This is a genomic window from Alcaligenes sp. Me129 (assembly GCF_050487245.1).
In the GTDB taxonomy this organism is placed as follows: Bacteria; Pseudomonadota; Gammaproteobacteria; order Burkholderiales; family Burkholderiaceae_B; genus Alcaligenes; species Alcaligenes phenolicus.
Window position 1 is genome coordinate 55,235 of sequence record NZ_JBKQGX010000016.1, and the last position, 51,132, is coordinate 106,366.

General features: G+C 56.9%; 50 protein-coding genes. 25 read left to right on the top strand and 25 right to left on the bottom strand.

Features of this window, described 5'->3' with window-relative positions:
- Positions 1 to 12 precede the first annotated feature (12 nt).
- From ACLPGZ_RS15490 to ACLPGZ_RS15510, 5 genes are all read left to right on the top strand, one after another.
- Positions 13 to 291 (top strand): acylphosphatase, encoded by a 279-nt coding sequence (locus ACLPGZ_RS15490; RefSeq protein ID WP_009460160.1) that lies wholly within the window; start codon positions 13 to 15, stop codon positions 289 to 291.
- Between the two features lie 164 nt (positions 292 to 455).
- On the top strand, positions 456 to 1,349 hold the full coding sequence (locus ACLPGZ_RS15495) for a MurR/RpiR family transcriptional regulator (protein WP_239054991.1): 894 nt from the start codon (positions 456 to 458) through the stop codon (positions 1,347 to 1,349).
- 69 nt (positions 1,350 to 1,418) lie between these two features.
- Positions 1,419 to 2,417, top strand: coding sequence for a TAXI family TRAP transporter solute-binding subunit (locus ACLPGZ_RS15500; protein WP_009460158.1), 999 nt, complete (start codon positions 1,419 to 1,421; stop codon positions 2,415 to 2,417).
- Between the two features lie 202 nt (positions 2,418 to 2,619).
- Positions 2,620 to 5,250 carry a TRAP transporter permease gene (locus tag ACLPGZ_RS15505; RefSeq protein WP_428993906.1) on the top strand — a complete coding sequence of 877 codons (2,631 nt, stop codon included), beginning with the start codon at positions 2,620 to 2,622 and terminating at the stop codon, positions 5,248 to 5,250.
- Positions 5,251 to 5,346: 96 nt separating this feature from the next.
- Positions 5,347 to 6,273 (top strand): pseudouridine synthase, encoded by a 927-nt coding sequence (locus tag ACLPGZ_RS15510; protein ID WP_060186535.1) that lies wholly within the window; start codon positions 5,347 to 5,349, stop codon positions 6,271 to 6,273.
- 131 nt (positions 6,274 to 6,404) lie between these two features.
- Here ACLPGZ_RS15510 and ACLPGZ_RS15515 read toward each other — a convergent pair whose 3' ends face one another.
- From ACLPGZ_RS15515 to ACLPGZ_RS15540, 6 genes are all read right to left on the bottom strand, one after another.
- Positions 6,405 to 7,394 carry an asparaginase gene (locus tag ACLPGZ_RS15515; RefSeq protein ID WP_429641651.1) on the bottom strand — a complete coding sequence of 330 codons (990 nt, stop codon included), beginning with the start codon at positions 7,392 to 7,394 and terminating at the stop codon, positions 6,405 to 6,407.
- A gap of 63 nt (positions 7,395 to 7,457) precedes the next feature.
- Positions 7,458 to 8,141 carry an ABC transporter permease gene (locus ACLPGZ_RS15520; protein ID WP_021447100.1) on the bottom strand — a complete coding sequence of 228 codons (684 nt, stop codon included), beginning with the start codon at positions 8,139 to 8,141 and terminating at the stop codon, positions 7,458 to 7,460.
- Positions 8,138 to 8,851, bottom strand: coding sequence for an ABC transporter permease (locus ACLPGZ_RS15525; protein ID WP_009460152.1), 714 nt, complete (start codon positions 8,849 to 8,851; stop codon positions 8,138 to 8,140). Before ACLPGZ_RS15525 ends, ACLPGZ_RS15520 begins: the two co-directional genes overlap by 4 nt.
- 18 nt (positions 8,852 to 8,869) lie before the next feature.
- Positions 8,870 to 9,679 (bottom strand): transporter substrate-binding domain-containing protein, encoded by an 810-nt coding sequence (locus tag ACLPGZ_RS15530; RefSeq protein WP_009460151.1) that lies wholly within the window; start codon positions 9,677 to 9,679, stop codon positions 8,870 to 8,872.
- Between the two features lie 89 nt (positions 9,680 to 9,768).
- Positions 9,769 to 10,548, bottom strand: coding sequence for an ABC transporter ATP-binding protein (locus tag ACLPGZ_RS15535; RefSeq protein WP_009460150.1), 780 nt, complete (start codon positions 10,546 to 10,548; stop codon positions 9,769 to 9,771).
- A 159-nt stretch (positions 10,549 to 10,707) separates the two neighbouring features.
- Positions 10,708 to 11,997 carry a Glu/Leu/Phe/Val family dehydrogenase gene (locus tag ACLPGZ_RS15540; RefSeq protein WP_035268560.1) on the bottom strand — a complete coding sequence of 430 codons (1,290 nt, stop codon included), beginning with the start codon at positions 11,995 to 11,997 and terminating at the stop codon, positions 10,708 to 10,710.
- A gap of 194 nt (positions 11,998 to 12,191) precedes the next feature.
- Here ACLPGZ_RS15540 and ACLPGZ_RS15545 point away from each other — a divergent pair, with 194 nt between their 5' ends.
- Positions 12,192 to 12,896, top strand: coding sequence for a YggS family pyridoxal phosphate-dependent enzyme (locus ACLPGZ_RS15545; protein WP_060186630.1), 705 nt, complete (start codon positions 12,192 to 12,194; stop codon positions 12,894 to 12,896).
- A 133-nt stretch (positions 12,897 to 13,029) separates the two neighbouring features.
- Positions 13,030 to 13,998, top strand: coding sequence for a Bug family tripartite tricarboxylate transporter substrate binding protein (locus ACLPGZ_RS15550; protein WP_009460137.1), 969 nt, complete (start codon positions 13,030 to 13,032; stop codon positions 13,996 to 13,998).
- 29 nt (positions 13,999 to 14,027) lie between these two features.
- On the opposite strand, the gene ACLPGZ_RS15555 is transcribed toward ACLPGZ_RS15550, so the two are convergent.
- Positions 14,028 to 14,714 (bottom strand): Crp/Fnr family transcriptional regulator, encoded by a 687-nt coding sequence (locus ACLPGZ_RS15555; RefSeq protein WP_009460136.1) that lies wholly within the window; start codon positions 14,712 to 14,714, stop codon positions 14,028 to 14,030.
- A gap of 175 nt (positions 14,715 to 14,889) precedes the next feature.
- Between ACLPGZ_RS15555 and ACLPGZ_RS15560 the strand changes: the two genes are divergently transcribed.
- The 8 genes from ACLPGZ_RS15560 (at position 14,890) to ACLPGZ_RS15595 (ending at position 24,604) form a co-directional block, all read left to right on the top strand.
- The gene (locus ACLPGZ_RS15560; RefSeq protein ID WP_052159208.1) at positions 14,890 to 16,857 is read left to right on the top strand and encodes an AMP-dependent synthetase/ligase; all 1,968 of its coding nucleotides are present in this window, start codon (positions 14,890 to 14,892) and stop codon (positions 16,855 to 16,857) included.
- 14 nt (positions 16,858 to 16,871) lie between these two features.
- On the top strand, positions 16,872 to 17,657 hold the full coding sequence (locus tag ACLPGZ_RS15565) for an ABC transporter ATP-binding protein (protein ID WP_009460135.1): 786 nt from the start codon (positions 16,872 to 16,874) through the stop codon (positions 17,655 to 17,657).
- An 11-nt stretch (positions 17,658 to 17,668) separates the two neighbouring features.
- Positions 17,669 to 18,598: a branched-chain amino acid ABC transporter permease gene (locus ACLPGZ_RS15570; protein ID WP_009460134.1), complete on the top strand. Its 930-nt coding sequence runs from the start codon at positions 17,669 to 17,671 to the stop codon at positions 18,596 to 18,598.
- A 12-nt stretch (positions 18,599 to 18,610) separates the two neighbouring features.
- The gene (locus ACLPGZ_RS15575) at positions 18,611 to 19,675 is read left to right on the top strand and encodes a branched-chain amino acid ABC transporter permease (RefSeq protein ID WP_009460133.1); all 1,065 of its coding nucleotides are present in this window, start codon (positions 18,611 to 18,613) and stop codon (positions 19,673 to 19,675) included.
- A 136-nt stretch (positions 19,676 to 19,811) separates the two neighbouring features.
- Complete coding sequence (locus ACLPGZ_RS15580; protein WP_009460132.1) at positions 19,812 to 21,080, top strand: ABC transporter substrate-binding protein; 1,269 nt, start codon at positions 19,812 to 19,814, stop codon at positions 21,078 to 21,080.
- A gap of 50 nt (positions 21,081 to 21,130) precedes the next feature.
- Entirely contained in the window at positions 21,131 to 21,964 is an 834-nt protein-coding gene (locus ACLPGZ_RS15585) for an ABC transporter ATP-binding protein (protein ID WP_035268554.1), read from the top strand.
- Between the two features lie 253 nt (positions 21,965 to 22,217).
- Entirely contained in the window at positions 22,218 to 23,498 is a 1,281-nt protein-coding gene (locus ACLPGZ_RS15590; RefSeq protein WP_239054993.1) for a phenylacetate--CoA ligase family protein, read from the top strand.
- A gap of 89 nt (positions 23,499 to 23,587) precedes the next feature.
- Positions 23,588 to 24,604, top strand: a complete 1,017-nt coding sequence (locus ACLPGZ_RS15595) for an amino acid ABC transporter substrate-binding protein (protein WP_021447094.1) — start codon at positions 23,588 to 23,590, stop codon at positions 24,602 to 24,604.
- A gap of 270 nt (positions 24,605 to 24,874) precedes the next feature.
- On the opposite strand, the gene ACLPGZ_RS15600 is transcribed toward ACLPGZ_RS15595, so the two are convergent.
- The 3 genes from ACLPGZ_RS15600 to dprA all read right to left on the bottom strand — a co-directional run bounded on the left by ACLPGZ_RS15600 (position 24,875) and on the right by dprA (position 27,523).
- On the bottom strand, positions 24,875 to 25,342 hold the full coding sequence (locus ACLPGZ_RS15600) for a hypothetical protein (protein ID WP_083055264.1): 468 nt from the start codon (positions 25,340 to 25,342) through the stop codon (positions 24,875 to 24,877).
- A complete protein-coding gene (locus ACLPGZ_RS15605; RefSeq protein WP_009460129.1) occupies positions 25,342 to 26,262 on the bottom strand; it encodes a hydroxymethylglutaryl-CoA lyase in 921 nt (306 codons plus the stop codon). Before ACLPGZ_RS15605 ends, ACLPGZ_RS15600 begins: the two co-directional genes overlap by 1 nt.
- Before the next feature lie 106 nt (positions 26,263 to 26,368).
- The gene (gene dprA, locus ACLPGZ_RS15610; RefSeq protein WP_239054994.1) at positions 26,369 to 27,523 is read right to left on the bottom strand and encodes a DNA-processing protein DprA; all 1,155 of its coding nucleotides are present in this window, start codon (positions 27,521 to 27,523) and stop codon (positions 26,369 to 26,371) included.
- 168 nt (positions 27,524 to 27,691) lie between these two features.
- Here dprA and def point away from each other — a divergent pair, with 168 nt between their 5' ends.
- Complete coding sequence (gene def / locus ACLPGZ_RS15615) at positions 27,692 to 28,210, top strand: peptide deformylase (protein WP_009460127.1); 519 nt, start codon at positions 27,692 to 27,694, stop codon at positions 28,208 to 28,210.
- Between the two features lie 5 nt (positions 28,211 to 28,215).
- Entirely contained in the window at positions 28,216 to 29,157 is a 942-nt protein-coding gene (fmt, locus tag ACLPGZ_RS15620) for a methionyl-tRNA formyltransferase (RefSeq protein ID WP_115634831.1), read from the top strand.
- 16 nt (positions 29,158 to 29,173) lie between these two features.
- On the opposite strand, the gene ACLPGZ_RS15625 is transcribed toward fmt, so the two are convergent.
- From ACLPGZ_RS15625 to ACLPGZ_RS15660, 8 genes are all read right to left on the bottom strand, one after another.
- A complete protein-coding gene (locus tag ACLPGZ_RS15625) occupies positions 29,174 to 30,109 on the bottom strand; it encodes a DMT family transporter (RefSeq protein WP_060186528.1) in 936 nt (311 codons plus the stop codon).
- A 70-nt stretch (positions 30,110 to 30,179) separates the two neighbouring features.
- The gene (locus tag ACLPGZ_RS15630; RefSeq protein WP_083055271.1) at positions 30,180 to 31,535 is read right to left on the bottom strand and encodes an amidase; all 1,356 of its coding nucleotides are present in this window, start codon (positions 31,533 to 31,535) and stop codon (positions 30,180 to 30,182) included.
- A 42-nt stretch (positions 31,536 to 31,577) separates the two neighbouring features.
- Positions 31,578 to 32,261, bottom strand: coding sequence for a DUF2848 domain-containing protein (locus ACLPGZ_RS15635; protein WP_009460123.1), 684 nt, complete (start codon positions 32,259 to 32,261; stop codon positions 31,578 to 31,580).
- 33 nt (positions 32,262 to 32,294) lie between these two features.
- Complete coding sequence (locus ACLPGZ_RS15640; RefSeq protein ID WP_035268536.1) at positions 32,295 to 33,578, bottom strand: TRAP transporter large permease; 1,284 nt, start codon at positions 33,576 to 33,578, stop codon at positions 32,295 to 32,297.
- Positions 33,575 to 34,195 carry a TRAP transporter small permease subunit gene (locus tag ACLPGZ_RS15645; protein WP_009460121.1) on the bottom strand — a complete coding sequence of 207 codons (621 nt, stop codon included), beginning with the start codon at positions 34,193 to 34,195 and terminating at the stop codon, positions 33,575 to 33,577. Before ACLPGZ_RS15645 ends, ACLPGZ_RS15640 begins: the two co-directional genes overlap by 4 nt.
- A 91-nt stretch (positions 34,196 to 34,286) precedes the next feature.
- Positions 34,287 to 35,333: a TRAP transporter substrate-binding protein gene (locus ACLPGZ_RS15650; RefSeq protein ID WP_009460120.1), complete on the bottom strand. Its 1,047-nt coding sequence runs from the start codon at positions 35,331 to 35,333 to the stop codon at positions 34,287 to 34,289.
- Positions 35,334 to 35,448: 115 nt separating this feature from the next.
- Positions 35,449 to 36,252 carry a putative hydro-lyase gene (locus ACLPGZ_RS15655; protein WP_026483783.1) on the bottom strand — a complete coding sequence of 268 codons (804 nt, stop codon included), beginning with the start codon at positions 36,250 to 36,252 and terminating at the stop codon, positions 35,449 to 35,451.
- Positions 36,253 to 36,350: 98 nt separating this feature from the next.
- Positions 36,351 to 37,250 carry a LysR family transcriptional regulator gene (locus tag ACLPGZ_RS15660; RefSeq protein WP_009460118.1) on the bottom strand — a complete coding sequence of 300 codons (900 nt, stop codon included), beginning with the start codon at positions 37,248 to 37,250 and terminating at the stop codon, positions 36,351 to 36,353.
- A 124-nt stretch (positions 37,251 to 37,374) separates the two neighbouring features.
- Between ACLPGZ_RS15660 and waaC the strand changes: the two genes are divergently transcribed.
- Together waaC and ACLPGZ_RS15670 are read left to right on the top strand one after the other, a co-directional pair.
- The gene (gene waaC / locus ACLPGZ_RS15665; RefSeq protein WP_239054995.1) at positions 37,375 to 38,376 is read left to right on the top strand and encodes a lipopolysaccharide heptosyltransferase I; all 1,002 of its coding nucleotides are present in this window, start codon (positions 37,375 to 37,377) and stop codon (positions 38,374 to 38,376) included.
- Between the two features lie 185 nt (positions 38,377 to 38,561).
- Positions 38,562 to 39,887, top strand: coding sequence for a 3-deoxy-D-manno-octulosonic acid transferase (locus tag ACLPGZ_RS15670; RefSeq protein ID WP_083055277.1), 1,326 nt, complete (start codon positions 38,562 to 38,564; stop codon positions 39,885 to 39,887).
- 155 nt (positions 39,888 to 40,042) lie between these two features.
- Here ACLPGZ_RS15670 and ACLPGZ_RS15675 read toward each other — a convergent pair whose 3' ends face one another.
- The 4 genes from ACLPGZ_RS15675 to ACLPGZ_RS15690 all read right to left on the bottom strand — a co-directional run bounded on the left by ACLPGZ_RS15675 (position 40,043) and on the right by ACLPGZ_RS15690 (position 43,425).
- Positions 40,043 to 40,252 (bottom strand): cold-shock protein, encoded by a 210-nt coding sequence (locus ACLPGZ_RS15675; protein WP_026483779.1) that lies wholly within the window; start codon positions 40,250 to 40,252, stop codon positions 40,043 to 40,045.
- A 254-nt stretch (positions 40,253 to 40,506) separates the two neighbouring features.
- Positions 40,507 to 41,337: a UTP--glucose-1-phosphate uridylyltransferase GalU gene (gene galU / locus ACLPGZ_RS15680; protein ID WP_035268525.1), complete on the bottom strand. Its 831-nt coding sequence runs from the start codon at positions 41,335 to 41,337 to the stop codon at positions 40,507 to 40,509.
- 343 nt (positions 41,338 to 41,680) lie between these two features.
- Complete coding sequence (locus ACLPGZ_RS15685) at positions 41,681 to 42,517, bottom strand: type III pantothenate kinase (protein WP_083055279.1); 837 nt, start codon at positions 42,515 to 42,517, stop codon at positions 41,681 to 41,683.
- Positions 42,518 to 42,555: 38 nt separating this feature from the next.
- Positions 42,556 to 43,425, bottom strand: coding sequence for a biotin--[acetyl-CoA-carboxylase] ligase (locus ACLPGZ_RS15690; protein WP_009460113.1), 870 nt, complete (start codon positions 43,423 to 43,425; stop codon positions 42,556 to 42,558).
- 57 nt (positions 43,426 to 43,482) lie between these two features.
- Between ACLPGZ_RS15690 and ACLPGZ_RS15695 the strand changes: the two genes are divergently transcribed.
- From ACLPGZ_RS15695 to lipB, 5 genes are all read left to right on the top strand, one after another.
- Positions 43,483 to 44,133, top strand: a complete 651-nt coding sequence (locus ACLPGZ_RS15695) for an alpha/beta hydrolase (protein WP_021447090.1) — start codon at positions 43,483 to 43,485, stop codon at positions 44,131 to 44,133.
- Positions 44,134 to 44,258: 125 nt separating this feature from the next.
- Positions 44,259 to 45,488: a D-alanyl-D-alanine carboxypeptidase family protein gene (locus ACLPGZ_RS15700; RefSeq protein ID WP_239054996.1), complete on the top strand. Its 1,230-nt coding sequence runs from the start codon at positions 44,259 to 44,261 to the stop codon at positions 45,486 to 45,488.
- Positions 45,489 to 45,512: 24 nt separating this feature from the next.
- Positions 45,513 to 46,385 carry a D-amino acid aminotransferase gene (locus ACLPGZ_RS15705; RefSeq protein WP_035268519.1) on the top strand — a complete coding sequence of 291 codons (873 nt, stop codon included), beginning with the start codon at positions 45,513 to 45,515 and terminating at the stop codon, positions 46,383 to 46,385.
- Positions 46,382 to 46,654 carry a DUF493 family protein gene (locus ACLPGZ_RS15710; RefSeq protein ID WP_009460108.1) on the top strand — a complete coding sequence of 91 codons (273 nt, stop codon included), beginning with the start codon at positions 46,382 to 46,384 and terminating at the stop codon, positions 46,652 to 46,654. The genes ACLPGZ_RS15705 and ACLPGZ_RS15710 overlap by 4 nt, the downstream gene beginning before the upstream one ends.
- Before the next feature lie 18 nt (positions 46,655 to 46,672).
- A complete protein-coding gene (gene lipB, locus ACLPGZ_RS15715) occupies positions 46,673 to 47,335 on the top strand; it encodes a lipoyl(octanoyl) transferase LipB (protein WP_226349790.1) in 663 nt (220 codons plus the stop codon).
- Between the two features lie 72 nt (positions 47,336 to 47,407).
- Here lipB and ACLPGZ_RS15720 read toward each other — a convergent pair whose 3' ends face one another.
- On the bottom strand, positions 47,408 to 48,199 hold the full coding sequence (locus ACLPGZ_RS15720; protein ID WP_009460106.1) for an enoyl-CoA hydratase: 792 nt from the start codon (positions 48,197 to 48,199) through the stop codon (positions 47,408 to 47,410).
- Positions 48,200 to 48,398: 199 nt separating this feature from the next.
- On the opposite strand from ACLPGZ_RS15720, the gene lipA reads away from it, so the two are divergent.
- A complete protein-coding gene (gene lipA, locus ACLPGZ_RS15725; protein ID WP_021447088.1) occupies positions 48,399 to 49,403 on the top strand; it encodes a lipoyl synthase in 1,005 nt (334 codons plus the stop codon).
- Between the two features lie 215 nt (positions 49,404 to 49,618).
- Here the strand turns inward: lipA and ACLPGZ_RS15730 are convergent, their stop codons facing one another.
- Both ACLPGZ_RS15730 and ACLPGZ_RS15735 read right to left on the bottom strand, forming a co-directional pair.
- Complete coding sequence (locus tag ACLPGZ_RS15730; RefSeq protein ID WP_239054997.1) at positions 49,619 to 49,972, bottom strand: hypothetical protein; 354 nt, start codon at positions 49,970 to 49,972, stop codon at positions 49,619 to 49,621.
- A 30-nt stretch (positions 49,973 to 50,002) separates the two neighbouring features.
- Positions 50,003 to 50,797, bottom strand: a complete 795-nt coding sequence (locus tag ACLPGZ_RS15735) for a uracil-DNA glycosylase (protein ID WP_239054998.1) — start codon at positions 50,795 to 50,797, stop codon at positions 50,003 to 50,005.
- Positions 50,798 to 51,132 lie beyond the last annotated feature (335 nt).

Sequence of the window (51,132 nt, forward strand, 5' to 3'; positions counted from 1 at the left end):
GGGAGCAGGCTAATGGCGGATTGTGAAACGGTAGAAGTGTGTGTTAAAGGCCGGGTGCAGGGGGTGGGGTTTCGGGCAAGTGCGCTACGCCATGCTCATCTATACGGCGTCAAAGGTTGGGTCAGTAACGCGGCCAACGGCTCGGTCGAATTGGTGTTGCAGGGCAGTACGGATGCGATTGACCAGATGGTTAGCTGGCTGCATATCGGCCCTGAACAGGCCCAGGTCGAGCAGGTAGATATCCAGCGTTCTTACACAGACAAACGCTACGATTTTTTTGATATACGCTAGCTCGGCAGCGTTGACGGCAGAAGCTGGTGGGGCGCATTTCACCGACAAACAAGTGGTTACGTGCCAGATAGTTTGCGGGCAAACCCTAGGAAAACACTTGTTTTTTTTTAGTCGGTTCAGATTACCATTCGTTTTATTTCCAGCAGAACGTCGATGGAAGCCGAATGGAACCTTTGCTGCGACTACAACGCATTTTGCCAGAATTGACGCCTGAGTTGCTTCGGGCTGCCCAGTGGGTGGAGCGCCATCCTGTTGAGGTCAGCCTTTGGTCCATGCGCAGGCAAGCTCAGGCCTTGTCAGTGGCTCCCGCCACGATGCTGCGTTTGGCACGGGCTGCCGGTTATGACAGCTATGACCGTTTCCGGGCGCCGTTTCAACAAGCCTTGCATCGCAATGACGACACCATGGCTTCGCGGGCTCAATCCTTGCAAGGTAGTCGCGCTGCCGAACAGCAGACCCAGGCCTTGGGCCAGCAGCAGGAGGCAGCGGTGGAGTCTGTCCTTCGGCTTAATCCGGCAGGCAGCCTGGATGCGTGTGCCAAAGCCATGCTGGCGGCACCCAAGGTTGGCTTTCTAGGGGCGGGCGCCAGCTTTGCCTGCGCCTTCCAGATGCATTACGCCTATCAACTGATGTGTGGCAACGGGGTGTTGCTTAACCGTGCCGCAGATGTATTGGTGGAGCTGGAGACTGGCCTGGAAAGTGGTGGCGTGCTGCTTGTGATCAGCCAGGCTCCGTATGTGAAGGCCGTCGTGAACAGCGTTCGCTCTGCGGTGGAGCGTGGCACGACCGTGGTGGCCCTGACCGACAGTGTCCTGTCACCCATTGCACAAGGTGCCAAGCATGTATTGCTGTTTGATTCTCATACGGGCAAGCAGCCCATGGCCAGCTTTTTTCATTCCTTGGTAGGGCCTGTGACCGTAGCCGAACACCTGCTGGCTCGTATCGCTGCACAGGGCGGCAAGACAGTGGTAGAGCGTCTTGCGCAGCTGGAGTCCTCATTTCGCCGTCAGGAGATTTATTGGCAGGATGGTGATGTTGCTGTCACCAATCCGCCTTGAGCACCACGATAGAAAGTAAACCGGACATTCCGGCAATTCAAATGGGGTCCACCCCAAGGGAGACAAAAGATGAAGCACACTGCAAAGAAAACAGGTAAGAAACTGGTGTTGGCATCAAGCACAGCAGCCGCTTTATGTGCCATGTTATTGAGCCCTTTGCCGGCCAGTGCCCAGCAAAAATTTGTCAGCATTGGAACGGGTGGGGTGACAGGGGTGTATTACGCGGCCGGCGGAGCTATTTGCCGGTTGGTGAATAAAGACCGTGGGACCGATGGCGTGCGATGCTCTGTCGAGTCTACCGGCGGTTCGGTGTTTAACGTCAATACCATCAAGGCGGGCGAACTGGATCTGGGGGTGGTGCAGTCCGACGTGGGCTACAACGCCTATAACGGCGAAGGGCAGTTCAAGGACGGCGGTGCCTACACCAAGCTGCGCTCGGTGTTTTCCATCCATCCCGAACCCTTTACGGTGTTGTCGCGCAAAGAAGCCAATATCAGTACCTTTGACGACTTCAAGGGCAAACGGTTTAACGTAGGCAATCCGGGTTCGGGCACACGAGCATCGATGGATCAGTTGTTGCAGGCAATGGGCCTGGATAACAGCTTTTTCTCGCTGGCCTCCGAACTGCGCCCGGACGAGCATGGTCCAGCCCTGTGTGATGGCAAGATTGATGGGTTCATCTATGGAGTCGGGCACCCTTCGGCCAATATTCAGGACCCGACCACATCTTGTGGCGCCAAGCTGGTCCCTCTGACGGGGCCTGCTGTAGAAAAACTGGTCGAAACCTATCCTTACTATGCCAAGGCCGTCATTCCGGGTGGTCTGTACCCCAACAACCCAGACGATGTCCAAACTTACGGTGTTTTAGCGACTTTTGTGACGTCGGAGGATGTCCCTGAAGAGTCCGTTTATAACGTCGTCAAAGCCGTGTTCGACAACTTTGATGATTTCAAGCGTTTGCATCCTGCATTGGCAAACCTGAAAAAAGAAGACATGGTCAAGAACGGCCTGTCTGCTCCTTTGCACAAAGGGGCTGAAAAGTACTTCAAGGAAAAAGGGCTGCTGTAAGGCGGCCTGATATTGACCAGGCTGGCTACGCTGGCCTGGTCGCAAGTGCCACCGCACCGGCAGTGGTCTTGCTTCTGGTTTGGAGTTCCTGGGCTGCCTGGCCCAGGTGATCGGTGCTTGGTCGTTTGACCCGGCTGCATCGGCGCTTCAAACCAGGCTTTCCTGGAGACATATGCAAATGACACAACAAGAACAGAAGAAAATGGGGCCGGACGTCGCCCTGACACAGGATGAAACGGCAGAACTGGAAAAGCTGGTTGCAGACGTAGACAGGGGCGGGCGCACTGTTGCGGGCGCAGCGGGCATGGTTTTGTTTCTGGCGGCCATAGGCTGGTCCTTGTTCCAGCTTTGGTACGCTTCCCCGCTGCCCTTTGCCCTGAATCTGGGCATTTTCAATGACACTGAGGCGCGTGCCCTGCATTTGGGCATTGCCATGTTTCTGGCTTATCTGGCGTTCCCTGCCCGCAAAACGTCGGCTCGGGACCGTATTCCAATTCATGACTGGGTCCTGGCCCTGATCGCTGCTTTCTGCGGCTCATATTTGTTCTTTTTCTATAAAGAACTGGCCATGCGCCCAGGCATCCCGACCACAATGGATGTGGTCGTGGCCAGTGTTGGCCTGGTGTTGTTGCTGGAGGCAACACGTCGCTCTTTGGGCGCGCCGATGGCCGTGTTGGCACTGATCTTTATCGCTTATATTTTTCTCGGCCCCTGGTTGCCGGATGCGCTGTCTCATCGCGGTGCTTCATTGCAGCGCCTGGTCTCGCATATGTGGCTGACTACCGAAGGGGTTTATGGGGTCGCACTGGGCGTTTCGGTTTCTTATATCTTTATTTTTGTATTGCTGGGCTCCTTGCTGGATCGTTGCGGGGCGGGCAATTACATGATGCAGGTCTCGTTTGCCTTGCTGGGGCATTTGCGTGGGGGGCCTGCCAAGGTTGCCGTGGTGTCCTCGGCGGTGAATGGCATTGTGTCTGCGTCCTCCGTTGCCAATGTGGTGACGGGCGGTATTTTTACGATCCCTTTGATGAAGAAAGCCGGTTACGGCGGTATTCGGGCCGGGGCCATTGAAACGGCGTCTTCCGTCAATGGCCAGATCATGCCGCCTGTCATGGGAGCGGCGGCCTTCCTGATGATTGAGTATGTTGGCATTCCCTATACCGACATCATTCGGCATGCGCTGCTGCCCGCGGTCATTTCGTATATCGCGCTGTTTTATATCGTGCATCTGGAAGCGCTCAAGCTGGGAATACAACCGATGATGGCATCGGGCAAACCCAGAACGTTCATGCAGAAGCTAGCCGGCTGGGGCATGGGTACGGCGGGCACCTTGATTGTGATGGGACTGGTGTACTGGATAGGCGTAGGGGTTCAGGCGGTAGCCGGTGCCGCCGCTATCTGGATCCTGTTGTTCCTGCTGCTGGTTCTGTATGTGTTTTTGCTGAAAGTGGCTGCAGACCACGAGGACCTGCCCACCGATATCAATGTCAACACACCGGTGCGCCCCGAACCGTGGCCAACGGTGCGAGCCGGTTTGTATTTTCTGATCCCTATCGGCATTCTGGTCTGGTGTCTGACGGTAGAAGTGATGTCTGCGGGCCTGTCGGCCTTCTGGGCCGTTGTGGCCATGTTGTTCCAGATGGCAACCCAGCGTCCCATCATTGCCTGGTTCCGCAAGCAGGCGACAGCTCAGCCATTGCGCCAAGGCGTCGGTGAAGTCTGGGTGGGGCTGCAGGAAGGTGCCCGCAATATGGTGGGCATCGGTATTGCTTGCGGGACGGCCGGCTTGATTGTGGGTGCTATCACCTTGACGGGTCTGGGCCTGCGCATGACAGCCTTTGTGGAGCTGGTCTCCATGGGCAATGTGCTGGTCATGCTGTTTTTTACCGCTGCGGTGTGTCTGGTTCTGGGCCTGGGTATGCCTACCACCGCTAACTACATTCTGATGGCTACCTTGATGGCGCCGGTAGTGGTGGAGCTGGGGGCACAAAGCGGCATGATCATTCCGCTGATTGCCGTCCATATGTTCGTGTTTTATTACGGGATCATGGCGGACATCACCCCGCCTGTGGGCTTGGCCACTTTTGCAGCCGCTGCCATTTCAGGGGAGGACCCGATCAAGACAGGGGTGCAGGGCGTGACCTATGCCATGCGTACAGCCGTGCTGCCCTTCATGTTCATCTTCAATCCCATGCTCTTGTTGATTGGCATACATAGTGTCTGGGAGTTGATTATGGTCGTGGTGGGTGCGACCGTGGCTTCCCTGACATTTGCAGCGGCAACCATGGGATGGCTGCGCATCAAAACAAGCTGGCTGGAGACAGTCTTGCTCTTGTTGGTGACGTTCATGCTGTTCCGACCCGATTGGTTCATGGACCATATCAGCGAAAAGTATCAGAGTCGCCCCGCGTCAGAGTTGATGCAGATTGTTCAGAACACGCCAGACGGAGGCAATCTGGTGGTGCAACTAGCGGGGATGAATCTGGAGGGTAAAGATTTGCAGAAAACAGTGGCTGTATCATTGCCCGGCTTGCCGCAAGGAGATGAGGCGACCGGCTTGGCAGCGGCCAGCAAGCGCTTGTCTCAGGCAGGGCTGACGGTGATGGCTTTTGGAGATACGGCGCAAGTGGCATCGGTCGCTTTTGGCAGTTCAGCGCTTAGAGCCGGGTGGGAGCAGGGCTGGGATATTCTGGAGGTGAAAGTGCCTCATCCAGATCGACCGTCCGAGTTTTGGGTCTATATTCCCGCGTTCCTGATTTTGCTCTGGCTGTGGCTAAGGCAAGGCCGGCGGATGCGTCTTGATGCCATCCCACAAGCTGCAGTCCAGAGCTGAGCGAGCCAGCCGCCCTGAGGGTGGCTGGTAGTACACTGATGGCTCTGGATGTCTGGCCCGCTGCAATAGCGGGCCATTTTCTATTTGGTTTTTGTAATGACACCAACAACAAGTGCGCCGCCTGTCCCTTCGCGCGGTGGGGTCAGCCCCAGCAAAGTATGGTGCCCGCGCGGGCACTGGAACTTGCTGGAGGAGTTCTTGCTGGAACGCTTCCCCCATGTCAGCCCCGAGATTCTGTTGGACAGGCTGGCACGAGGCGACATTCTGGATCAGGACGGGGTGCCGCAACATTTTGGTTCGCCTTATCAGCCCGATCGTTGGTTATGGTACTTCCGCATGGTGGAAAACGAAGCGGTCGTCCCTTTCGATATGCCCGTTCTATACGCGGATGAGCGTCTGATTGCTGTGGACAAGCCGCACTTTCTGGCTACAACGCCGGGCGGTCGCTACTTGTACGAAACCGCGCTGACTCGTCTGCGGCGGGACTTCGGAGAGGATGGCATCAGCCCCATTCACAGGCTGGACAGGGAAACGGCGGGTATCTTGCTGTTTTGTCGTGATCCTGCGGCTCGCGGGGCCTACCAGTCCCTGTTTCAGCAGGGCGGGATCGAGAAAGAATATGAAGCGGTCGCGCCGTTTCAGGAAAAGCTGGCAAATGGGCTGCTGTACAGCAGCTGCATGAAAGAAGTGCCCGGCAAGTTTGTCATGTGTGAGGTTGAGGGCGAGGCCAATAGCAGCACCGAAATTATTTGCGAACGCCACTGGCAGGATGAGCAGGGTCAGGAGCTGGCCTTGTACCGCCTGCGTCCCAAAAGTGGCCGCAAGCACCAGTTACGCGTGCATTTGAGCAGCCTGGGGGCACCTATTATCAATGATGTGTTCTACCCTGAGCTTTTGCCGGAGCGTGACGCGGACGATTTCAGCCAGCCCTTGCAGTTGCTGGCTCGGCACATTGCCTTTGTGGACCCCATAACGGGTGAGCAAAGACGCTTCAGCAGTCAGCGGCAGCTGGAATTGGCTTGAGCCTATTGGCATTGCGCTTGAGTACGCTATTGTCGAACAGCCACAGCCACAGCCACAGCCACAGCCAGTCTTGCTGCTGGTGCCCTTTATCTAGCCAGCTAGTCCAAGGGACGACGGCGAAAGCCCGAACCTTAATAGTTGCGGAAAGCCGCCTCTATCTCATCGTGCTCCAGTTGAGCAGCCAGACACAGCATTAATAAAATTCGGGCCTTTTGAGCAGGCAAGTAATGCGCGGCAATGGTGTTGTGATCCTGGTCATACGCACTGTCTGTCACAGGTCCTGCATGGATGCGAGAAGCCCGCACACACACCACGCCCAGTCGGTGTGCCCGGCTGACACCTTCCAAGGCTCCGGGGGTCAGGCTGCCGTTGCCAGTCGCCGCCACCACAATGCCTTGCACACCGCTTTGTGCTGCGTGGCGGTACAGTTCGGCCAAAGTATCGGGGTGATCGTAAAAAATCTGCACTTTAGGAAGGCTGTGCAAAGAGCGCACATCGAACAGGCTGCTGTGCGTATGGGGCAGCAGCGTACGCATCATGAAACGCGGCTGCCCGCCTGCAACCAGACCCAAGGGGCCCGCATCGGGTGAACCGAAGGCGCTGGTCTGAGTGGTGTGTTGTTTGCTCAGGAAACGGGCGCTGTGTATCTGGTCGTTCAGCAGTACCAGTACACCTTGATCCTGTGCCAGCGAAGAGCAGGCTACTTGCACGGCCTGATACAGATTCAGTGGACCGTCGGGACTCAAGGCCGAAGCCGGGCGCATGGCCGCGACCATGACCACAGGCTTGTCGGTTTTCAGGGTCAGGTGCAGGAAAAAAGCGCTTTCTTCCAGCGTATCGGTGCCGTGGGTAATGACCGCGCCGTTGATGTCCGGTCGTGCGAGCAGAGCATTGAGCTTGTGGGACAGCTCCAGCAGCATCAGCGAGCCCATGGCCCGGCTGTCCACGTTGAAAATCTGATGGCATTCCAGATCGGCCAGCTCGGTGATACCGGGCACGGCTTGCAATAGCGTTTCTACGCCCTGGGTGATGTCGTAGTCCGTCAGACCAAGATTGGATTGGGTTGTGGCGGCAATCGTGCCGCCGGTGCCTACCAGGGCCAGTTTGGGGCGAGTCGGCATGTGAGGGTGCTCCGCGTCCAGTTGTTGCGCTAGGGGGTGCGGAGAGCCTGGGGTGGCGCCGGTTTAACGGCGCACTTTCAACCAGCGCTCGACCAGGTGCACCACCGATAGCAGGGTAAAGTTGATCAGCAGGTACAGCAGACCCGCAATAACAAAGGTCTCGATGATGGCGTAGTTCTGGTTCATCAAGCGTTTGGCATGACCGGTCAGGTCCATGACGGCAATGGTCGAGGCCAGACTGGTGCCTTTGATGGCCAGCACAATTTCATTGCTGTATGCGGGCAAGGCCTGGCGAATCGCCAAAGGAAACGCCACGCGACGAAAGCGCATCCAGGCGGACATGCCGATGGACTTGGCTGCCTCGATCTGGCCCACTGGCACAGCCTGAAAACCGCCCCGGAAGACTTCACTGACGTAGGCGCCACTGTTCAGGCCAATGGCCAGAATCGCGCAGCGCATGCCGTCGCTGAACAGCCACCACAACGTGGGTGAGTCCTTTACAAAACTCAGGGTGCCCACACCGTAGTACAGCAGGAACAACTGCACCAGCAATGGGGTGCCACGAAATACCGTGCTGTAGCTAAAGGCAAAGCTGCGCAAAATGCGACTATGAGACTGGCGCATCAGGGCCAGTGACAGGCCGATGAACAGCGACAGCACAATGCCCCACAGGCCGATATACACGCTCATGCCAAACCCTTTGAACAGGGTTTCGACGGTGGTATTGAATAATTCCAGATCAATCATGCCTGGGCTCTCATGCCTTTGCCGGTATAGCGTTCGGCCAGCAAAAACAGGGCCTGACTACAGGCACCAATCAGAAAATAAAGCACGCCTGCAATCAGGTACATGGCCATGGGTTCGCGCGTGTTGGCGGCTCCCAGGGTCGCGGCCCGCATGATCTCGACCAGACCCACCAGGGAGATCAGAGCCGTGTCTTTCAGTGCGGTTTGCCAGACGTTATTGGCGCCGGGCAGGGCGTACCAGAACATTTGCGGCAGGATAATGCGGCGCAGGCGCTGCCAGGGGGACATGCCAATGGCTTTGGCGGCCTCGATCTGGCCTTCGGGAATGGCTTGCAAGGCACCGCGAAACACTTCCACGCTGTACGAGCCTGCAATCAGGCCAATGGCCAAAATGCCGACCAGTGCGGGGAACCAGCGCGTCATCACATCTTCCATGCGCATGAAATCGGCCAGATCGGAGACGACTTGGACCGAGCCAAAAAACAGTAGGTAGATGATGAGCAGCTCGGGGATACTGCGAACAACCGTGGTGTACAGGCTAACGGGGCCACGCAGCCAGCGTGGCCCGTTGGTCTTGATGCTGGCTCCTGTAATCCCAATGACTACGCCCAGGGCCATGCCCAAAACGGAGATCAGCAAGGTCATTGCTGCTCCGCGAAGGAACATCCAGCCCCAGCCTTCGCGCAGCACATTAAAAATGGTCTCTAGCATCAAGTGGTACTTCTCGACTTATTTCTTGCAGATCTCGTAGTTGGCGATGTCGATGTCAAACCACTTTTCGCTGGCGGTCTTGACGGTGCCATCGTCGATCAGCTTGCACAGGGCAGCGTCAACCTTGGCTTTCAGTTCTGCATTGTCTTTGTGAATACCGACGGCAATGCCATAACCCAGAGTTTCAGGGTCGGAAGAGCCTTTGATGACCAGCTTGGACAGGGCAAAGTTGTCCTCGCCGACTTTATGCAGGAATTTGGACTGGGAGGTCAGGTCGGCAAAGGTGCCGTTCAGACGACCGGCGTCCAGATCGATTTGCATCTGGTCCAGGGTCTCGTAGTTCTTGACGGTGGTCTTGGGGGCTTTCTTGGACAGGAAAGCGCCGTGAGTGGTGCCACCTTGAACGCCAATGGTTTTGCCAGCCAGACCATCAAAAATAGCTTGTTCGTTGTCGGCACCGACCAGTTCACTGTTCTTGGGCAGAACGAAAATGGCGTCTTCAACGGCGTAAGGAATACTGAAATTCACGCGCTTGGCACGCTCGGGGGTGTAGGACATGCCCGAGATGATCAAGTCAAAGCGTTTGGCATCCAGCGAAGGAATCAGGCTGTCAAAGGCTTGCACGATGAATTTGCAATCGCTGTTCAGCTCCTTGCACAGGGCAGCGCCCACGTCGGCGTCAAAGCCGGTGACTTTACCGGCTGCGTCCACCATGCTCCATGGTGGGTAACCGCCTTCGGTACCGATTTTCAGGGTGTCTGCCATTGCAGCCTGGGAGCCCAACAGGGCCAGGCTGGCACAGATCAGGGTCTTGCTGAGGAAACTCATGGTCTGGCTCTCCTTTGTGGATAGGCTGGTCAGAGCCGTATTGGCCCTGCTGGTTTTCCAGCCGGTGTCGTATTCACGAAGCGATGATCTTACTGCATTGGTTGTAGAAACTGCTGTAGACGCTCGGATTGTGGCCTATCGAACAGATCTTTGGGATGGCCACGTTCTTCAATCAGGCCGTTGTGCATGAAAATGGTCTCGGAAGAGACGTCACGCGCAAAATTCATTTCGTGGGTGACCAGGATCATGGTGCGGCCTTCCTGGGCCAGTTGGCGAATTACGCGCAGTACTTCGCCCACCATTTCCGGGTCCAGCGCCGAAGTCGGTTCGTCAAACAGCAAGACATCCGGGTCCATGGCCAGGGCACGGGCAATGGCCACGCGCTGCTGCTGACCACCGGACAGTTCGGCCGGGTAGGCATCGCATTTGTTGCTCAGGCCCACCTTGCCCAGCAGTTCGCGGGCGTATTCAGCCGCTTCACGGGCCGGGCGGCCTTTGACATGGATGGGGCCTTCGGTGACGTTTTGCAGCACCGTGCGGTGCGACCACAGATTGAAGTTCTGAAACACCATCCCCAAGCGGGCGCGGACTTGTTCCAGCAGGCGCGGATTGTCTGTCTGGCAAATGCCCTTGCGATTGCGATGGCTGCGCAAAATGTCATTGCCGATCTGGATTTCGCCCTGATCGGGGACGACCAGATGGTTAATGCAGCGCAGCAGGGTACTCTTGCCCGAGCCGGAAGCTCCAATAATGGAGAGCACATCGCCCTTGTGAGCTTGCAGGGAAATACCCTTGAGCACCTCGTTGGTGCCAAAGCGTTTGTGGATGTCGCGTACCTGGACCGCCGCGTTCAGGTCATTGTTATTCACAGCAACGTCCTTGCGGTCAAAGAGAAAGGGGGTAAGGGTTTCATACGGGTGTCATATCCTGGATGCCCCGATTCTACCGCTTTCCCCCTGTTTTTTTTGCACAAGCGCTGTATTTTGCTCATAAAAAGCGGCATAAACCGGGTACGCCGCCTTATGACCTTATGGATACAGGCCGCGTACCTGACGAGATTCCAGAATGCGGGCGCAACCTACGATAAAGGCAGCCGTACGCAAGGTGACGTTGTGCTCTTTGGCAACCGCCGCCACCGTGGTGTAGGCCGAGCGCATCATCATTTCCAGACGGTTGTTGATCTCGTCCTCGGTCCAGAAGAAGCTGGAGAAGTCCTGGACCCATTCGAAGTAGGACACGGTCACGCCACCGGCGTTGGCTACCACGTCCGGAACAATGATCACGCCCTTGTCGTTCAGGATGTCGTCGGCTTCCGGGGTGGTGGGGCCGTTGGCGCCTTCGATCACAATGCGGGCGCGGATGCGGTCGGCATTGTTCTTGTTGATCTGGCCTTCCAGCGCGGCCGGGATCAGCAGATCGGTTTCGATATGCCAGAAGTCTTCGTTGGAAATGGCCTCGGCATTGGGCGCTCCGGCCAGACCTTTGTGCTGTTCCATGTGGTTCAGCAAGGCCAGTACGTCCAGACCGTTGGGGTTGTATACCGTGCCGGTGTGATCCTGTACGGCCAGCACCTTGGCACCGGCTTCCTGGAACAGGCGGGCAGCGGTGCCACCCACGTTACCGAAGCCTTGCACAATGACGCGGGCGCCATTCAGGTCGATACCGGCGTCGCGGGCCGCTTCACAACCCACGGTATACACGCCGCGGCCAGTGGCTTCCACACGGCCCAGGCTACCGCCCAGGGAGACAGGCTTGCCGGTGACCACGCCGGTGCTGGTGCCACCGACATTCATGGAGTAGGTGTCCATCATCCAGGCCATGGTCTGGGCGTTGGTGTTCACGTCCGGGGCTGGAATGTCCTTGTTGGGGCCAATAATCACACCGATTTCGCTGGTGTAGCGGCGGGTGATGCGCTCCAGTTCGGCCTGGGAGTGGTTGCGCGGGTCAATACGAATACCGCCCTTGGCACCGCCAAATGGCAGGTTCACGGCAGCCGATTTGATCGACATCCAGGCAGCCAGAGCCATCACTTCGGACAGGGTGACATCCTGGTGGTAGCGCACGCCGCCCTTGCCTGGGCCACGGGAAGTATTGTGCTGAACGCGGTAGCCCTCGAAGTGGGCCACGGTGCCGTTATCCAGTTCAATGGGTACGTCGACAATCAGCGTGCGCTTGGGGCGCTTGAGTGTTTCAACCCATCGGGACAGTTTGCCCAGATACGGAGTGACTCGCTCCACTTGTTCGAGATAAATACCCCACGGGCCGACGTCGTCGGCGTTCAGGTATGACGGCAAAGCATGGGTGGGACGATCTGTCATGAGCTCCTCGATAAGGTTGGGGAAACGGGATACGAGTACACAGTGAAGACGTGTGATTGCGCACAGACGCAGAACCTGGCAAACACGCTGTGGATGGGCTTAGCGGTGGCCGTGTGCAACAGTTATGCTATCGGAAATGGCCGCTGTTGTGTTTGCAGCGTTTGCGATGGTTTTATCTGGGTGCGTGTGCATTGATGGCTTCTTCTGACTCTTCCCTTTCTGGTCGCTTGGCGCAATTGCGCCAACGTATCGAACAGGCTTGCTTGCAGGCCGGCCGCCCTGCTGATGCGGTGGCTCTTTTACCGGTAAGCAAAACCTTTCCTGTGCCCGTGCTGGCTCAAGCCCTGGATTTGGGCCTGTCGCGAATGGGCGAGAACAAGGTTCAGGAGATTCGAGACAAGCAGGCAGAGCTGGCCGATCGCGCGGTGCAGTGGGTGATGATAGGCCATCTGCAGAGCAATAAGGCCAAAGATATTGCACGCTTAGCCAGCGAAGTACAGTCTTTGGACCGTTTGTCCCTGGCTCAGGCCCTGGATCGACACCTGCAACACGAGCAGCGTAGCCTGGACGTGCTGATCCAGGTCAAGACCTCGCCCGAGCCCAGCAAATTTGGTTTGGTCCCTGAAGAACTGCCCGCCTTCATGCAGTCCCTGCGTTCGCTCGATACCTTGAAGGTCCGTGGCCTGATGACCATGGCCGTCAATAGCGATGACCCTCAGGCAGTCCGCGCCTGCTTTGCCAGCCTGCGTCAGTGGCGCGATCGTCTGGTGGAGTTGGGCCATGAACAGGTGCAAGGCCTGTCCATGGGCATGAGCGGTGACTTCGAGCTGGCGATTCAGGAAGGTTCCACTGAAGTGCGAGTGGGTTCGGCCCTGTTTGGCGCACGCGATTACAGCTAATCGATATCCGCATCGTTACTAATGCCCTGTGCAGGGCTGTCCGCGCATAATGTCTCTGCGCATCCCGGACGGGATGCTTAAAACTTAAAAAAATAGCGCCAAAAGCGCTGTCTACACGCATGGAGGAGACATCATGCATTGGAAGAACTTCGGAGCCGGTGTGCTGTTGCTAAGCGCCAGCCTGACAGGAACGGCCTTGGCAGCAGACTGGCCCCAGTCTGCCGTCACCTGGGTAGTCCCTTATCCCGCAGGTGGCGGTTCAGATGTGATTGCCCGGCTGGTCGCCAAGCAGCTGGAAAGCAGCCTGGGCCAGACCTTGATTGTGGAAAACAAACCGGGGGCCGCCACCATTATTGGCGCAACCTACGTCAGCAATGCCAAGCCCGATGGCTATACCGTAGGCACGGCTGATTCAGGCACGCTGGCCTTTAACTCCTCTTTGTACAGCAAGCTGCAATACGACCCGGCTGCCTTCACCTATGTGGGCGGTCTGGCCCGCTTCCCCCTGATGCTGGCAGTGCCACAGGAGTCGCCCTATAAAACCGTGGCCGATCTGCTGGAAGCAGCGCGTAAACAACCTGAAAAGCTGACGTCCTCGTCCGCTGGCAGTGGCTCTCCACACCATTTGGCTCTGGAGATGTTCAAGCAGCGCACGGATACCAAGATCGTGCACGTTCCTTACAAGGGAGCTGCACCCGCCATTCAGGATTTGCTGGGCGGCCAGGTGGATATGTCCTTTGTGGATTCCGCCGCAGCGCTATCCAACATCAAGGCCGGCAAACTGCGAGTGCTGGCGGTTGCCACGCCCGAGCGTAGCAGTCTGTTGCCTGATGTGCCAACCATGGCCGAAGCGGGTATTGCCGACTTCTATGCCTATGCCTGGCAAGGTTTGGTGGGCCCACCCAAGATGGACGAAGGCGCCCGTCAACGCTTGAGCCAGGACTTGATGCAGGCCCTGAAAACGCCCGAGCTGGACCAGCGTATTCGCGAGATGGGGGTGGAACCCATGCCCATGACGCCCGATGAATTCCAGGCTTACGCCCAGCGTGAACGGGCTGAATGGGCCACGGTTATCGAGCGTGCGGGCATCCGTATGGATTGACCTTGATGCGGCCCACAGTGGCCGCATAATCAGGCGGCATATTCATCGCCGTAACGTTTCAGGCCGTCCAGGTCCAGCACCTGGACGCCACCATACTTGATCAACAACAGCCCTTCGTTTTCCAGTTGGCGCAGGGCCTGGTTGGCTCGTTGGCGCGACACACGCGCCAGGTAGCCGATCTCTTCCTGGGTAATGTCCAGGCGCAGACCTTTTCCGGGGTAGAGCAGCGGGTTGAACAGCTCTGCCAGACAGCGTGCCACGCGGGCATCGGGGGTAGACAGGCTGTTGTATTCCGCCTTGCCGATAAATTGCGCCACACGTTCATTGAGCTGATGCAGGAGGTAGCGGTTGAAAGCAATGCTCTGGTCCAGCAAATCGTTAAAACTGTGTACGGGCAAGCGGGCCACCTGGCTGTCGCGCAAGGCGACCACATCGTATTTGCGCTCTTCGTTTTTCAGCAAGGAGCCTTCGCCTATCCAGCCACCGGCAGGTACCCCGGTCATGGAAGCGATCTTGCCTTCGGAATTTCCTACCGACACTTTGAGCAAACCCGAGAGCACGCCAATCCACGCGGTGGCGCGTTCTCCCTTGCGTTCGACGATGGCCCCGGCCTCGTATGCGGTGATCAGTGTGTCGCGGCGGACACGCTCTTGCAGCTCGGGTGTCAACAAGCGAAACCAGGCGGCTCGCTCCGATAAAGCATCTACAACATGCATGAGGATTAACCCTCGATAAAGGTCGAATGTCATGTCCGTGACAATCTTCGGGACGGGCAGCCGATAACTTGATTATTAACAGGCTGCAAATAGCTTGAGGGCATAACATCTGCCTTCTGCCGCAATCATAAGCAGCCTCCTGGACCATAACAAGCCGGGAAAATTCGGAGGAGACATGGTTGTGCGGATGGATAAAGAGCAGGTAGCGGGTTTACCCGGCACCTTCCCAGCCTGGATAGAACACCATGCCCAGGTGCGCGGCAACAAAGTTGCCATGCGCGAAAAAGACCTGGGAATCTGGCAGACCTGGACGTGGCAGGAGCTGGCCGAACAGGCCGAGCAACTGGCTGCGGGCCTGGCCGGGCTGGGTGTCAAAGACGGTCAGCACGTCGCGGTGATCGGTGAAAACCGCCCGCGCCTGTACCTGGCCATGATGGCGGCGCAAATGCTGGGCGCTGTGCCCGTGCCTTTGTATCAGGATGCGGTAGCCCAGGAAATGCTGCACGTATTGCTGGATGCCAGCATACGCGTGGCCGTGGTCGAGGACCAGGAGCAGGTCGACAAGCTGCTGGAAGTCTGGGATCAGTGCCCCGATCTGGATGCGCTGATCTATGACGACCCACGCGGTCTGCGCAATTATCAGCAAGAGCAGCTGCAATACATCGAGCAGGTCATGGAGCAGGGCCGCCTGCAATTGGCGCGGGATCCGGACTGTGTGCGACGCATCTGGAAGGCTATTACGCCTGACCATGCTGCTGCCATGTTCTACACCTCCGGCACCACCGGCAAGCCCAAGGGGGTGGTGCTGACTCACGGCGCTCTGGTGGATCGTGGCCTGGCCATTCAGGAACTGGAGTCGCTGACCGATGCCGAGGAAGTGCTGGCTTATCTGCCTCCCGCCTGGATCGGGCAGAACATGTTTTCCTACACGCAGTTCCTGGTCACGGGCTTTACGGTGAATCACCCTGAGTCACCTGAAACCGTGTCCATCGACCTGCATGATATTGGCCCGACCTATTACTTTGCGCCTCCCCGCGTGCTGGAAGGCTTGCTCACGCAAGTGACTATCCGCATGGAAGATGCCGGTGCTCTGAAGCGCGCCTTGTACAAGCGTTTCATGTCTCTGGCGCATCGTGTGGGTGTGAAGATTCTGGACAAGCGTCCCGGCGTGGGGATGTGGGATCGCCTGTGCTATGGCCTGGGCAATATCCTGATCTACGGCCCCTTGCGTAATGCCTTGGGCATGAGCCGCGTGCGTGTGGCCTATACCGCTGGTGAAGCCATCGGACCCGATCTGTTCGACTTTTACCGTTCCATTGGCATCAACCTGAAGCAGCTCTATGGCGCTACCGAGACCTCGGTATTCGTCTGCGTCCAGGAAGACGGCCATGTGCGTGCCGACACCGTAGGCCCACCTGTGAAAGGCGTGGAAATTCGTGTGGCCGATAACGGTGAAATTCAGGTGCGCAGCCCCGGCCTGTTCAAGGAGTACTACCGCAACCCCGAGTCCACCGCCGAGTCCTTTACCGAGGACGGCTGGTACCACACGGGTGATGCCGGTTATCTGGACACCGATGGTCAGCTAAAGATCATCGACCGTGCCAAGGACGTGGGCAAACTGGCCGATGGCTCCTTGTTTGCACCCAAGTACATCGAGAACAAGCTCAAGTTTTTCCCCTTCATCAAGGAAGCCGTGGCTTTTGGCGATGGTCAGGAGGAAGTGTGTGCCTTTATCAATATTGATCTGGAAGCCGTGGGTAACTGGGCCGAACGTCGCAACCTGCCCTATGCCGGTTACACCGACCTGGCGGGCAAACCCGAGGTCTATGCCCTGATTCGGGACTGTGTGGCTCAGGTCAATGCTGATCTGGCGAATGATCCCAAGCTAGCCGGATCGCGCATCAGTGCCTTCCTGATTCTGCACAAAGAGCTGGACCCCGATGACGATGAACTGACCCGTACCCGCAAAGTACGTCGCGGCTTTATCGCGCAAAAGTACAAGGTTCTGGTCGACGCCCTGTTCAATGGCCTGGACAGGCAGTTTGTGGAGACAGAAGTGAAGTTTGAGGATGGGCGCAGCGGTCGCATTTCGGCAGACCTGCACATTGAGCGCATGACAGACGCAGCAGCAAGGAGCGCATGATGAGTGAGGCGCAAATGCCGGGCCGTCGCATTGGCCCAGTGGTACTGGATTTGAAGAATATTTCGCTGTCCTTTGGTGGTGTGAAAGCGCTGACCGACATCTCGTTCAACATCCGTGAGCACGAGATCCGCTCCATCATTGGCCCGAACGGCGCAGGCAAAAGCTCCATGCTGAACGTCATCAATGGCGTGTATGCACCACAACAAGGCGAGATTGTCTTGCGTGACCAGAGTTATGCCCGCATGAACTCGCGTCACACCGCCGAGCAGGGCATTGCCCGCACCTTTCAGAACCTGGCTCTGTTCAAGGGCATGAGTGTGCTGGACAACATCATGACCGGCCGCAATCTGCACATGAAAAGCGGGGTGTTTGCCCAGGCTTTCCGACTGGGCGGTGCCGAGCGTGAAGAGATTCGCAACCGTGAATATGTGGAAGGCATCATCGACTTTCTGGAAATCCAGGCCTACCGCAAAACGCCGGTAGGACGCTTGCCTTACGGCCTGCAAAAGCGGGTTGACCTGGGGCGGGCACTGGCGATGCAACCGAGCATTCTGCTACTGGATGAGCCCATGGCGGGCATGAACATCGAAGAAAAGCAGGATATGTGCCGTTTCATTCTGGATGTGAACGAAGAATACGGCACCACGATTGTTTTGATTGAACACGATATGGGTGTGGTCATGGATATTTCGGACCGTGTGGTGGTCCTGGACTATGGCAAGAAAATTGGTGACGGAGTACCGGACGAAGTACGACAAAATCCGGACGTCATCCGCGCCTATCTTGGCGCTGGCCATTGAGGGGAACGGACATGGCATTTTTTCTTGAAACTTTGCTGGGCGGCCTGATGAGCGGGATGTTGTACGCCCTGGTCGCGCTGGGCTTTGTGCTGATCTTCAAAGCATCGGGTGTCTTTAACTTTGCACAGGGCGCCATGGTGCTGGTGGCCGCGCTGGCCATGGCCCGTCTGTCCCAGTGGATTCCGCAGTTGCTGGGCATGGAGCCGGGCATCCTGGGCAATGTGCTGGCTTTCATTGTCTCGGCCATCTTGATGTTTGTGCTGGCCGTCGTCATTGAGCGCTGGGTGCTGCGCTATCTGGTGAATCAGGAAGGCACAACCTTGCTGATGGCCACGATCGGTATCAGCTATCTGCTCGACGGTCTGGGTCAGATCGTGTTTGGCAGCTCCGTGTATTCCATTGATGTGGGCATGCCCAAAGATCCGGCTTTCATTCTGGAGTCCATGTTTGAAGGCGGCGTGCTGGTCAGCCTGGAAGACTTGAGCTCGGCCGTGGTTGCAGCCTTGCTGGTTGTGGCCCTGGCCATCTTCTTCCAATACACCAGCGTGGGCCGCGCCCTGCGTGCGGTGGCAGACGATCATCAGGCAGCGCAATCCATTGGTATTCCCTTGAACCGTATCTGGGTGGTGGTCTGGACCGTAGCCGGTTTGGTGGCTCTGGTTGCCGGCATTATCTGGGGCTCCAAATACGGGGTGCAGTTCACCTTGTCGACCGCAGCGCTGCGCGCCTTGCCGGTGGTGATTCTGGGTGGTCTGACCTCGGTGCCCGGCGCTATTGTGGGTGGCCTGATTATCGGTGTGGGCGAGAAAGTGTCCGAGGTTTACCTGGGCCCTTATGTAGGTGGCGGCATCGAGATCTGGTTTGCTTATGTGCTGGCCCTGGTGTTCTTGCTGTTCCGACCACAAGGTCTGTTCGGCGAGAAGATTATTGATCGCGTCTGAGGTGGAGTCGATATGATTTACCGCGAAAATGGTCAGTTCAAAAGCAGCTATCGGGCTGACCAGCAGATTTTTCCCATCCGCCAGGATCGCTATGTGGTGTTGGGTTTGTTGCTGGTGGCATTCCTGCTGGTGCCAGCCATGGCATCCAACTACTTCCTGCAAGCTATTCTGATCCCCTTTCTGATCCTGTCTTTGGCAGCGATTGGCCTGAACATTCTGGTGGGCTATTGCGGCCAGATTTCCATCGGTTCGGGTGCTTTCATGGCTGTGGGTGCGTATGCCGCCTGGAACTTTGGTGTCCGTATTCCGGAGCTGCCACTGGTCCTGCAGATCCTGCTGGGCGGCGTGTTCGCCACCTTGGTAGGCGTGGCTTTCGGTATTCCCAGCTTGCGTATCCGTGGCTTGTACCTGGCCGTCACAACCTTGGCCGCACAGTTCTTTGTGGATTGGGCTTTCCTGCGTATTGCTTTCTTCACGAACTACTCGCCTTCGGGCAACGTGTCGGTGCCTGCCTTGAGCGCCTTTGGCTTGCCGGTTCAAACCCCCATGCAGAAGTACCTGTTCGTGCTGATCTTCGTGGTGGTGTTTGCTCTGCTGGCCAAGAATTTGGTGCGTGGTGCGATTGGCCGCCAATGGATGGCTATTCGTGACATGGACGTGGCCGCAGAAGTGATTGGTATTCGTCCGGTCTACGCCAAGCTCACCGCCTTTGCCGTCAGCTCTTTCATCATCGGTGTGGCCGGTGCCTTGTGGGCCTTTGTGCACCTGGGTTCCTGGGAGCCGCTGGCCTTTGACCTGAACCGCTCCTTGCAGTTGCTGTTCATCGTCATCATCGGGGGTCTGGGCTCGATCGTAGGCAGCTTTTTCGGTGCCGCGTTCATGGTCTTGCTGCCCGTGTTCCTGACCAACGTGCCGCACTGGTTTGGTGTGTCCATTGGCGTGGATACAGCCTCGCATATTGAACACATGGTGTTCGGTGCCCTGATCGTATTTTTCTTGATTGTGGAGCCACACGGTTTGGCTCGACTCTGGAGTATTGGTAAGGAAAAGCTGCGCTTGTGGCCCTTCCCCCATTAACAGCAGGTAGGCAGTTCATTACAACAACAGCCCCGCCATCGGGACGGGGTACTTAGACAAATGGTACTTATCGGAGGACCAGGAGATGACAACACGACTGAAACGCGCTGTGCTCGGTTTGAGTGCTTGCGCTGCAATGCTGACCATGAGTACAGCCGCTGTAGCAGCCGAGGAACAGTACATTCCCTTGCTGACCTACCGCACCGGCTCCTTTGCCCCACTGGGTATTCCATGGGCGGACGGCAAGCTGGACTATCTGGCTTTGGTTAATGAACGTGACGGCGGTGTGAATGGCGTCAAGCTGGTATACGAAGAGTGTGAAACAGCGTACGCCACCGACCGTGGCGTGGAGTGCTACGAGCGCATGAAAGGCAAGAACGGGGGCGCTTCGGGTTTTGATACCCAGTCCACGGGCATTACATTCGCGCTGACTGACAAGGCCTTTGTCGATGGCGTGACCATTGAAACCATGGGCTACGGCCTGTCGCACTCGGCGAACGGTGCGGTATTCGAGTGGAACTTCCCGCTGCTGGGTACCTACTGGACTGCGGCTGACGTCATGATCCAGGACATCGCCAAGCAAGTGGGCGAGGACAAGCTGAAGGACCAGCGCATTGCTCTGGTTTATCACGACTCGCCGTACGGCAAGGAGCCTATCGCCCTGTTGCAAGCACGCGCCAAGGAACAAGGCTTCAAGCTGGATCTGTACCCTGTGACCGCCCCTGGCGTGGAACAGAAATCCACCTGGCTGCAAGTGCGCAAGAACCGTCCTGACTTCGTCCTGCTGTGGAGCGCCGGGATCATGACGCCTACCGCCATCCGTGAAGCTCAGGCTGTGGGTTACCCACGCGACAAGATCTACGGCATCTGGTGGGCAGCTTCCGAGAGCGATGTGGTCGATCTGGGCCAGACCGCCAAGGGCTACAAGGGCATCACCATTCACAACAGTGCTGGGGACGGTCCGGTGCATGACGCTGTGCGCGAGATGCACGCCAAAGGCAAAGGCGCTGAAAACGGTGACAAGTACGTCGGCACGCTGGCTCACACCCGCGGCATGATGATCTCCATGATGCAGGTTGAGGCTATCCGCACCGCACAAGAGAAGTTCGGCAAAGGTCAGCACATGACTCCCGAGCAAGTGCGCTGGGGCTTCGAGAACCTGAATCTGGACGAAGCACGCCTGAAAGAGCTGGGCTTTGAAGGCATCATGCGTCCCGTCAAAACCTCGTGCAACAACCACATGGGTGATGACTGGGCCCGTATCGTGCAGTGGGACGGCAGCAAGTTCGACGTCGTGTCCGACTGGTATCAGTCCGACAAGAAGTTTGTCGATCCTTTAGTCAAGGAAATGTCGGCTAAATACGCCGCCGAGAAGAAAATTACGCCTCGCACCTGCGAAGGCTAAACCCAGGCGCCCAGGGTTCGCCCTGGGCACTGCATTGCGTGGGGAAGATTATGAGTGAGACCGTAGGCCAAGTGGATGAGACGCCCATCTTGTTGGACGTCAATGGCATCGAAGTGATTTACAACCACGTCATTCTGGTGCTCAAGGGCGTGTCCTTGCGTGTGCCAGAAGGGCGGATTGTTGCCTTGCTGGGCGCCAACGGTGCCGGTAAAACCACGACCTTGCGGGCCGTATCGAATTTGCTGCGCGCCGAGCGTGGCGATGTGACCAAAGGCCAGATCCATCTGCGTGGCGAACGTATTGACCAACTGACTCCGGCTGATCTGGTCAAGCGCGGCGTGGTGCAGGTGATGGAAGGGCGCCACTGTTTTGCGCACTTGAGCATTGAAGAGAATCTGCTGACCGGGGCTTATACCCGTACCTTGTCACGCGGCGATTTAAGCGCCGAGCTGGACAAGGTGTACCAGTATTTTCCGCGTCTGAAGCAGCGCCGTACCAGTCAGGCCGGCTATACCTCGGGCGGGGAGCAGCAAATGTGTGCCATTGGCCGTGCCTTGATGGCCGACCCGGGCATGATCTTGCTGGATGAACCCTCCATGGGCCTGGCACCGCAGGTGGTGGAAGAAATTTTCGAGATCGTGCGTGACCTGAATCAGCGCGAGCGCGTCAGCTTCTTGCTGGCCGAGCAAAACACCAACGTGGCCCTGAAGTATGCCGACTACGGCTACATCCTGGAAAACGGCCGCGTCATGATGGATGGACCCTCCCAGGCCTTGGCCGAGAACGAAGACGTCAAGGAGTTCTATCTGGGTGTGTCCGGGGGCGAGCGCAAGAGCTTTCGCGACAATAAATTTTATCGACGACGCAAGCGCTGGCTGGCTTAACTCCCAAGGATTTCCAATGTATCAGCAGGGCCTGGCCTGTATTGAAAGCAGCAGGATCAGCACAGGAGCAGGCCACCGATCGGGATGCACACAAGGTGCCGCCCTGACCCCTTTTGACGTTTTTAGTTTTGGGCAGCTTCTGGCTACACGGGGTGTGGTAGCAGAGCTTGGTATCGACACCTGTCTGTCTGCGGACAGAACGTCGGCTGGGCGCGGGAGTGTTTGAATGCCAATTCATCCCACTGGAGGAGAGATGAGCGAATATTACGACGAGCGCGAAACCCTGGAGCCGGACGAGCGCGAAGCCGATTTACTGTCCCGTTTGCCGCAGGTCTTGCAAGCGGCCGCAAAAGGGGCCCCTGCGATTGCCAAGCAACTGGGTTCGGTTGATCTGGCCGCCGTGCGCAGCCGCGAAGATCTGCTGGCCATTCCGGTGTTTCGTAAAAGCGAGCTGCTGAAAGCCCAGCTGGAAGCGCGCGAGCAGGCTCGCTCCGGGGCGCCGTCTGCGGATTACGCGCAGTCCGTATTCGGGGGCTTTTCCTCCATTGCCTGGGGTGCGGCCCGCAAAGTGTTTGCCTCGCCCGGTCCCATGTACGAGCCAGAAAGCCGTCGCCCGGATTATTGGGGCTTTGCGCGCGCACTGTACGCGGCTGGCTTTCGCCGCGAGGAACTGATTTTCAACTGCTTCTCCTACCATTTCACTCCGGCTGGCTCCATGATGGAGACCGCCGCACATGCCCTGGATTGCACGGTGTTTCCAGGCGGCGTGGGTCAAACCGAACAGCAAGTACAGGCCATGGCCGATTTGCGCCCGCATGGTTATACCGGCACACCCAGTTTTCTGAAGATCATCATGGAAAAAGCCCAGTCCATGCAGATTGCTCTGCCAGGGCTGAGCAAGGCCTTGTTCTCCGGCGAAGCCTATCCGCCTTCCTTGCAAAAGTGGTTCAGCGAGCACGGCGTGGCAGGCTACCAGGCCTACGGCAGTGCTGATCTGGGCATGATTGCCTATGAGACACAGGCCCGCGAAGGCTTGGTGCTCAATGAAAACCTGATTCTGGAAATTGTGCGTCCTGGTACAGGCCAGCCGGTTGCGCCGGGCGAAGTGGGCGAGGTGGTCGTGACCTCCTTTAACCCCGACTATCCGCTGGTGCGTTTCGGGACAGGAGATTTGTCTGCTGTCATGCCCGGCCAGTCTCCCTGCGGTCGTACCAACCAGCGTATTCGCGGCTGGATGGGGCGTGCTGACCAGACGACCAAGGTGCGCGGCATGTTTGTGCATCCGGGGCAGGTGGAGCAGATTCGTCTGCGTCACAAAGAGCTGGGCCAGGCTCGCTTGGTGGTGCGTGGTGCCAGCGGCCAGGATCAGATGGTGTTCCAGGTAGAAGTCGCGTCCAAGCCCGAAGGTCTGGAAAGCGCTTTGGCCGACTCGATTCGTGAAATTACCAAATTGCGTGCTCAGGTGGAGTTCATGGAGCCAGGAGCCTTGCCTCGGGATGGTAAAGTCATCGAGGACCAACGCAGCTACGATTAATTAGCCATGTAGATATGCACACAAGTAGCAGTCGGGCTGCGGTACTATGCTGGAAAATAGTCAATACCTATATCTTTGAGGAGAGCCCGATGCGCTTTGTGCCAGTTTCTGCTGTAGTCCTGGCCTTGATGGCCAGCATGCCTGCTGCCCAGGCCGACACCCTGGACAACGTCAAACAGCGCGGTCACGTGCTGTGTGGCGTGACCACCGGCTTTGCCGGTTTTTCTGCCCCTGATGACAAGGGCACGTGGACGGGGCTGGATATCGACGTGTGTCGCTCGGTAGCCGCCGCCACCCTGGGCGACGCCAGCAAATTCAAGGCGGTACCCTTGAACTCGCAGCAGCGCTTTACGGCCCTGCAGTCGGGCGAAATTGACCTGTTGGCCCGTAACACTACGGTGACTCAGCAGCGTGATACTGCTGTCGGTGCTATCCACGCCGGTATCAACTTCTATGACGGCCAGGGCTTTTTGGTATCCAAGAAACTGGGCGTATCCAGCGCCAAGGAATTGAACGGTGCCACGGTTTGTATGCAGACTGGCACGTCTAACGAGAACACTATGGCTGACTGGGCGCGTGCCAACAAGGTTGAGTACAAGCCTGTAGTGATCGAGCAGTTCAACGAAGTGGTTAACGCTTTCGTGGCTGGCCGCTGTGATGTGTTCTCTACCGACGCTTCCGGTCTGGCGTCGATCCGTATCTCCAAAATGGAGAACCCGGACGACTACCTGGTGCTGCCTGAAATCATTTCCAAAGAGCCGCTGGGCCCATTCGTCCGTCAGGGTGATGATGCCTGGCTGAACATTGTGAAATGGTCCATTCAGGCCAGCTTCAACGCCGAAGAGCTGGGTGTGACCGCTGCCAACGTGGACGAGAAGCTCAAGAGCAACAACCCCAATATCCAGCGTTTGCTGGGCGTGACTCCCGGCGCCGGTAAAAACCTGGGCCTGGACGAGAAATGGGCTTACAACATCATCAAGCAAGTCGGTAACTACGGCGAGTCCTTCGAGCGCAACGTGGGTAAAGGCAGCCCCCTGCAAATCGAACGTGGCCTGAACGCCTTGTGGATTGACGGTGGCCTGATCTACGGTCTGCCGATTCGTTAATCCTTTCGGGATTCGCGATATGCAAAAAGCAGCTCTCTTTGAGGGCTGCTTTTTTATTGACTGATCGATCTGGGGGTTATGACGTTGATGAGCTTTGTGCTTTTTGCCCCCTGGCGATATGGGCTGCCCTGAACCCTTGGTGTATGTATCGCCGTGTATTGGAACACGGCGATAGATAGGCTACGTAACTGCAGTACACGGTTTTCGGATGGGAGACGTCCAGCATTGTTTCCCCCGATATGGCAAGCCGTATGGGGCAAACAGGGAGACTTAGCTCTTGCGCCGCAATACCAGCGAAATCTTGGCAAAGGCCACTTGCAGATCCTGTGTGGCACCCTGAAAAATCACAGGGCGGCCACGCCGGGTAAAGCAGATCAGGCGCTTTGAGTTGAATAGAGGTACAAATTTGGCAAAGTGAATATCCTGCCATTGCACCTCCCGTTTCATGATCCAGTTCTGGCGTATGCCATTCTGGTCAATCGTGGTGACGCCGTGCCACATGTGCCAGGCAATCAGAATCAGGCCGGTAAACAGCAGGACCAGGCAGCCCGCCAGGACGGGGCTGATGGCGGCCCCTTGTGGGGAGCTGGCCACCAGCGCGAAACGCACGCCGATCAGGGCCAGCACAATCCAGGCGCTGGCTGCTACCCATTTGGGCCAGGAACGGCCTTGAATGGGAAGCGAGCCCAGATCCTTCAACATGGCATCAATTTCCTCTTTCGAGGGAGCTTGGCTCATCAGCACGCGGCGGCCCCTTGCTTGCGGGCGGCCAGAGCGTTACCGGCGTTGCTGGCCGATTTGCGCTTCAAATGAGCCGAAATCCATTGCCCCGTGTCTACCACGGCGTTCAGATCAATGCCGGTTTCAATATCCAGCCCTTGCATCAGGAACAGCACGTCTTCGGTGGCGACGTTGCCGGTTGCACCCTTGGCGTAGGGGCAGCCGCCCAGACCGGCTACGGAGCTGTGAAAAATATGGATGCCAGCTTGCATGGAAGCAACGATATTGGCGATGGCCTGGCCGTAGGTATCGTGGAAGTGGCCGGACACATGAGCCGGGTCAATGTGCTCGGTTACCATGCGCATGACGTCATACACCTGGCGGGCCGTGCCTACGCCGATGGTGTCGGCCACGTCGATCTCGTCACAGCCCAATTCGATCAGGCGCTTGCCCACTTTCAGCACATTGGAGGGAGCCACAGCGCCTTCATAGGGACAGCCGAAAGAACAGCTGATGGAGCCGCGCAGACGCAAACCGGCTTCTTTGGCAGCCTGAGCAACCGGGGCAAAGCGCTCCAGCGATTCTTCGATGCTGCAATTGATATTGCGCTGGGAAAATGCCTCACTGGCGGCGGCAAAGATCACCACTTCGTCAGCCTTGGCGGCCAGGGCACCTTCAAAACCACGCATATTGGGTGTCAGAACCGAATAAATCGTACCGGGACGTCGGTCGATAGCAGCCATTACATCTGCGCCGTCCGCCATTTGCGGCACCCATTTGGGCGAGACAAAGGACGCGGCTTCCACGTTCACAAAACCGGCGTGGGACAAGCGGTTGACCAGTTCGACCTTGATGTCGGTGGGGATGAATTCTTTTTCGTTCTGCAGGCCGTCCCGAGGACCGACCTCCACAATCTTGACGCGCGATGGGTATGACATGAAGTTTCCTGAAGGGGTAGATGGCTGGGGCTGGAAGGCCCTTACGTAATCGTCATGATACCTCTTGAAGGCCAGGGCTGGCGTCCTAGGAACTGCCCTATAGTCTTTAAGGTTTCAAGCGTTGAAAGCGTCCGTCTGCCAGGGGCTCGATGCAGCCTGCCAGCTCCAGTTCAGCCAGAACGGCGGGCAGTTCGGTCGCCAGCAGGCCTGTGCGCCGCATCAGCTGTTCGGGGCTGAGGGGCGCAAAGTCAATGCGCTCAAGAATAGGGCGTAATTCCTCGGGCAAGGCTTCATAAGGATTGGGTTTTGAACCAGTTTGTGGAGCCGTATCCAGATTGAAGTCGCCTTGCACATTGCCCAGTTCGTCCAGAATATCCTGGGCGCTTTCCACCAGTTTGGCACCTTGGCGTATCAAGGCATGGCAGCCGCGAGCCAAAGGGGAGTGAATGGAGCCGGGAATGGCAAAAACTTCTCGACCTAATTCTCCGGCCAGACGGGCCGTGATCAGGGAGCCACTTTGTTTGGCCGCTTCAACCACCAGTACGCCTTTGGCCAAGGCAGCCACAATGCGATTACGGCGTGGGAAGTGATGGGGCATGGCCCGGGTGCCCAAAGGAAACTCGCTCAGCAAGAGACCGTGAGCGCTGATCTGATGAGCCAGATCACGGTGTGCCGCCGGGTAGACCAGGTCCAGCCCCGTTCCCATCACGGCTATCGTGCCTGCGGACGAAGGGCCGGCTTTTAACGCTCCCTTGTGTGCCGCCTGGTCGATACCGCTGGCCAGGCCGCTGATGATGCACCAGCCTCTGGAAGCCAGAGTAGCTGCAAAATCTGTCGCGATTTCCTGACCGGATTGGGTGGCATTGCGGGCTCCCACAATAGCCAGTCCTTTGCGTTGCAAGACTCCCAGATCGCCGTTGGCATACAACAGCAAAGGTGCGTCGTGCAGGTCCAGCAAGGAGGCGGGATAGGTGGGGTCCGCCAGCGTCACGATATGGTGATTGGCTTGCTTGAGCCATGTCACCGCTTGTTCAATCTGCGCCTGCAGCTCGTCCAGTGGTTCCTGGCTTAATTGCACAGCCAGTTCGGCCGGAATATGACGTGACAGGGTTTGAACCGAGCTTTGATAGATTTGCTGTGGCAGTCCACAGGCAGCCAGCAATTGCCGGGCCTGGGCGGGCGCAAGCTCTGGCTCCAGCGACAGGCGCAACCAGGCACGCAATTCTTCCGAGATTTCATCCGAGCTAAAATGATCAGGCATAAGGTAGTGTGGCACGAAACCGATCTTTGTTCTGTGTGGCCCGGACGTTTGTATCCAGTGTGACTGCCGCTTTGTGGGCTAGGGCTTCATATGCTGCCGGGGCAATCGGGTGCCGCCCTGAAACTTGTTTTATTATATCGACTTATCGCTTTTTCTTCGGACATGACAATGGCTTTGCTTCCTATCCTTAAATTTCCTGACCCACGTCTGCACACGGTTGCCAAACCCGTGCAGGAGGTCGACGACCGCATTCGCAAACTGGTCAAGGATATGGCCGAGACCATGTATGACGCACCCGGCGTAGGGCTGGCCGCGACGCAGGTTGACGTGCACGAGCGCGTGGTGGTCATTGACGTATCGGAAAGCGGCAATGAATTGCTGGTGCTGATCAACCCTGAGATCACCTGGAAAAGTGAAGAGCTGAAGGTCTACGAAGAAGGCTGCCTGTCTGTACCTGATACCTACGACAAGGTTGAGCGCGCCGCCAATATTCGCTTCAAGGCCCAGAATGAAAAAGGCGAGTGGTACGAGAAAGAAGCCGATGGCCTGCTGGCCGTGTGTGTTCAGCATGAACTGGACCACCTGGATGGCAAGGTGTTTGTGGAGTACCTGTCCGTGCTCAAGCGTGAGCGTATCCGCAGCCGTCTGCGCAAGCAGCAACGTGAAGCACTGAAGGCAGGGCAATAGTCGCCATGCGTATTGTTTTTGCCGGCACTCCGGATTTTGCCCGTATCGCCCTGGAAGCCCTGTTAGCGCAGGGCTTTGATGTTCCTTTGGTCATGACGCAGCCAGACCGTCCAGCTGGCCGTGGCATGAAGCTCAGTCCCAGCCCGGTCAAGCAAGCCGCTGTGAACGCTAATATCCCGGTGCTGCAGCCGCACAGCTTGCGTCTGGATGGCAAGTATCCCGAGGAAGCAGCCCAGGCCCGCCATACCTTGCTGGATTTACAGCCGGATCTGATGGTGGTGGCAGCCTACGGCCTGATTTTGCCCAAGTGGACTTTGGAGCTGCCGCGCTATGGTTGCTTCAATATTCATGCCAGCCTCTTGCCTCGTTGGCGCGGTGCGGCACCGATCCAGCGTGCGATTCAGGCGGGTGATGCGGCCACGGGCATTACCATCATGCAGATGGATGAAGGCCTGGATACCGGCGATATGCTGGTGCGCAGCGAGCTGGCGATTCGTGATGATCACAGTGCCGCAACCCTGCATGACGATTTGGCGCAGCTAGGTGCACAGGCCTTGCTGGAAGCCTTGCAGCAAGTGCGTGATGGCACCTTGCAGGCGACTCCCCAGCCAGAAGAAGGCGTGACCTACGCCGAGAAACTGTCCAAGGCCGAATCGGTGCTGGATTTAGGCCAACCGGCCAAGGAACTGGAGCGCCGTATTCGCGCGTTTGACCCAGTGCCTGGCTCCACCCTGTCCCTGCCCGGTTTGGAGCAGCCCGTGAAGGTTTGGCGCGCTCAGGCGCTAGAGCAAAAGCATTCAGCAGAACCTGGTGAGGTTCTGAACGTCAGTGCCCAAGGCATTGACGTGGCTTGCGGGGAAGGTGTGTTGCGTTTGCTGGAGCTGCAAAAAGCCGGTTCCAAGCGTCAGCCCGTCGCCGTCTTTGTGCAGGGCTGGCAGTCTCGCTAAGCCTTGCCGCCTGGACTCAGGCGCCAGATCTGTTCTGGCGCCGCCACTCCAGAGTCCCAATCACAATGCCGCTGGTACACACCACGGCAATCCCGATCCAGGTAAAGACATCCGGGAACTGACCCCAGATCAGCCATCCCAGCGCGGCTGCGGCCACAATTTGCAGATACACAAACGGGGCCAGCAAAGACGCCGAGGCGCGTTGATAGGCCTGGATTTGCAGCAGGTGGCCCAGACAACCCCACAGTCCGGTCGAAATCAGAATCAACCATTGGAAAAAGCTCAGCTCTTTTAAGGCAGGCAGGGCGGCGGGCAGTAAAAAGGGTAAGGCAATGGTCAAGCAGATGCTGCCGACTGCACCGCTCCAGATCAGGGTGGTCAGCGAATTGTCCACGGCCACGCGACGTGTTGCGATAAATTGCGTGGCGAACAGACAGGCGGTCATCAAGCCAAACAGCACCCCTATTGGGTGCAGGCCAGCGGTAGGCCGGATGATGATCAGCACGCCCAGAAAGCCGACTCCGGCAGCTACCCAGCGACTGATGCGCGGTGGCTCTTTCAGAATCCAGGGGGCGACAGACAGCACCAGCAAAGGGGCCAGAAAGTTGATGGAGGTGGCTTCGGCTTGAGGCAGATAGCTCAAGGCGTTGAAAAACGAGAAGGTGGACAGCATCATCACTGTGCCACGCAAAATTTGTGCTTTGGGGCGGGAGCTGCGCAGGATCTTGCGGCCCTTGACCGGCAAGACCAGCGCCAGCACTAATCCCAGATGGATGACGTAGCGAAACCAGCACATCACCAGCAGGGGCACGCCAAAGCCCATGATCCATTTGCCGCTGGCATCCAGACCCGACAGGGCCCAGGAAGACAGAATCAGAATGAGCACCCCCGCCAAGGGAAAGACCGTGGGTGTCAGGGTCTGGGGCAAGGAGGAGGACTGGGGTGTGCTCATGACAGGCTCCTGACGAAAAGCACAAGGACGGCCGGATGGCCGTCCTGGAAGGAACGTAAATCTTACTGGATTAGCGTTTGCGCAGGGGTAATACCCGTTCGATTGCTGAACCTACTGCCAGCAGATGTTCGTCGTGGTAGGCAGGGGCTGCCACCATCAGGCCCACAGGGGCTTCATCAGCGGCATGACAAGGCAGCGACAGGGCGCAGCCGTCCAGGAAGTTGATCAGGGTGGGGTTGCGCAGGACCAGGCCGTTAGTGGCGAAGTAGACGTCGTCCGACTCTTTCAGATCGGCAATGCGGGGAGCGACAACGGGCACGGTAGGCATCAGGACGGCGTCGTAGCGCTCCAGACGGCTTTCCACCGCGCTGATCCAGGCCTGGCGGGTGTCTTGCAGTTCGATGTAGTCGGCGCAATCGATGTCCTTGCCGCGCAGGATGCGGGAGGCCACGCGTGGGTCGTATTGCTCGCCCTTGCCTTGCAGGGTGTCGCGGTGCACGGACCAGGCTTCGGCGCAGACAAAACCGCCTTTGCGGTTGATCTGCGGCAGTTGGTCAAACTCGGGCAAGTTGATTTCCTCAACCACAGCGCCTTGCTCACGCAGCAGGGCGATGGCACGGTCAAAGGCGGCGCGCACGGTTTCATCAATGCCGTCAAACACAAAGGTCTTGGGCACAGCCAGACGCAAGGTGTCCAGGGCAGGTGTTGCCACGGGCACATAAGGCTGGTCGGTCAGGATGGAGTCCACAATGGCGCAACACTCTACCGAGGCAGCCAGAGGGCCATTGGAGTCCAGGCTGCGCGACAAAGGCATGGTGCCTTCGCTGGGAACGCGCTCAGCGGTGGGTTTGAAACCGGTCAGGCCGTTAAAGGCCGAAGGAATACGGATGGAGCCGCCCGTGTCGGTACCAATGGAGAAAACCGACATGCCTTGAGCGACGGCCACGCCGGCGCCGGAGGACGAACCACCCGGGATGCGGGCATTGTCACGGTCCCAGACGGAACGAGGCGTACCGTAGTGGGGGTTGATGCCCAGACCGGAGAAGGCAAACTCGGTCATATTGGTGGAGCCGATCAGAATGGCACCGGCGCGCAGCAGGCGCTCCACAATGGTGGCGTTCTGTTCGGCCGGTTCGGCGTCTTTCAGTACAGCCGACCCACCCAGAGTGATGTAGCCTGCGATGTCATGCAGGTTCTTGACCGACATGGGCAGACCTTCAACCAGCGAGCGGCTCAAACCGGCAGCGCGCAAAATGTCGGAGGCTTTGGCTGCGGCCAGAGCCTGTTCAGCAAACACTTCGATGAACGTGGCAGCGCCGTCACGGCTTTCGTCCTGGATACGGTCCAGGGCTTGCTGGGTCAGTTCGACCGAGGTGGTTTCGCCACGATCAAGAGCACGTTGCAGTTCGGTAATAGTCGCTAGCATGGGTCACTCGCAAAATAAATGGGTGGGGCGGGCTGGGCCAGTTTAGGCTACTTCAGGCAGGATTTCGGTTACGTAGGTATGACGGATGCTGCGTTCGCGGCGGGGGTCATACAGTTCCATGGTGAACTGGGTAGCAGGGCGAATGCCACCAATGGCACCCACGGTACCGCAGGTCATGCCAAAGCCTTCAGGCATGGTGGTGGACTGGAAGTAGCCTTCGATCAGCTCCAGCGGGTTCTTCAGGGTGGACAAGGGGCCATCCTGGTACAGGACTTCCTTGCCGTCTTCCTGAATGTAGGCGCGGATGATCAGCTCGTCCCAGTAGTCGGCCACATCGCTGAACAACCAGGCTTCGCGGGCAACGGGCTTGGCGCAGATCTGCTTGGACAGGGCCACGCTGTGGGCTTCCAGCACGCGGTCCGTGTGGTCCGAGGCCAGGCTGACCAGCAGGCGGCCCTGGTGGTTGAACACAAACACTTCGGTCTCGCCGGACGAACCGGAGCCCACGACCTGGATGTCGGCATCCTGGATCATCTGGTTGGCGGCGATGCGGTAGTACAAAGGCACCGAGCTAGGGCGTGGTACGCCCAGTTCGGCCAGCTCTTCAATGTGGTGCTCGATGGCAGCCAGATCGCGGCCAGCCCAGCCGGCCACGATGCAGTGCTGCAAATCAGCTTCGATGATTTCAGTGTGGGTGGCCTGGGCCAGTTCAAAGGTCAAACGCATAGCAGTACTCGTTTACTCAAAGACAGATTGGGATTAACCGAACAGGCGTGGCAGCCACAAAGCCAGATCTGGGAAGATAGCCAGCAGGCCCACCATGGCCAGCAGCATGATCACAAAGGGCAGGCTGCCAATCATGACGTCATTCATGCTGCCGCTCTTGCGCAGGCTCTGGACCACAAACAGGTTCAGACCAACAGGCGGAGTGATCAGCGCCACTTCCACCAGAATGATGATGGCAATACCCAGCCACACCGGATCAAAGCCCAGGGCGATCATGATGGGAGCCACGATAGGGATGGTGGTGATCATCATGGACAGGGTTTCCATGAAGCAGCCCAGCACCAGGTAGAACACCACAATGATCAGCAGCATGACCATGGGCGAGACACCCAGGCCCGTGATGGCATCGGTCAGTGCGTTGGTCAGGCCGGTGGCGGCCATGACAAAGTTCAGGAAGGCCGAACCGATCACGATCAGCATGATCATGGCGGTGGCTTTCATGGTGCCTTCCAGCACTTCCTTGATCATGTTCCAGCTCATGCGGCCCGAGAAGGCAGCCAGAATCAAGGCGCCGACCACACCCAGGGCAGCAGCCTCGGTTGGAGTGGCAATCCCGGCGTAAATCGAGCCCACGACCAGCAGGAAAATGCCCAGTGGTGGAACCAGATGCACCAGGCTGGCAAAACGCTGGCCCCAGGAGGCCTTGATCTTCGCACCGCCCCATTTGGGTTTGACCATACATGCAGCAGCAATTGCCAGCATGAACAGCAAGGCCATGCCCAAACCGGGGATGATGCCGGCCAGGTACAGTTTGGGCACAGAAGTATTGGTCAGTACGCCGTAGATCACCAGGTTGATCGAAGGCGGGATCAGAATGCCCAAGGTACCGCCAGCGGCCAGACTACCCAGGAACAGAGGCTCGTTATAGCCTTGTTTCTTGATTTGCGGCAGGGCCACGGTGCCCACGGTGGCAGCAGTGGCCACGCTGGAACCGGAGGTGGCGGCAAACAGGGCGCTGGCACCAATGTTGGCGTGCATCAGGCCGCCGGGCAGCCAGGACAGCCACAGGCTCATGGCGTTGTACATACGTTCAGCCATGCCCGAGCGCAGCAGGATCTCGCCCAGCATGATGAACAGGGGAATGGCCACCAGCAGGAACTCGTTGCTGGTGCCCCAGGAAATTTCACCCAATGCGCCAGTCAGGGGCAGCATGGAGTACAGCGGGTCCAGAATCAGGCCCAAAACACCCAGGGCAGCGCCCACGGGAATGCTCAGTCCGATCAGAACGAGCAAGAGAGTCAGTGCGGTTGTAATCATTTGGCGTCTCCTTGCACCATGCGTTTGCCAGCCTCGGCTTCTTCAGAGGCTTCTTCCTGGGTGCTGCGGATACCGCACAGGGATTGGATCCCGGCCAGGTCACCTGTAATCAGGGCCAGGCTGGAGCGCAGCAGCATCAAGGCCAGAACGACGCACAACCAGATCAGGCCACCCACCCACAGAAACTGGGGAATCCACAAGGGAGTGCCCATGGCGGTGTTGGCGGTGGACTGGTTGGTCCAGGACAGGCCAGCCACGTCGGTGGCGTACAAGGTCAGGTAGACGATGAAAACAGACAGGGCCACCAGAGCAATCCAGTCCAGCAGGGCAGCCAGACGAACAGGTAAGTGCTGATAGATGGCGTCGATACGGATATTGGCCCGTTGCAGGGTGGCAAAGGACAGTGCCCAGGAAATGCTGATGGCAAAGGCATAGCCGGACAGTTCATCCGAGCCGCCCAGAGAGCTGCCACTGAATTTGCGGAACAGGACGTCCGCGGTGATGTAGAGGGCGCTGATCAATGTCAGGCTGCCTGCGAACCAGATGGCGACGCGCGACAGGGATGTGGCGGCGGACAGCAAACGGTTCAGCATGGCGAATTTTTCGGTATTTTCCATGATGTCTACCCCGTACAGGGTCTAGGAGGGAGGGGCCTGGGGTACAGGCAGCCTGCCACCGTGAGTCTGGTGGCAGGCAGGACGTACAGATTTACTTCTTGGCTTCGAAGCCCAGGATCGGGCTCAGGCTGGTGTTGAATGCAGCCACGGTGTCAGCAGCGCTACGCTCGGCCCACTTGGGAACAACGGTCTCGCTCATGACTTTCTTGAGCAGTTCACGGTCAGCGTCGGTAGGCTTGACCAGAGTCATCTTGCCTTTGACGGGCTGCGTGCAAGCGTCGGCGCCCGTGTTGCAGTCATAGCCTTCCTGTGTTTCCTTGGCAGCGGCCACCCAGATTTCTTCGGTCATGGCCTTGATGTTGCTGGCCAGGAACTCTTGAACTTTGGGGTCCAGCTTGTTCCAGGTGCCCAGGTTGGCTGCGTGAATCTGCTGGTTCCAGTTGATGGGCATTTCGTACAGCTTGGAGCTGACTTCGTACCACTTGGCCGAGTAGCCGGACATGGAGCCGGTAATGGCGCAATCGACCACACCGTTTTGCAGGGCAGGAACCACTTCACCAAATGGGATGGTTACGCTGTTGCCGCCCAGAGCCTGAACGAATTCAGCCTGAGTACGGCTGCTGGTACGCACCTTCTTGCCTTTCAGGTCGCTCAGGCCATTGAAGTTGCCATTGCAAAACAGAACTTGGGCGGGGTAGGTGGAAAAGCCCAGAACCTTGACGTTGCTCTTGGCGTAGAACTGTTCGTAGGCGGGAGTGAACGCGTCGGTCAGCTTCTTGGCCACTTCAATATCGGGAGCCAGACCAGCCAGGTCGATCGCTTCGTTAATGGAGTTGTCGCTGGCAAAGTAAGCCAGGGTGGCGGTACCGAAAGGAATCACACCTTGGCTGATCAAGCGCATGATTTCAGGACCTTTCAGGCCCATGTCGTTAAAGCCCTTGATATCGGCCGTGATCTGGCCGCCGGACAGCTCAGGTACTTTCTTGGTCCAGAAGGGCTGCTCGGTGTTCTGGTAGGCGGTCAGGTTGCTCAAGCCACCGACAACTTTCAAAGAAGTCTTGGGCAGTTCCTGGGCCATGGCAGCAGAGCCCAGGGCCAGCGAGCCCAAAGCCAGGGAGGTCAGTACGATTTTTTTCATAAGGTGCTCCTAATAGCGGTCCAGCTGTATGGTTGATAGAGTGCGCGCCCTTGTTGTCAGGGAGCTGCATATTGAAACCAAAGGGGCGACCGGTTTTGTGTCGGTCAAAACTTGCTTAAAGCGCGGCCAGCCGTGTGTTGGGCAGATCGGTAATCAACATATGGCCAGGGGCATGCGTGATACAAAACTGCGGCTTGGCCTGGGCAGCAACGGCTTGAGGGGTGACGCCGCAAGCCCAGAAAACGGGTAATTCGTCGGGGCCGACTGGCACTGCATCGCCATAGTCGGGTTGTTGCAGGTCGCTGATTCCAATCAGGGACGGGTCGCCGATATGAACCGGGGCACCGTGCACGGACGGAAAGCGCGAGGTGATCTGAATGGCGCGAATGGCATCGGCCGCACGCATGGGGCGCATCGATACCACCAGCGGGCCAGACAGGCGCTGTGTGCCCTGGGTCTGGATCGAACTGCGATACATGGGCACATTCACACCCGCGCTGATATGGCGCACATCAATGCCGTCGGCCAGCAGCGCTTCTTCAAAGGAGAAGGAGCAGCCAATCAGAAAGGACACCAGATCATCGCGCCAGACATCTTCGATGTTCAGTGGCTCGGCGCTGAGCTCGCCGTTCTGCCAGACACGGTAACGAGGGAAATCCGTGCGCAGATCAATCGAGCCACCCAAGGTTGGCACCTGAAACTGACCGGGTTCCGTCACGGCTAATAAAGGGCAGGGTTTGGGGTTGCGCTGACAAAACAGCAGGAACTCATCGGCCCAGTCTTTGGGCAGAATCATCAGGTTGGCCTGCACATAGCCTGCGGCCAGTCCTGCGGTAGGACCAGTATGAGTTTCTTGACGGATCAGCTCGCGGCATTTTTCAGCCTCGGGCGCCAGCACAGGCAGGGTTTGCAGGTTCATGATGACCACTCGCACAAAGGGGGTTGATCACAGCCTCGGATTGCAACCGATCAGATAATTTGTGTCCAATCGTATGTTTGAATCCTAGGCCATAACGATTACTTATCGGACTGCACGTATTGCTGGGCGATTTCTTGGGCGTGATTGGCCACGACGCGGGCAATATGACTGTCCGGAGAATCCATCCAGCAGGCAAAAAATTCGATGGCCGGCAGGGGTTGATCCACCTTCAAAAGGCGCAGTTTTCCCTCGGAAAGCTCGTCTTTTATGACCTCGGGAGCCAGCACGCTGGGGCCCATGGCATGACGCGTCATTTGCACGATTGTGCTTAGCGATGCACTGCCAAAAATACGTGGGGATTTGACGCCGGCACGCAGCAAAGCTTCGCGTGTGGCGAGGTAGGGAACGCTACCGGATGGATAGGTGATTACAGGGTAAACCCCTAGCTCGGAAACGCTGACTTTGCGGCCATGCAACTTCAATTCGGGACTGGCGACCCAGCCTAACTGATAAGCGCACAGTCGAATGCATTGTTCTTTGGGATCCTGGCCTACGCCCACAATCATGGCCATATCAATCTGGAAGCTGGCCAGTTGCTGGCGCAGCACGCTGGTGGTGTCGACATGAATCTCGATGACCAAAGCCGGGTATTCCTGATGCAGCTTGTCGATCAGCTCATGCAGCCAGGTCTGCACAATGGTTTCAGCCACCCCCAGACGCAGCAGGCCGCGGATGGCGTTCTGCTCTTTGGCGGCGCGCAGCATCTCGGTACGCAGATCCAGCATGCGCTGTGCGTGCGACAACAACTCCTGGCCTTTATCGGTCAGCTTGATGCCCCGGGCGCCCCGATCAAACAAGCGCAGCTCCAGACTGGATTCCAGTCCGGCGATACGCTGAGAAATAGACGGTTGGGTCGTGTTGAGTTTTTCGGCAGCTGCCCGGAAACCGCCAAGCTCGGCAACCCATACAAAGGCTTCGATCTGTTTGAGATCAATCATGTTTCCGGTCCAGAAAATAGGCAGTCTTATTATGCCTGATGGCAATTGGCGGGCATAAGTAGAGCAGGCGGATATTTTTCTGCATCTTTGTTTGATTGGACGCGGCCACCACTATAATTCGCCCATGACTTGCAAGATACTGATTGTGCGTACGTCCTCTTTGGGAGATCTGGTGCATATGCTGCCAGCAATCTCGGACATTGCACGCCATGTGCCCGGTGCACAAATTGATTGGCTCGTAGAAGAGAGCTTTGCTCAGATTCCGGGCTGGCATCCGGCAGTAAATGAAGTGATCCCGGTAGCGCATCGGCGCTGGCGCAAACAGTGGTGGTCTGCCCAGACACGCCAGGAACGCGCCGCCTTGCGCGAACAACTGCAATCACGCCAATACGATGTTGTGCTGGATATGCAGGCGCTGATGAAATCCATCTGGCTGGTACGGCAGACTAAAGGCCGTCGTCATGGGCTGGATTGGAAGTCGGCGCGTGAACCGCTGGCCTCGCTGTTCTACGATGTGCGTCATCGCGTCGGTTTCTGGCAGCCTGCTGTGTTCCGTCAGCGCAGCTTGGCCGCGTCTGCCTTTGGCTATCAGTTTGAAGGCGCTCCTGATTTTGGTTTGCAGGGTTTGGCCGCGCAATCCCCCAAGGACGAGGATCCTTACGCCATTATCATGCCGTCGGCCAGCCGCGATGATAAGCTCTGGGAGCCGGAGAACTGGCAACAGGTCTTTGATCGCCTGCAAGGGGAAGGGATGGCATTGCGCTTGTTGGCGGGCAGCCCTGCCGAGTCCGCCCGTGCCGAGGCGCTGATTATTGGTCGCAGCCAGGCTCAGGTGATGCCACGAATGGATTTGACGCCTATCGCTCTGCAATTGGCTGGAGCGCAAGTCATGGTGGGTCTGGACAGTGGTCTGACGCATTTGTCAGCCGGTTTGGGCCGTCCTACTATTGGTATCTATAAAGCCTCGACCCCAGTGCGTACCCCCCTGGAAGGTTCCGCTTACACCGCCAGCCTGGGCGAGCGTGGGCATCCTCCTTCAGCGGAAACGGTGCTCTGTGCCATCGATCAGGCGCTGGGGCGGACAGTAGTGCCGGAGGCGGCCTTGTTGGACGCGCCAAAAGGCTAGTTCGGGCCTGATCGCCAATTCGTTTTTTTGTCAGCCGGCTTTGTGCTTACAATACGCGATGCTAAGGGGCCTGCAGCCCCGCCTGGGTGCAGGCCCTTTGTCTGCCTGACATTATTTTCTATTCGTCTTCCTGGTAGCGCCGAGCGTGGCTTGGCTGCTGCTGATTTCGTACTGAGGCTAAGCGGGTGAACCGATTCTTCTATACCGCCTCTATTCGCATATTGGCTCCAGCCTTGATGGCCTGGATGGGCTTGCGTGCCCGTCGAGCTGGTGGCGAATGGCAGGTGTTATCGGGTCCCCGCTTTGGTTTTTATGGTTCGCTGCCTGCGCCCAGGAAAGCCCCGGTGTGGGTGCATGCGGTCAGCTTGGGTGAAACGCGTGCGGCGCAGCCTTTGATTCGTGCTTTGCTGGATCAGGGTGAGACGGTCCTGTTAACCCATATGACAGTTACGGGCCGTACAGAAGGTGCGACTGCGTTTGCGGCTGAGATTGCCAGCGGGCAATTGCTGCAACAATGGCTACCCTACGACTTTCCCGGCTCGGTACGACGTTTTTTCGCCCATTACCGGCCATGTGCCGGGGTGCTGATTGAACGCGAGGTATGGCCCAATCTGTTGGCTGCGGCACGCCGGCAAGGTGTTCCCATGATGTTGGCCAGTGCCCGGTTCTCGGAAAGTGCATTGCGTACCAGTCTGAAAGCAGGTTCGGTCATGCGAGAGGCCTATCGCTCCTTCAAGTTGATCTATGCACAAAGCCTGGCTGATGCACAGCGGCTGGAGTTGGCGGGCGCACAAGGCGTGCGCGTGTCAGGGAATCTGAAGTTTGATGTGGTTTTGCCACAGGACAAGATTGCACGTGGCCGTGGCTTTGCCAGTGACCTGGGACGGCGTGTGGTGGTGATCGCCAGTACGCGCGAGACTGAGCATGTCGATTTCATTGATGCCATTGCCCATTACCTGCGCCGTGAACGAGAGCATGGTAGCGAGCTGCATAGCCCAGTCCTGTTTGTTGTGATTCCACGTCACCCGGAGCGGTTTGAAGAAGCGGCAGATTATCTGAATCAGCTAGGTTTGCGTTCCGTGCGGCGTAGCGAGTTGCTGGAGCAGGGCGATACCAGCACCAGTGCGATCAAGGCTTGTCGTGAAGTGGATGTGCTGCTGGGCGACACCCTAGGTGAAATGCACTGGTATTACGGCCTGGCACGAGTCGCCATTGTGGCGGGCAGCTTCCAGCCTTTGGGCGGGCAGAACTTTATCGAGGCCTGCGCAGTGGGTGTCCCTGTGATTGTGGGCCCGCATACTCATAATTTTGCCCAAGCCATGCAAGATGCCATGCAGGCCGGCGCTGCGATACGTGCGGGTACGCCAGCCTTGGCGTTGCAGCAGGCACTGGAGCTAGTAGATGATCCAGCACGCCATCACAAAATGGCTGATGCGGGTTTGCATTGGGTTCAAATGCACGAAGGCGCAGTGCAGCGTGTACTTTCTGGATTGGCACAAATCCGCGATTAAATACGTGGCTGTTTATTAGCTAATAAGTATTTAGTTTTACGTGTTTTGGAATTTGTGGCGATTTGAGGACAACTCGTCTTGATTTGAATCAAGTTAAATAAAAAAGCCCGCATTTAGCGGGCTTTTTTGAGATCTAAAAACTAATCGAGATCGATTTACAGTTTTTGGATGCTCTTAGCTTGTGGACCCTTTTGGCCTTCAGCCGACACGTACGAAACGCGCTGGTTTTCTTCCAAGGATTTAAAGCCCGTGCCCAAGATGTCGGAATGGTGAACGAAAAGATCTTTGCCACCGTTGTCGGGGGAGATAAAGCCGTAGCCTTTTTCGTTATTGAACCATTTCACGATACCGGTTTCTGTTTGCATTTCCTGCATTCCCTAAAAATGACGAGCAATCTGCTCAAAAAAGATTGTCAAGATGTAAAAATCAGGGCAATGAGTATTAGAAACAATACCGTATTGAACAAACTTCGACGAACTTGAAATCCTGCACCGCCAATCGTAGGGGGTATTTAACCTGTAAGTCAAGCTAAATCGACCCTCTGCGTGGTTTTAAGGCAGTGTTTGATCAACAATTGCAACCAAGCTTGTTATCGTAACGGACCCCTCTGCGCCCCTCGTTAAAGTCCGTGGTATTTACGACCAAATTCAAGCGTAGCATGAAAGAAACCGGACTTGCTACCACAGTCGTAACGTGTGCCTTCATATTCATATGCATATACCGCACGACTTTCCAAAAGACTGGCAATTCCATCCGTTAATTGAATCTCTCCACCTACCCCTGCTTGAGTGCGTCGCAGGTGGTCAAATATTTCCGCTTCCAATACATAACGGCCTACAACGGCTTGTGTAGAAGGGGCTACTTCGGGTGCAGGCTTTTCAACAATTCCATTAAGTCGAGTTGCTTTTGAGTCGACTAAATTACCCGAAACAATTCCATATTTATTTGTTTCATTTCTATTTACATTTTGAGTTGCCACAATACTTCCGTTGTATTGATGCGCAGCCTCAACCAGTTGCCGCGATACAGGTGTGGTGGCGTCGATCAGGTCGTCCGCCAGCAGGACCAGGAAGGGCTCGTTGCCCACGATGGGTGCAGCGCACAGCACGGCATGGCCCAGACCCAGCGCGCGCGGCTGGCGGGTGTAAATACAGCTGACATGGCTGGGAATGATGTTTTGAACGGCATCCAGCAACTCCAGCTTGTTCTTGCCTTCCAGTTCGTGTTCCAGTTCCGGGATGCTGTCAAAGTGATCTTCAATGGCTCGCTTGTTGCGGCCAGTGATAAAGATCAGTTCTGTGACTCCAGCGGCGACAGCCTCTTCGACAGCGTACTGAATCAGTGGTTTGTCGACAATCGGCAACATTTCCTTGGGCATGGCCTTGGTGGCGGGCAGAAAACGTGTGCCTAGACCGGCGACGGGGAAAACTGCTTTGCGTATGGGTTTCATAGTGTCGTCAATCGAGGATCAAGGGGAAGCTGGCGTCGGATGGGCCGGGGTTCCAAGTTGAATGGTATCTTGGTTACGCTGCGAAAACTGTCTAGGCTCACGGCCTTGTTCGCTGGGGGGCGTGCCAAAAAAGCCTTGTCCAAAAGCCAGCAAGGCAAGGTTTGCCACCAGGATCAGTATGAAAAGCAGTCGCATCGCAAATGCCCTGAAAAATACAGTTCAACCCAAGATTGTACGGGTAGGGGAGTTTAAGTTCATCCGTTTTAATGCCAATCGTATCTATGGGTCACCGACAGTTCACGGGCGAGAGGGGGCAGAGGGACGGTTATAAGCTCGAATCGACTTACGGGTGCGCCGCAAACAGCGACAGACCCCGCAAGGCAGGAGTTTCCAGCTCGTGTAGATGGGGGGGCTCTATATTGAGCAAACGGCAATGATGACTTAATTGTTCTAACAGTTCTTGCTGCGCCAGTGCGCGGCCACCGCCCGCCAAAAAGACCAATGGGCTGTGTCCCAGATGCTGACGGCCTTTCTCCCATTGTCGCAACACGGCTCCGGCCTGTGCGGCAGCCACCCCGGTACTGATAGCTTCTTGAGTATTGCGTGGGAACGCCGCAGTTTGCCCATGCGCCTCGGGAAGCTGCGCCGTATTTTGCTTGAGTGAAGCCAGCATCAAGCTGGGACCGGGCAGAATGGAGCCACCTAAAAAGTGACGCACTCCATTTTGTGCAGGTCCCAGCAAGTCAATCGTGGTAGCAGTACCAAAGCTGATCAGCAAGGCGCCTTGGTCGACCGGGTATTCCTGGGTCAGCAAATCGCTTAAGCCTAATAAGGAGGCCCAGCGGTCGGCACCCAATTGGCCAGCCTGTTCATAATCGTTGTGCAGCCCAAAAGCCTGCTCTTGGGCCTGCAACCAGCGTACAGGTCCCAAGCCCAGACGGCTGACGGCCGCATCAATTTGCGCTTGGACCTGTGGCCCGGCCACATTCACCCCTAGTGCTTGTACACCTTTTTGTTGGGCGAATTCTTGCAGCGGGGCCTGGCCTGCCTCCAGCCAAACCGCCAATTGATCCAATTGGTCGGCATGCACGCTAACCGGCTGGCTTTCGCGCGCGCCGCTTAAAGGATGACACCACCCTAGTTTGATACGGGTGTTGCCAGAGTCGATGAGCAGGGTCATGCCGGATCGTCAGAGCTAAAAAGAGTGCAGTATAGCGATCAGCGGTGAGCGCGAACGGAAACTTCGCCCACTGTGACCGCACGTTCGGAACCATCGGGGTGGCGCAATAATAATTGCCCCGAGGTATTGATGCCCGTCACGATGCCTGTATGCAGGACTTGGCCATTGTCAATGATATGGACTTGCTGGCCAATTAGTGCGTCAACTTGCGCGTAGCGTGTAGGCAGATCAGCAAAACCGTGGGCTGTAACATGGTTCAGGCTCAGGTACAGGCTTTGCGCGACTTTGGCTACAAGGTCCGAACAGCGTGCCAGAGACGCTTGCTGGGAGTGTTCAGCAATGCTGGTCCAGTCTGCAATGGCGCGTTGCGTATTCTGGCTGATAGTCTCTGCTTCACGCAGGTTCAGGCCTATGCCGATAATCACCACATGATGGTCACTGGAGCTGGGCGCTGCACTGGCGCGGGTCGCCTCAACCAGAATGCCGGACAGCTTGGCCTGATCCCATAGCACGTCATTCGGCCATTTCATGGCCAGACGATTACGCACTGCCGGTTCCAGAAACTGGCGCAGCGCTTCCGTTGTTGCCAGACCGGACAGCGGCGAAAGAGTAGGCAGCTGCCGCGCAGGCAGAAAAATATCAAAGGCACAGGAAAACATCAGGTTTGCACCGACGCTGTTTTCCCACGTGCGTCCGGCACGCCCACGACCACGACTTTGCAGATGTGCGCCCAGCAACCAGGGACGCACACGCGGCCCGGACTCCTGACGAGCCAGGGCAAGCAAATCGGCGTTGGTCGATTCGGTCGAGTCTACCCAGCGTATCTGGGGAAAATGTGGCAAGCGCGTACGCAGCTCTGCCACCATATCGCGCGGGCTGGGTAGGGTGAATGCAGAAGAGGTATTCATGACAATCCGGTACACTGGATGAGTTAAACGTAATCTTATGTGATATTTGATCTGAGCATGTCTGAACGCGTAGATACAATCCAATTTTCCGGCCAGGCCGGTGTTATTGACTGTGCTCTGGACTGGCCAGCGGGCGAGCCCAAGGGTTGGGCCTTGTTGCTGCATCCTCACCCTTTGCATGGTGGGGCACGTAACAACAAAGTGGTGACAACCTTGTCGCGCAGTGCCACTCAACATGGTTTGCTGGCAGTACGCCCGGATTTCCGTGGTGTCGGAAAGTCTGCCGGGGAGTTCGATAGCAGCCGCGGCGAAACTGCCGATATGCTGGCTTTGATTGAGCAATTCCCATCACATTTCCCGCAGTGGAGTTCCGGCCCATCCATGCTGGCCGGGTTTTCATTTGGCACTGCAGTCGCTGCTCAAGTGTATGCCAGCCTGCAGGAAGCCCAGGCACCTTTGCCCGGCGCCTTCATCCTGACTGGTACTGCGGTCAATCGTTTCCGCTTCCGGGATGTCAGCCCTCCTGCCGATACCTTGCTAGTGCACGGTGAAACCGACGATGTCGTTCCCTTGTCGGAAGGCATGGACTTTGCGCGTGAGCATCAGTTGCCCATGGTTGTGCTGCCCGAGGCCGGCCACTTTTTTCATGGCAAGCTGATTCAGCTGCGTGAGTTGGTCAGCCGTCATTTGGCCGGGCTTGGAACCTAAGCCGGGTTTTGCTTTCAAATCGTTGCGTTTTCCTGTTCAGACTCAGGGGCTTTGCCCCTCACAGGCCCAGATGGCTCTGCCATAATGGGTTCTTTCCGCCACTGTCAAAGCAATCGATTTTTTCCATGACTTCTATTCAAAAATTTGCATCTCCAGTCTTCTCTCGTTGTGTGGTGGCACTTGCCCTGACGCTGCCTATGGTGGCTCAGGCACAGACTCAAACCCCTACCCCGACAGAATCGGCTCAAGTGCTTGGCGCTCAGACGCCTGCCTTGCCAGGTGATTTGTCCGTTGTACCCGCACCTAGCCTGACGGCACGTGCCTGGTTGTCCATGGACGTTAATAGTGGCCAGATCATCGCGGCAGAAGGGCTGAACGAACAGGTCGAGCCTGCCTCCCTGACCAAGCTGATGACGGCCTATCTGGTCTTTGATGCTCTGGAATCCGGTCGCCTGAAGCTGGATCAGACCGTTGTGATTTCGGACAAGGCATGGCGCACCGAAGGTTCGCGCATGTTCGTGAAAGTTAATTCGCAAGTGGCCGTGAATGATCTGCTGCAAGGCGTGATCGTGCAATCGGGTAATGACGCCTCTGTTGCCTTGGCCGAAGCCGTTGCGGGTAGCGAAGGTGCTTTTGCCGCCTTGATGAACGAAGAAGCCGCCAAGCTGGGGTTGACGGCGACGCATTTCAAGAACTCCACCGGCTTGCCTGATCCCGAGCATCTGACCTCGGTACGTGATCTGGGCGTGTTGTCCGCGGCACTGGTTGCCCGCTTCCCCCAGTATCTGCACTACTACAGCCAAAAAGAGTACACCTACAACAATATCAAGCAGCCCAACCGTAACCGCCTGCTGTGGCTGGACAATACAGTTGATGGTCTGAAAACCGGCCACACCCAATCGGCCGGTTACTGCCTGGTGTCGACCGCCTTGCGCGATGGCCGTCGCGTAGTGTCGGTTGTGGTGGGCACGGCAAATGACGCCGCTCGTACAGAAAACAGCCTGAAGCTTCTGAACTGGAGCTTCCAGAACTTTGAAACGGTCAAACTGTACGACGCCAGCAATCCTGCTGTCACCGCCCGTGTTTGGGAAGGTGAGGTCGAGAATGTAGGCCTGGGTACAGAAGGAGCCTTGTGGTTGACTGTTCCACGTGGCAAGTCCTCGGAAATCAAGCCTGTTGCCAACTATACCCAGCCTTTGCTGGCTCCGTTGAGCAAGGGTGACAAGGTCGGTACACTGACTTTGTCCCTGGATGGCAAGGTTTTGGCAGAGCAGCCTTTGCTGGTGCTGCAAGATGTGCCCGAGGCCGGCTTTTTTGGTCGTATGGCCGACAAAGTGCGCTTGATGTTTGAGTAATTCCTTGGTGCGAGGCTAAATCCTATGATTGCAGGCATTGACCCCGACAGCATTGTTTATTTGAACGGCGACTTTGTGCGCTTGGGTGAAGCGAAGATCTCGGTACTGGATCGTGGCTTTATCTTTGGCGACGGCATTTACGATGTCGTGCCTGCTTATCACGGGAAACCTTTTCGTATTGATGGGCACCTGGGGCGCTTGGAGCGCAGTCTGGCAAAAGTGGGCATCACCAACCCTTTCACTCGCCGTGAATGGGAAAAGCTGGTGCTGGATATGCTGGCCCGTTCGGGCCGGGGTGCCGACTGCATGGTCTACATTCAGGTAACCCGCGGTGTTGCCAAGCGCGACCACGCCTTCCCCAGCAATGTGCCGCCCAGCATCTTCATCATGGTCTCGCCCTTCAAGCGAGTGCAGCAAGAGCGCGAAACCGGTTTGAAGGCGGTGGCCATTGAAGATGAGCGTTGGCTGCGTTGCGATATAAAATCCGTTTCCTTGCTGGGCAATGTTTTGGCCAAGCAGCAGGCTCTTGAAGCCGGTGTGGACGAGGTTATTCAGTTCAGAGAAGGTTTTCTGACCGAAGGGGCCTCCTGCAATATCTGGATTGTGCGCGACGGTACTTTGCTGGCACCCATGCGCAACAATTTGATCCTGGAAGGGATTCGCTACAGTTTGATGGAGGAGCTGGCCGCCCAGGCGGGTATAGCTTTTCAGGCGCGTCAGATCTCTCGTGAAGAGGTCGACACTGCCGATGAAATTATGATGACGTCAGCCACCAAAGAGGTGCTGCCCATCGTTGTATTTAACGGTCAGCCCGTCGGCGACGGACGACCCGGCCCTGTCTTTGCCAAATTACGTGAAGGCTATGACAAGGCCATCAAGGCTGCGGAGCAAGCATGACAATTTCCCCCGAAGAATCGTTGATCGAATACCCCAGTGACTTTCCTATCAAAGTCATGGGCCAGACTCACGAAACCCTGCAAGACGAATTGCTGGCTATCGTGCTGGAACACGATCCAGGTTTTGACGCTGCCACCATTGAGGTGCGTCCCAGCAAGGCAGGCAACTACACGGGCCTGACTTTCACGGTGCGCGCTGTCTCGCGTGAGCAACTGGATAATCTTTACCGTGCCCTGCATGCGCATCATCTGGTGCGTGTGGTGATGTAAAGCAGGGATCAGGCGTTCATGTCCGACTCAGTTCGTATCAAGTGGTTTGAGCGGCCTAGCGCCTATGAACCTATCTGGCAGGCAATGCGCGACTTTACCGAGCAGCGCGAGGCGGAGACTCCTGATGAAATCTGGCTTGTCGAGCACACGCCTGTCTATACGCAAGGACAGGCTGGCAAGCCGGAACATCTGCTGAATCCCGGTGGCATCCCCGTGGTGCAAACCGACCGGGGCGGGCAGATTACCTATCACGGCCCTGGGCAGTTAATGGTGTACTGCCTGTTTGATCTGCGCCGGGTGGGCTTATACGTCAAAGAATACGTACGCCTTTTGGAAGAGGCTGTTATTGCTTGTCTGACGCATTTTGGTGTCGAAGGGGCTTGCTGCAAGCCAGGGGCACCGGGTGTCTATGTACCGCAAGGGGTGGCAAGCCAGGAGTTGGCCAAGATTTCCGCATTGGGGATCAAGATTCGCAATGGCCGCTCTTACCATGGACTGGCCTTGAATATAGGCATGGATCTAAGCCCATTTAGCGGCATCAATCCCTGTGGCTATGAAGGGCTGCAAACAACGGATATGCGTTCGCAAGGCGTTGTGGTCCCTATGGACGAGGTTGCACAGTATTTGTCTAATTATCTATCGCAAGCGATGGCTCTGCGCCTACAGGCAGCGGCAGCTTAAATAGCGCAGCGATAAAGCGCCGCATGTGGCGGCGCTCATCTTCATATTGTTATTTATTCGTCAAGTGCCGCCTCAGGTTCCGCTCCAGTGCGGCGCGCGTTTCTCGATAAAAGCATCAATACCTTCGCAGGCATCATTGCTCATCATATTGTCAGCCATGACCTGACCGGCGTAGTCGTAGGCTTGTTCAATAGCCAGGCTGCGCTGGCGGTAGAACATGGCCTTGCCTGCGCGGACGGCGACCGGACTCTTGGCCATGATGCTGTCGGCCAGTTTCTGTACGGTTTGATCCAGCTGGTCTTCGGCTACGGCGTAATTGATTAACCCCAACTCTTGAGCACGTTGGGCGCTGATAAATTCGCCCGTCATCAACATTTCCATGGCGGCCTTGGGCGGCACGCAGCGCGACAGGGCAACAGCGGGGGTGGAGCAGAACAGGCCAACGTTAATGCCGGAAACCGCAAAGCGAGTGGACTCGGTGGCTACAGCCATATCGCAGGTAGCAACCAGCTGACAGCCCGCTGCAGTGGCCAGCCCTTGCACACGAGCAATCACCGGCACGGGCAAGGCCAGCACACCTTGCATGACGCGGCTGCAGCGGCTGAACAGATCCCGGTAATAGTCGTGTTCGGGCTTGGAGCGCATCTGTTTCAGATCGTGCCCGGCACAAAAGGCCTTGCCTTCCGCCTGAATGATGACGCACTGCAAGCTGGGGTCCTGGGCCAGCTTGTCCAGAATGTGTTGTAAAGAGTCCAACACTTCTTCAGACAGCGCGTTGTACTTGGCGGGCCGGTTCAAGGTGATGCGGGCCAGTCCCTGATGCTGTTCCAGCAGGACGGGATCGGCGAGGTGCTCTTGTGACATGCAAGTCTCCGTACTTATAGTATGTGCAGGTTTTATTTTCGGGTGTTGCTGCATCGTTAAGTCGACCTCTATATTAGAGGGGTCTGGTACAAACTATCGCCCTTGTTCTAGGCGCTTGTAAAGCGAAGGGGCTACAATTGACCACTGCGCCCATCGTTTAGTGATGTTGCCCGCACGCTGTTTTTCTATTTAGACGCCTATGACCACCCCTACAGATACGTCCGTCGATTCCAAACCTACTGTGCGCCCTCGCGTTGTCGAATACGACGCAACGCAAAAGCAGAAGGCCGAGGCCAAGACCTCGCGCATTCCCATTAAGGTCGTGCAGGCAGAGCGTTTGAAAAAGCCTGATTGGATTCGGGTGAAGGCGGCTGCACCGAATTCCCGTTTCTACGAGATCAAGGAAACTCTGCGCGAGCACAAGCTGTTCTCGGTGTGCGAAGAAGCTTCCTGTCCCAATATCGGGGAGTGTTTTGGCAAGGGCACGGCCACCTTCATGATCATGGGCGACAAGTGCACACGTCGTTGCCCATTCTGTGATGTGGGCCATGGCCGTCCTGACCCGCTGGACGAGAATGAACCCGCCAACCTGGCCAAGGCCATTGGCGCCATGAAGTTGTCCTACGTGGTTATTACCTCCGTAGACCGTGACGATTTGCGTGATGGTGGCGCTGCCCACTTTGTGGAATGTATCCGTCAGGTGCGCGAGCATTCGCCAACTACGACCATTGAAGTGCTGGTGCCGGACTTCCGTGCTCGTCTGGATCGTGCGTTGGGGATCCTGAATGCCTGCCCTCCAGATGTGATGAACCACAACCTGGAAACGGTACCTCGCTTGTACAAGCAGGCGCGTCCTGGTTCGGATTACCACCACTCCTTGAAACTGCTGCAAGAGTTCAAGAAGTTGCATCCAAACATTCCAACCAAATCCGGTTTGATGGTTGGCTTGGGTGAGACCAACGAAGAGATTCTGGAAGTGATGCGCGATATGCGTGCTCACGATATTGATATGCTGACCATTGGCCAGTATTTGCAGCCATCCGGCCACCACTTGCCCGTGATGCGCTACGTGACGCCTGATGAATTCTTGATGTTTGAGCGCGAGGCCTATGCAATGGGCTTTACCCATGCGGCGGTTGGTGCCATGGTGCGTTCGTCCTATCACGCAGACCAGCAGGCGCACGCAGCAGGTGTGCAACCTTAAAGATAAGAGAACAGGTCTTTGTAAGACTTGGCTTTTATTTGAAGAACCCGGCCTTGGTGCCGGGTTTTTTTATGACTTCCGGGTTTTCCGGTGTTGTTGATCCGCGTCTGCCTGTTTTTTTACAGGTTCCAGGGCAGCCAGCGAGCCGGAGAGTCGTTAGCGGTTTTGGGGCATGTATCCCTGGCTGCCTGTATCAATTGCTTGCCGGTGTCTTTTTATTCGGACGGTGGGCTTTCTACTGCATCACTCTGGGCCTGGGCCTTGGTAGACAAGCTCTCTATATAAGGCTCCAGCACTTCGTCGTAATCTTCGACGCCCAGATACCAGGCCGTCAGACCTTTGTTGTCTTGTTTAAGATCAGTCCAGCAGAATAAAGAGCGATCAAAAGAGTCCTTGATGGTCTCGTTCACAAACTTGAACAATTCATCCAGCAAGGGCAGGCTGCTTAAGGGGACGGCAAATGGCGTTTCTCCCTGAAATTGCCAGCCATATTGTTCGAGCAGTTCGTTCGACCAAAGAGCATGTTGTTCTTGAGAGCTTAATTCTGGATTGGCAGGGCTTAAAGGCATGGTTCTGGATCAGGTAAGGGGAACGGATGGTCAAGCGCCAGTGGCAAACCATTGTATGGGAGTGACGCCTTGCTCTTTGAGCCACTCATTGGCTTGCTGGAAATGACCACAGCCAATAAAAGGAACAGGGGGGCGGCGAGCAGCCAAGGGGGAAGGGTGATTGGCCTTCAAAATCAGGTAAGGATGCTGGGAGTGCTGCTGAATCAGTGCTTCTTTGGCTTGGGCGTGAGCACCCCACAACATATAAACAATAGGGCGTGTAGTCCGCTGGGCCAGGTTCATCAGCAGGGAGTCAGTAATCTGCTCCCAACCTTTCTTGGCGTGAGAGGCAGGCAAACCATCTTCTACAGTCAGCGATGTATTCAATAGCAAGACACCTTGTCGACCCCAGTTGCTCAGATCATGACTGCTTGGCAAGGTGGTGTCGGGATATTCCAGCTCCAGCTCTTTAAAGATATTGCGCAGACTGGGTGGGGCCGGGCAAGTGTCAGGCACGGAAAATGACAATCCCTGCGCCTGATTGGGACCGTGATAAGGGTCCTGGCCCAGAATCACGACGCTGACTTTCTGCAATGGCAGCAGTTCCAGTGCGCGGAAAGGGGCGGCCGGGTAAATAGAGGCGCCATCCTGGCACTCCTTGTCCAACCACTTGGCCAGAGTTGTCAATATGTCTTGCAGTTCCGGGTGATCCAATGTTGCACGCCAGTCGCTGGGAAGGCGGGCAATTTGATTCAGGATGTTCTCGGTCAGGAGATTGCCGGAGAGTAGTTCCTCGCCAATCAGGCTGAGCTGTGCCGCAGGGGCTTGAGAAGATGAGCGGGCCATAGTCTGCATACAGAGTTATTTGTCTGCCTATTGTAATAGGGGGCGATGTGGCTTACCTATCTGCTTGGATGGGGTGTCTATATAGAGAGGGGTTTGTGGGTCAAGAGTAGGGCGATTGGTATGCCTCTATATATAGAGGGACGACTGACTCTCTATATAGAGTGTTGAAGACCAGGTTCTAGATTAGCGACCCATGGTGATAGCCGGGTCTTTGTGCAGCCTTCCCCAGGATCGCAACTGCATTCTTATCTGGTCTGTCTGTCTGTCTGTCTGTCTGTCTGTCTGTCTGTCTGTCTGTCTGTCTGTCTGTCTGTCTGTCTGTCTGTCTGTCTGTC

What these genes read in the sequence shown, in the direction of transcription:
- ACLPGZ_RS15490 (WP_009460160.1), top strand. Translation starts at nt 13, where the DNA reads ATGGCGGATTGTGAAACGGTAGAAGTGTGTGTTAAAGGCCGGGTGCAG.
- ACLPGZ_RS15495 (WP_239054991.1), top strand. Translation starts at nt 456, where the DNA reads ATGGAACCTTTGCTGCGACTACAACGCATTTTGCCAGAATTGACGCCT.
- ACLPGZ_RS15500 (WP_009460158.1), top strand. Translation starts at nt 1,419, where the DNA reads ATGAAGCACACTGCAAAGAAAACAGGTAAGAAACTGGTGTTGGCATCA.
- ACLPGZ_RS15505 (WP_428993906.1), top strand. Translation starts at nt 2,620, where the DNA reads ATGGGGCCGGACGTCGCCCTGACACAGGATGAAACGGCAGAACTGGAA.
- ACLPGZ_RS15510 (WP_060186535.1), top strand. Translation starts at nt 5,347, where the DNA reads ATGACACCAACAACAAGTGCGCCGCCTGTCCCTTCGCGCGGTGGGGTC.
- ACLPGZ_RS15515 (WP_429641651.1), bottom strand. Translation starts at nt 7,394, where the DNA reads ATGCCGACTCGCCCCAAACTGGCCCTGGTAGGCACCGGCGGCACGATT.
- ACLPGZ_RS15520 (WP_021447100.1), bottom strand. Translation starts at nt 8,141, where the DNA reads ATGATTGATCTGGAATTATTCAATACCACCGTCGAAACCCTGTTCAAA.
- ACLPGZ_RS15525 (WP_009460152.1), bottom strand. Translation starts at nt 8,851, where the DNA reads ATGCTAGAGACCATTTTTAATGTGCTGCGCGAAGGCTGGGGCTGGATG.
- ACLPGZ_RS15530 (WP_009460151.1), bottom strand. Translation starts at nt 9,679, where the DNA reads ATGAGTTTCCTCAGCAAGACCCTGATCTGTGCCAGCCTGGCCCTGTTG.
- ACLPGZ_RS15540 (WP_035268560.1), bottom strand. Translation starts at nt 11,997, where the DNA reads ATGACAGATCGTCCCACCCATGCTTTGCCGTCATACCTGAACGCCGAC.
- ACLPGZ_RS15545 (WP_060186630.1), top strand. Translation starts at nt 12,192, where the DNA reads ATGGCTTCTTCTGACTCTTCCCTTTCTGGTCGCTTGGCGCAATTGCGC.
- ACLPGZ_RS15550 (WP_009460137.1), top strand. Translation starts at nt 13,030, where the DNA reads ATGCATTGGAAGAACTTCGGAGCCGGTGTGCTGTTGCTAAGCGCCAGC.
- ACLPGZ_RS15555 (WP_009460136.1), bottom strand. Translation starts at nt 14,714, where the DNA reads ATGCATGTTGTAGATGCTTTATCGGAGCGAGCCGCCTGGTTTCGCTTG.
- ACLPGZ_RS15560 (WP_052159208.1), top strand. Translation starts at nt 14,890, where the DNA reads ATGGTTGTGCGGATGGATAAAGAGCAGGTAGCGGGTTTACCCGGCACC.
- ACLPGZ_RS15565 (WP_009460135.1), top strand. Translation starts at nt 16,872, where the DNA reads ATGCCGGGCCGTCGCATTGGCCCAGTGGTACTGGATTTGAAGAATATT.
- ACLPGZ_RS15570 (WP_009460134.1), top strand. Translation starts at nt 17,669, where the DNA reads ATGGCATTTTTTCTTGAAACTTTGCTGGGCGGCCTGATGAGCGGGATG.
- ACLPGZ_RS15575 (WP_009460133.1), top strand. Translation starts at nt 18,611, where the DNA reads ATGATTTACCGCGAAAATGGTCAGTTCAAAAGCAGCTATCGGGCTGAC.
- ACLPGZ_RS15580 (WP_009460132.1), top strand. Translation starts at nt 19,812, where the DNA reads ATGCTGACCATGAGTACAGCCGCTGTAGCAGCCGAGGAACAGTACATT.
- ACLPGZ_RS15585 (WP_035268554.1), top strand. Translation starts at nt 21,131, where the DNA reads ATGAGTGAGACCGTAGGCCAAGTGGATGAGACGCCCATCTTGTTGGAC.
- ACLPGZ_RS15590 (WP_239054993.1), top strand. Translation starts at nt 22,218, where the DNA reads ATGAGCGAATATTACGACGAGCGCGAAACCCTGGAGCCGGACGAGCGC.
- ACLPGZ_RS15595 (WP_021447094.1), top strand. Translation starts at nt 23,588, where the DNA reads ATGCGCTTTGTGCCAGTTTCTGCTGTAGTCCTGGCCTTGATGGCCAGC.
- ACLPGZ_RS15600 (WP_083055264.1), bottom strand. Translation starts at nt 25,342, where the DNA reads ATGAGCCAAGCTCCCTCGAAAGAGGAAATTGATGCCATGTTGAAGGAT.
- ACLPGZ_RS15605 (WP_009460129.1), bottom strand. Translation starts at nt 26,262, where the DNA reads ATGTCATACCCATCGCGCGTCAAGATTGTGGAGGTCGGTCCTCGGGAC.
- dprA (WP_239054994.1), bottom strand. Translation starts at nt 27,523, where the DNA reads ATGCCTGATCATTTTAGCTCGGATGAAATCTCGGAAGAATTGCGTGCC.
- def (WP_009460127.1), top strand. Translation starts at nt 27,692, where the DNA reads ATGGCTTTGCTTCCTATCCTTAAATTTCCTGACCCACGTCTGCACACG.
- fmt (WP_115634831.1), top strand. Translation starts at nt 28,216, where the DNA reads ATGCGTATTGTTTTTGCCGGCACTCCGGATTTTGCCCGTATCGCCCTG.
- ACLPGZ_RS15625 (WP_060186528.1), bottom strand. Translation starts at nt 30,109, where the DNA reads ATGAGCACACCCCAGTCCTCCTCCTTGCCCCAGACCCTGACACCCACG.
- ACLPGZ_RS15630 (WP_083055271.1), bottom strand. Translation starts at nt 31,535, where the DNA reads ATGCTAGCGACTATTACCGAACTGCAACGTGCTCTTGATCGTGGCGAA.
- ACLPGZ_RS15635 (WP_009460123.1), bottom strand. Translation starts at nt 32,261, where the DNA reads ATGCGTTTGACCTTTGAACTGGCCCAGGCCACCCACACTGAAATCATC.
- ACLPGZ_RS15640 (WP_035268536.1), bottom strand. Translation starts at nt 33,578, where the DNA reads ATGATTACAACCGCACTGACTCTCTTGCTCGTTCTGATCGGACTGAGC.
- ACLPGZ_RS15645 (WP_009460121.1), bottom strand. Translation starts at nt 34,195, where the DNA reads ATGGAAAATACCGAAAAATTCGCCATGCTGAACCGTTTGCTGTCCGCC.
- ACLPGZ_RS15650 (WP_009460120.1), bottom strand. Translation starts at nt 35,333, where the DNA reads ATGAAAAAAATCGTACTGACCTCCCTGGCTTTGGGCTCGCTGGCCCTG.
- ACLPGZ_RS15655 (WP_026483783.1), bottom strand. Translation starts at nt 36,252, where the DNA reads ATGAACCTGCAAACCCTGCCTGTGCTGGCGCCCGAGGCTGAAAAATGC.
- ACLPGZ_RS15660 (WP_009460118.1), bottom strand. Translation starts at nt 37,250, where the DNA reads ATGATTGATCTCAAACAGATCGAAGCCTTTGTATGGGTTGCCGAGCTT.
- waaC (WP_239054995.1), top strand. Translation starts at nt 37,375, where the DNA reads ATGACTTGCAAGATACTGATTGTGCGTACGTCCTCTTTGGGAGATCTG.
- ACLPGZ_RS15675 (WP_026483779.1), bottom strand. Translation starts at nt 40,252, where the DNA reads ATGCAAACAGAAACCGGTATCGTGAAATGGTTCAATAACGAAAAAGGC.
- galU (WP_035268525.1), bottom strand. Translation starts at nt 41,337, where the DNA reads ATGAAACCCATACGCAAAGCAGTTTTCCCCGTCGCCGGTCTAGGCACA.
- ACLPGZ_RS15685 (WP_083055279.1), bottom strand. Translation starts at nt 42,517, where the DNA reads ATGACCCTGCTCATCGACTCTGGCAACACCCGTATCAAACTAGGGTGG.
- ACLPGZ_RS15690 (WP_009460113.1), bottom strand. Translation starts at nt 43,425, where the DNA reads ATGAATACCTCTTCTGCATTCACCCTACCCAGCCCGCGCGATATGGTG.
- ACLPGZ_RS15695 (WP_021447090.1), top strand. Translation starts at nt 43,483, where the DNA reads ATGTCTGAACGCGTAGATACAATCCAATTTTCCGGCCAGGCCGGTGTT.
- ACLPGZ_RS15700 (WP_239054996.1), top strand. Translation starts at nt 44,259, where the DNA reads ATGACTTCTATTCAAAAATTTGCATCTCCAGTCTTCTCTCGTTGTGTG.
- ACLPGZ_RS15705 (WP_035268519.1), top strand. Translation starts at nt 45,513, where the DNA reads ATGATTGCAGGCATTGACCCCGACAGCATTGTTTATTTGAACGGCGAC.
- ACLPGZ_RS15710 (WP_009460108.1), top strand. Translation starts at nt 46,382, where the DNA reads ATGACAATTTCCCCCGAAGAATCGTTGATCGAATACCCCAGTGACTTT.
- lipB (WP_226349790.1), top strand. Translation starts at nt 46,673, where the DNA reads ATGTCCGACTCAGTTCGTATCAAGTGGTTTGAGCGGCCTAGCGCCTAT.
- ACLPGZ_RS15720 (WP_009460106.1), bottom strand. Translation starts at nt 48,199, where the DNA reads ATGTCACAAGAGCACCTCGCCGATCCCGTCCTGCTGGAACAGCATCAG.
- lipA (WP_021447088.1), top strand. Translation starts at nt 48,399, where the DNA reads ATGACCACCCCTACAGATACGTCCGTCGATTCCAAACCTACTGTGCGC.
- ACLPGZ_RS15730 (WP_239054997.1), bottom strand. Translation starts at nt 49,972, where the DNA reads ATGCCTTTAAGCCCTGCCAATCCAGAATTAAGCTCTCAAGAACAACAT.
- ACLPGZ_RS15735 (WP_239054998.1), bottom strand. Translation starts at nt 50,797, where the DNA reads ATGGCCCGCTCATCTTCTCAAGCCCCTGCGGCACAGCTCAGCCTGATT.